The following is a 55,843-nucleotide window of genomic DNA, read 5'->3' as shown; positions in this document are numbered from 1 at the left end:
GATTGCGTGACGGTGCGCGCACCGATCGACCACACGTTGCGCCCGCATGCCGATGCCTTGGTGACCGACCGCCCCGGACTCGCGATCGGAGTGCTCACCGCGGATTGCGCGCCGGTGCTGCTCGCCGATGCCGAGGCCGGGGTGGTCGGCGCGGCGCACGCCGGGTGGAAGGGCGCGCTGGCGGGGGTGACCGATACGACGATCGTCGCGATGGAAGCGCTCGGCGCGCAGCGCGATCGGATCGCCGCGGCAGTCGGCCCGTGCATCGCGCGCGCCAGCTATGAGGTCGATCGCGCGTTCCAGCAGCGCTTCGAACAGGCCGACCCTGCCAACGAACGCTTCTTCGTCGACGGCCGCGAAGACCATGCGCAATTCGATCTCGAAGCCTATGTCGCGCACCGCCTCGCCGCCGCCGGGCTGACGCGGATCGAAACGCTCGGGCTCGATACCTATGCCGACCCCGATCGCTTCTTCAGCTACCGCCGCGCGACGCATCGCGGCGAACCCGATTACGGCCGGCAGATCTCGATCATCGGGCTCGACTAAAGCCCGACCGAATGCCGTCACCCCAGCGCAAGCTGGGGTCTGATGCCGCAAGCGCACGTCCGCGGCCCGAGATCCCAGCTTGCGCTGGGATGACGATTACATCGTCACAGCACGAACCGGCTCAGATCGGTATTCCGCGCGACGCTGGCGAGCTGCTTGTCGACATAGGCGGCATCGATCGTCAGCGATCCGCCCGCGCGGTCCTCGGCGTCGAAGCTCACCTCCTCGAGCAGCTTTTCCATCACCGTCTGGAGCCGCCGCGCGCCGATATTCTCGATCTCGCCATTCACCTCGGCGGCGATCCGCGCCACCGCGCGAATGCCGTCGTCGGTGAAGTCGATCGTCACCCCCTCGGTGCCGAGCAGCGCGCGATATTGCGCGGGCAAGGACGCCTTGGTGTCGGAGAGGATCGCGACGAAATCCTCCTCGGTCAGCGCCTTCAATTCGACGCGGATCGGCAGCCGCCCCTGCAATTCGGGGAGCAGGTCGCTCGGCTTGGCGACGTGGAACGCGCCCGAGGCAATGAACAGGATATGGTCGGTCTTCATCGGCCCATATTTGGTCGAGACGGTGGTGCCCTCGATCAGCGGCAACAGATCGCGTTGCACGCCCTCGCGGCTCACCGATCCGCCGCGCACGTCGCTCACCGCGATCTTGTCGATCTCGTCGAGGAAGACGATGCCATTGGCCTCCGCGTCCGCCAGAGCGACGCGGCTCACCTCATCCTGATCGAGCCGCTTGTCGGCTTCCTCCTCGACCAGTTTCTCCCATGCCGCGGGGACGGTCAGCTTGCGGCGCTTGGTCTGCCCGCCGCCGAACGCCTTGCCCATCATCTCGGACAGGTTGATCATCCCGACCGACCCGCCGCCCGGCAGGTCGAACGGCATTTGCGGCGCCTGCTGCAGCTCGAGCTCGATCTCGGTCTGCTGGAGATGCCCGTCGCGGAAGCGCTGGCGGAAGCTTTCGCGCGTCGCCTGGCTGGCATCCTTGCCGACCAAGGCATCGAGCAGCCGCGCCAGCGCGGCCTCCTCGGCCTTGTCCTTTACTGCGTTGCGGCGGCGTTCCTTTTCCAGCCGCACCGCTTCCTCGACCAGGTCGCGCGCGATCTGCTCGACGTCGCGGCCGACATAGCCGACCTCGGTGAATTTGGTCGCCTCGACCTTGACGAACGGCGCGTCGGCCAATTTGGCGAGGCGGCGGCTGATCTCGGTCTTGCCGCACCCGGTTGGCCCGATCATGAGGATGTTCTTCGGCGTCACCTCGTCGCGCAATTCCGCGCCGAGCTGCTGGCGGCGCCAGCGGTTGCGCAATGCGACGGCGACCGCGCGCTTGGCGTCCTTCTGCCCGATGATATGCGCGTCGAGCGCGGCGACGATCGCCTTGGGGGTAAGATTGTCGTTCATGTCGTCCTTCAGGAAATAGTTCAGGCGGCGCTGTCGAGCGTTTCGACGACCAGCCGGTCGTTGGTGAAGACGCACAGCTCGGCCGCGATCTTCATCGATTTGCGCGCGATCGTTTCGGCGTCCTGCTCGTAATCGGCGAGCGCGCGCGCGGCGGAGAGCGCGTAATTGCCCCCCGAACCGATCGCCGCGATCCCCGCCTCGGGCTCCAGCACGTCGCCATTGCCGGTCAGGATCAAGGTCACGTCCTTGTCGGCGACGATCATCATCGCCTCCAGATTGCGGAGATATTTGTCGGTCCGCCAATCCTTCGCCAGCTCGACCGCGGCGCGCATCAAATGCCCCTGATGCCGTTCGAGCTTGGCCTCGAGCCGCTCGAACAAGGTGAAGGCATCGGCGGTCGCGCCGGCGAAGCCGCCGATCACCTTGCCCTCGGCGCCCAAGGTGCGGACCTTGCGCGCATTGGGCTTCATCACTGTATTTCCCATGGAAACCTGGCCGTCACCGGCCACCACCACCTTGCCCCCGCGTCGAACCGATAATATCGTCGTGCCGTGCCAGACGGGCGTACTGCTTTCGTTGCTCATGGCGCGGCATATGGGGCGGCTTGAAGGGCGCCGCAATCACCCCTGCCGCCGTCGTATCGATCCTATCCTTGACGCTCCGAACGGCGCAGGAATTGCCCAAAGCAAAAAGAGGGGAATATCGATGGCAAGCCAGTTCCCGGAAGGCCGCACCACCTCGCTGGTCGAGCGCGCCAAGAACCTGATCCTGCAACCCAAGGACGAATGGCCGCGGATCGATGCCGAGCCGATGACGGTGAAGGGGATCTTCACCGGCTGGGTCGTCCCGCTCGCCGCGATCGGCCCGATCGCCGGGCTGATCGGCAGCCTCGCCTTCGGCTACAGCTTCCTCGGCATCACCTATCGCCCCTCGATCGGCGCGGCGGTGACCACGGCGGTGGTCGGCTATGCGCTGGCGCTGGCTGCCGTGTGGCTGCTCGCACAGATCATCAATGCGCTCGCCCCGACCTTCGGCGGCACCAAGAACAATATCGCCGCGACCAAGGTGGCGGCCTTTTCCGCGACCGCGGGCTGGCTCGTGGGGATATTCCAGATCATCCCCATGCTCGGCTTCCTCGGGCTGCTCGGGCTCTACAGCCTCTATCTGCTCTATGTCGGGCTGCCGCGGCTGATGAAGGCGCCGGACGAAAAGGCGATGGGCTATACGATCACGACGATCGTCGCGGCGATCGTCGTGATGCTGGTGGTCGGCGGGCTGACCTCGGCGATAACCTCGCCGATGATGCGTCCCGCGCTCACGCTCGGTTCGGCGAGCGATACGGTCTCGGTCCCCGGCGTAGGGTCGGTCGATCTCGGCAAGCTCGATGCGGCGAGCAAGCAGATGCAGGCCTCCGCCGAGAAGATGCAGGCCGGCACGCCCGTCGCGCTCACCCCGACCGCGACCTTGCAGGGCTTCCTCCCCGATACGATCGGTGGATGGAAGCGCGGCGATATCGAGACCGCGAGCGGCGGCGCCGGCGGGGTCGGCGGGTCGAAGGCCGAGGCGCGCTATACCCAGGGCAATGATTCGATCACGTTGGCGGTGGCCGATGTCGGCGCGATGGGCGCGCTGGCCGGGCTGGGTCAGGCGCTCAACGTCCAGTCCAACCGCGAGACCAAGGACGGTTACGAGCGCACCTCGACCGTCGACGGCCGCATGACCAGCGAAAAGTGGAATTCGACCTCGCGCAACGGCAGCTACAATGTGATCGTCGGCAATCGCTTCGCGGTCTCCGCCGACGGCACCGCGCCCGATGCCGCCGCGTTCAAGTCGCTGGTCGGCGCGATCGATATCGGCAAGCTCGAATCGCTCGCCAAGAGCTGACGAAACAGCCCGTCCACCTTCTTCTCCCCTCCCTGGTGAAGGGAGGGGCTGGGGGTGGGTGGATATGGGGGATACCGGTCCGCTTCCTCGCAGGCCAACCCACCCCCGATCCCTCCCTTGTTCAAGGGAGGGGAGAAGAGGGGGGCGATATCGCTCACCGCCCCTTCGCCTTGCCCCATTCGCGCGCCACGGTGTACCCAAGGTAACCGGTGCCGAACAACGCGTAGAGCGGCTCGGGAATCCCGTTGAGATAGGCGTTCATCCCCTGCCCGATCGCGCTCGCCCAGGCCGGGCGGATCGCCGCGATCAGCCCCATCGGGATCGACCACAAGAGCAGCACATACATCACATAGAGGAAGCTCGGCCGCGCGCGGCTGGTCCAGGGATCGGTCGAACCGGCCTCGGCCAGCACCGCGGCCATCTGGGTCTTGATCCGTTCGAGCTCCTGCGTCCCGTCGAGCCGCAGCAATTCGAGCTTGGCCGCCTCGCGCGCCTTGGGATCGGGGATCAGCCGATCGATCAGCCCCGCGACCGGGGCGATGATGCTATCGAGCAACGCCATATCGTCTCTCCGCAAGTATCTCAGCCGAGCCGGTTGGCAAGCCAGCCGTAGAGAAAGGCCTCATTGGCCGGGCGACGCTCCGCCAATGTCATGTATCGCGCGCCCTGCAGCGCCTCGAGCGCCTTGAGCAGCACGCGCTCGCCCGCCGCGCCGCGCCGCGCGCGAAACCCGTCGAGCGCCGCGAGGGTATGCGGGCCGATGAGCCCGTCGACCGCGACATCGGCATGATCCGCCCCGCCGCGATTGAGCGCGTTGAGCGCGCGCTGGAGGAAGCCAGTCGCCACCTTCGGCCCCATATTGATCCCGGTGTCGAACAGTTCGGCCGCGATCAGCGGCATCGCCGCCGCGACGCGGTCATAGCCCGGGCGCTGCCAATAGAGCCGGCGATAGATCGCCGCCGCGGTCTCGCGCGGCAGCGCGCGCATGTCGCCGGCATAGCCATTGGCACGCGCCACCCGCTCGGTGATGCCCCAGCGCGTCGCGCCGCCGCGATCGGCAGGGTTGTCGCTGAAACCACCTTCGCGCCCGAGCACCGCATCGATCAGATCGTCAATATCCATTGCTGCCCGTCCTCGATGGGGAACGGCAGTCCATTTAACCCAATTGGTTCGTGTAGGAAAGAGGGCCTTACCCGAAATCGACCGATTCGAACCGTACCGGCTCGCCCGCCGGCGCGTCGCCGAGGCTGTCCTCCCACATCGCCACCCCGCCGCGGATGATCGTGCCGATCGGCTTGCCGGTCAGCGTCATCCCGGTGAACGGCGACCAGCCGCAGCGCGAGGCGAGCCATTGCGTGTCGATCGTCCAGCGCTTCTTGAGATCGACGACGGTGAAATCGGCGTCATAGCCCGCGGCGATTCGCCCCTTGCCCGCGATCCCGAAGATGCGCTGCGCGCCCGCGCTGGTCAGGTCGATCACCCGCTGGAGCGTCAGCCGCCCCGCGGCGGCATGATCGAGCAGCAGCGGGAGCAAGGTCTGCACCCCCGGCATCCCGCTCGGCGAGGCGGGATAGGGCTTGGCCTTTTCCTCGAGCGTATGCGGCGCGTGATCCGATCCGATCACATCGGGCACACCCTGGTTGAGCCAATGCCACAGCCCGTCGCGATGCGCGCCCGAGCGGATCGGCGGGTTCATCTGCGCCAGCGTGCCGAGCCGCGGATAGGCCTCCTCCCCCGCGAGCGTCAGATGCTGCGGGGTCACCTCGCACGAGGCAATGTCCTTGTGCTGCGCGAGCAGTTCGAGCTCGGCGGGGGTGGTGACATGAAGCACATGCACCCGCCGCCGCGCCGCCCGCGCCAGCGCGAGGATCCGCCGCGTCGCGAGCATCGCGCTCTCGTCGTCGCGCCACACCGGGTGGCTCGCGGGATCGCCCTCGACGCGCTCGCCGGCGCGCGCGTTCATCCGTTCCTCGTCCTCGGCGTGGATCGCGACGCGGCGACGCCCCGAAGCGAGCACCTCGGCGAGCCGCGCATCCTCGCTGACCAGGAGGTCGCCGGTCGAGGCGCCCATGAAGATCTTGACCCCCGCGGTCCCCGGCAGCCGTTCGAGCTCGGCAAGGTCGCGCGCATTGTGGTTGGTCGCGCCGACGTAAAAGGCGTGGTCGCACCACATCCGCCCCTTGGCGCGGGCGAGCTTGTCCGCGATCGCCGCGGCGCTATCGGTATTGGGCTTGGTGTTGGGCATTTCGAACACCGCGGTCACCCCGCCCATCACCGCCGCGACGCTGCCGGTGGCGAGGTCTTCCTTATGTTCGAGCCCCGGCTCGCGGAAATGGACCTGGGTGTCGATCACCCCCGGCAGGATATCGAGCCCGGTACAGTCGATCGTCCGCCCGGCATCGCCGCTCGCGCCGATCGCGACGATCTTGCCGCCGCGCACCGCGACATCGGCGCGCACCGGGCCGCCCGGCGTGTGAACCGTGCCGCCTGCCAGCTTGAGATCGAATGTCGCCATCATCAGCCCTTCCGTCGCCTGCTGAGTCTCCCTAACTCTGGCGCATGACCGATACCACCCCGACGATGCTGGCCGATCGTGCCGTGATCCGCGTTTCCGGCGATGATGTGCGCGGCTTCCTCCAGGGTCTCGTCACCAACGACGTTGCCGGCCCGCTCCCCGTCTGGGCCGCGCTGCTCACCGCGCAGGGCAAGGCTTTGTTCGATTTCCTGCTGTGGGAAGACGGCGCCGATGTGCTGATCGATTGCGAGGCGGCGCAGGCCGATGCGTTGGTGCGCCGGCTGACGCTCTACCGCTTGCGCCGCGCGATCACGATTGCGCGCGATCCGGCGCTCGCGGTGCATTGGCGCCCGACCGGCGACGAGGGCGTCCCCGATCCGCGCCTCCCGGCGCTCGGCCGGCGCTGGATCGCTGCCCCCGGCGCTGCCGTCGAAGGCTGGCTCGCGCACCGCCTGTCGCTCGGGGTGACCGAGGGCGTCGCCGAACTGGGCGACGGCGCAACCTTGTGGCTCGAATGCAATGCGCGCGAGCTCAACGGGGTCAGCTTCACCAAGGGCTGTTACGTCGGGCAAGAGAATACCGCGCGGATGCATCACCGCAGCAAGGTCAATCGCCGGCTGTTCGTCTGCCCGCTCGCCGAGCCCGGCGACCGCACCCGCACGCGTTACCCCGCGCTGGGGCTGATGATCGAGCTGCGCCGCGTCGAGGCACCGGGAGATGCGATTGTCCCGGACTGGCTGGCGGGGGCGCTCGCCGATTGACGGATTCGAGCGCCAGCCATTCCGTTCGCCCCGAGCCCGTCGAAGGGCGTCCTGTCGGCGGTGACTCGCGGACGCCCTTCGACAAGCTCAGGGGGAACGGGGAGAAGTGACCCGACTAACTAAGCCCGATCCGCATCGTTCGGCCACAGCCCCGGCGTCGCCACTTCGAGCACATGCCCGTCGGGGTCCTCGAAATAGAGGCTGGTGCCGCCGCGCGGCCAATGCATCTCGCCGCGCAACGTCACCCCGGCCGCGGCGAGATGCGCGCGCCACGGCGCCAGCGCATCGGCGGCGATCGCGAACGCCATATGCAGCGGCCCGTGCCCGTCATGCCCCGGCACCGTGCCGCGCTCGCCGCTCACATCGTCGGTCGCCCCGCCTTCCGGGAACAGCAGCAACACCCCACCGCGCCCGGCGTCGAACGCGGTCAGCCGCGGGGTCTCGAGCATGATTGAGAGCCCCAGCACGTCGCGGAAGAACGCCACCGATCGCGCCATGTCCGCGACATAGAGCGCGGTTTCGAGCAGCCCCGCGATCGGCGGCGCGCGGTTCACCGCCCGACCGCCGAATAAGCGAAGCCGGCGCGCTCTGCCTCCGCCCGGTCGTAGATGTTGCGCAGATCGACCAGCACCGGCGCCGCCATCGTCGCGGCGAGCCGCTTGAGATCGAGCGCGCGGAACACATCCCATTCGGTGACGATCGCCACCGCATCCGCCCCTGCCGCGGCGTCATAGGCGTCGGCGCAATAAGTGATGTCGGGCATCACCGCCTTGGCGGTCTCGGCGCCCTCGGGATCATAAGCGCGGACATTGACCCCGGCGTCGATCAGGCTCTGGACGATCGCGATCGACGGCGCGTCGCGCATGTCGTCGGTATTGGGCTTGAAGGTCAGCCCGAGCACCGCGACGGTCTTGCCGCGTGCGTCGCCGCCCAGCGCGTTGAGCACCTTGCGCCCCATCGCGCGCTTGCGGGTATCGTTGACCTGGACGACCGCCTCGACGATCCGCACCGGGCTTTCGAAATCCTCGGCGGTCTTGAGCAGCGCCAGCGTATCCTTGGGGAAGCACGACCCGCCATAGCCGGGGCCGGCGTGGAGGAATTTGCGCCCGATGCGATTGTCGAGCCCGATCCCGCGCGAAACGTCGCGCACGTCGGCGCCCACCGCTTCGCACAGATCGGCCATTTCGTTGATGAAGGTGATCTTGGTCGCGAGGAACGCATTGGCGGCATATTTGGTCAGTTCGGCGGTGCGCCGCCCGGTGAACAGGATCGGGCTCTCGCCGAGATAGAGCGGACGATAGACTTCGCGCATCACCGCGCGCGCGCGATCGTCGTCGGTGCCGATGACGATCCGGTCGGGGCGTTTGAAATCGCCGATCGCGGCGCCTTCGCGCAGGAATTCCGGGTTGGAAACGACCGCGAAATCGCCGTCGGGGCGGGTATCGCGCAATATCTGCTCGACTCGGTCGCCGGTGCCGACCGGGACGGTCGATTTGGTCACCACCACCAGCGGCCCGGTCGCGGCGCGCGCGATCTCCTCGGTGGCGGCATAGACATAGCTCAGATCGGCGTGGCCGTCGCCGCGCCGCGACGGGGTGCCGACCGCGATGAACACCGCATCCGCCCCGGCGACCCCGGCGGCGAGATCGGTGGTGAAGGACAAGCGCCCCGCGGCGACATTGCTGCTGACCAGTTGCTCGAGCCCGGGCTCATAGATCGGGATCCGCCCCGCGAGCAGCGCCTCGATCTTGTCCGCCGCCTTGTCGACGCAAATCACGCTATGGCCGAAATCGGCGAAGCAGGCGCCGGATACCAGCCCGACATATCCCGAGCCGATCATCGTGATGCGCATCTGAACTCCTTACGTCTTGATAGCCGTAGAGCGGCTCTAATGCCTTCGCCGGCAAACTCCATGACAAACAGCGGATTGGGTGCGCGGTTGCATCGCGCGCACCGGGCATTCCATCGATCGGCGGCCTGGTAGCGCCGCTGGAATCACGCGCCGCCCCTCATCCAACCGTTCGCCCTGAGCCTGTCGAAGGGCTGTACTTCCTTCGTCGGAAGAAAGTGCAGGGCTTCGACAAGCTCAGCCCGAACGGGGTTGCGGGACCGCTTTCCCACGAAGCACGCCGCTTTTCTGCCCGCCCGACAAGTTTTCTGCCCGCCCGACAAGGCGCCGGCCCCACCGCAACAAAAAAGGGAGGCCGGCGATGCCGACCTCCCGATTTTTTCGTCGATGGATATCGAACTTAGTGGCCGGCGCCCGGCCCGTAAGTGATTTCCACGCGACGGTTCTGGACCTCGCGGACGCCATCGGCGGTCTGCACGCGGAGGTGCGTCTTGCCGAACGCCTGGGTCGAGATCACCCCGTCCGGGATCGACTTCGACGTCAGATACGCCTTCACCGAGTCCGCACGACGCTGCGACAGGCCCATGTTGTACTTCGCCGAACCCGAGGTGTCGGTGAAGCCCGCGACCATGACCTGCGCGTTGCCGCAGCTCTGGTACTGGGTGACCGCATTGTCGAGGATCGACTGCGCTTCCGGGGTGATGTCCGACTTGTCCCACTCGAAGAAGACAATGAACGGACCCGGCGAGCACACCACTTCCGGCGGCGGCGGCGGCGGCGGCGGAGGCGGCGGGGGAGGCGGCGGCGGGGGCGGCGGCGGCGGCGGAGCAGCCGGTTCGCCGAAGTTGTAGGTCAGACCGCCGAGGATCGAGTGCGACCGGAAGCGGCCGTCGTACGACGAACCCGCAATGTCGGTCAGCTTCACGCTGTTCGCGTTGAAGAAACGATACTTCAGCGAGACGTCGACATGGCTGGTCAGCGGTGCGCGGATACCCGCGATCGCCTGCCATGCGAAGACCGTGTCGGAATCGTCCAGCGTCGAGCCGGCGCGGTTCAGATCGATCCGGTTCTTGACCCGCGCGACACCGGCACCGCCGCCGACGAAGCCCTGCAGCCCGTCGTCCGGCCCGAAGTCGAGCAAGCCGTTGAGCATGAAGCTCAGCGCCGAAGAACGGCCGCCGGCATAGCCATAGGTGCCCGGCGCAAGGATCGAGCCGCCCGTGAGCGGGATGCCAGCGGTCGACGCAATGCTGTCGACGGTCGCGGTGCGATAACCGACCTCGGCTTCGAGGCGGAAGCCGCCGAAGTCGTAACCAATCACGCCGTCCGAATCCCAACCATAATCATGGTTGACAGTCGCCGTGCCGGTCAGCGCCGGATTCACGTTGGCGATATTGTAGTTGATGTCCTCGACAATCATCGCGCCGAAATCGGCGCCCACGTACCAAGCCTTGTCGCGGGCAAGCGCCGGCGAGGCAAGTGCGGTGGAGGCAAGTGCCACTACAACGGCAAGCTTCCGCATCATAATCCCCTTTCCACAATGTCACTACGGACAGCGCAAACTCACTATCGGAAGCTTGGTTTCCACGCAAGCGCACAAAAACGTCGATTTGTTGCTATTATGCAACAATCGTTCACGCAATCAGACCGTGCCCGCGCAGCGCGGCCAGCACCTCGCGCAAGGTCGCGCGCGCCGCGCCGTCCACCGTCGTGCCGCCGGCCGGATCGGCAATCGCCGCGCGCCGCGCGCCGATTACCTGCTCGCCCCCGACCAGCAATCGCGTCGCGCGCATCTCGCCGACGCGCCACGCGCCCGCCTCGAACCGCACCGCGACGCGATCCGCAAGGCTCCATGCGACCATTCCCTCCACAGGCGCGACGTAACGCCAGCCACTTGCGGTCCAGCCGGCGAGCATCGCCCCGCGCCCGGCCCATTCGCCGCCGGGCGCCGCGCCGACGATCCAGCATTGCCCCGCCGCGGGCGCGGCCGGCGGCACGTCGACCGACACCGCCTCGACCACCGGCTGGACCGCGATGTCGAGCAGCGCCAGCGCCTCATTGTGATCGACCTCCTTCTGCGCCTGCCCCGGCTGCAGCAGCGGCAGCGCGAGGCGCGGCGATCGCTCGTCGGTCATCGATTCCTCCCAGTGTAAAATGTGATTAGGTTGCGGGTCACAGTCGCGGATCGTGGGGTCGGATTACGATCGTCGCGGCGGGCGACGCGCCGTTGGTGCCGATCTGCGCCACCGTCACGCCGACCGGCCCTGCGGCGCGCTCCGCCGCGGTGACCCGCGCGACGGGGGTATCGACGGCGAGCGTCCGCGCTGCCGCGCCGGTCGGCACGATCGTCACGCGATAGTGCTCGCGCTCCTCGCCCAGCGGGGTGTCCGCGCCGTCGCGCCACCGCCAGCCGCTGCGCCCGCGCCGCCGCCAGCGGATCGTCGCCCCGCCGTCGGCATCATCGTCGACCGCCAGCCCGACCGGCGCCGGCGGCAGCATCGAGGCGCCGGTCAGCACGACGGAGGTTTCCGCAACATCGGACACCGCCTCCGCCGCGACCTGCACCGCCTGCCCCGGCGCCGCGGCGAGCGACAGCGTCAGCGCGGCCTCGGCCTCGATCAGCACGAACCGGTCGCCGGCCGCATGGTCGGCGAGCGCGGTCCCGCGCCGCCCGCGCAGCAGATCGCGCAACCGCCAGCGCCGCGCCGCGAGCTGATCCGCCGCGCCGAACTGGAGCAATTCGTCGCCGACCAGCGCCAGGTTCGCGCCGCGATCGAGCGCCCCCGCATCGGCGCCGCTCAGCGTCATGCCGTCATGCGCCAGATCGACGAGAATCTCGCTGCGCCGGTCGACCAATGTCGCGGGCGCCCACGGCACCCCCGCCGCGACCACCCCGAGCGTCGCCGGCAGCGCGCTGCCGCCGATCGCGGTCCAGCGCGCGCCGCCGTCGAGGCTGGTGCGCAGCGCCGCGCGCCGCCACCCCGGCGCGCTTCCCGCGGCGACGATCGTCAGCCGCGGCTCGCTCAGCAACGCCTCGTCGAGCGCGGGCAATTCGAAGGCATGGAGGATCGTCGTCCCCGCCACCGCATCGGGCGCGCCGAGCACCCGCCCCGACGACGCGGCCACCGGCGCGGTCGCCCAGCGCTCGGCGAGCAGATCGAGCGTCACCGCCATCCGCTCGAGCGTCGCGCCGGTCACCCGCCACAGCCCGTCCTCGCCGGCGATCGCCACCCGGTCGCCGGGCGCCACCGCGATCGCGGCGACGTCGCTCGTCACCCGCCGCCGCACCCGCTCGGCCTCGGCGCGCGCGAGCATCGCGGTGGCGAGCGCCTTCGCCGCCCCCGCACCGATCGCCGCCGGGGCATCGACCGTCTCGCCGCGCCGCCCTGCGCCGGGCCGCGTCGCGCGCTGCCGCCCGGTCTGATAATCGCGCGCCGGATCGTAATGCGCGACCGCGATCGATTGCGGTACCGTCTCGATCGGGCGGATCGACCGCGTGCGCCGCGGCGCGCCGGCATCCTCCACCGTCGCCACCGCGCCCACCCCCGGCGCGCGCATCTCGATCGCGTCGCCGACCGGCGCGAACCGGCACCCGCCGATCTGCCCGAGCACCGCGACCACCGCGCGCGCATTCTCGCCATAGGCCGAAAAGCCGTCGATCGCCGCGCTGCCCCCCGCATCGCGCACCACGCCGTCGCTGACCGCCTGGGCCACCGCGCCGACCGTCACCGGCGCGGCATCGGCGGTCACCTCGAAGGTCAGCGACGGGATGCGATTGCCGAAATCCTCCAGCGCGAGATCCTCGAACACCGCATAAGCGATGCCGCGATGCGCCGGGGCGAGCGCCGCGCCTTCCGCGCTGGCGATCAGCGGATCGACCGGCTGATCCTCGCCGCCGGTCAGCAGGCGGAAATTGGTCGCGCTCTTCCAGTCGCCCGCCGCGCCGCGCAGCAGATTGCCGTCGGCCCAGATCCGCCCGACCCCGAGGATCGGCCGCGACGACAGCGCCACCGCGAAGGATGCGGTATAGCTGTAGCTGGTGACCTTCGGCCGCCCCTTGCCCCCGCTGGTCGCGCGATGCTCGACCAGATCGGTTGCCCAGATCACCGATCCCGCGACCCGCATCGTCCCGAACAATCGGGGGATCGGCGCGCCATAGCTCGAACCCTGCACCGCCAGCTCGATCAGCCGCGGCCCTTCGCGCCCCTTGGGCTTGAACAGCAGGTTGCGGTCGATGATCTGCCCGAGCGTCGCGCCGATCGCGCCGCCGATCGGCCCGCCGAAGACATTGCCCACCGCGGTCAGCACCAAGGTCGCCATCTCATTCCCCTTCAAGCCGCCACGCCGCGAGCACCGGCCACGGCGGCGCCCCCGGCCGCTCGACGACGCGGCGCAGCCCCGCATCGGCGTGGACGAACCCCGCCTCGGTCCTGATCGCGAGATGCAGCCCGCCGCCCGCGCGGCACAGCAGCAGATCGCCCGCCGCATCGCCGTCGCACGGCTCCAGCCCGGCGAGCATCGCCGGGGCGACCGCGGCCTCCCCCGCGGCAAGCGCGTAACCGGCCGGCACCCGCCCGCGCCACCCGCCCGCGGCGAGCGCCCAGGCCGCGACCCCGACGCAATCGAGCCCCAACGCCGGATCGCGCCCGTGCGCGCGGAACCGCGCCCCGATCGTCGCGCGCGCCGCCGCGACGACGCGCCCGGCGCGCGTCATCCGCCCGGGTAGCGCGTCAGCAGGTCGATCCCCGGCAGATAGGGCTCGCCGCGGAAATTGATCGCATTGCCGAACCGCCCCGCGCAGGTCGCGATCGTCTTGTCGCACCCCTCGGTCACCTCGATCAGCACCCCGGGCTGGATCGCGAACGGCGGCAAGGTGCGCAGCGTCATCATTGCCCCCGCCGAGGCGGTCACCGCGCTCTCGAACCCGCAATTCATCCCCCCCAGCCACCGCACCAGCCCGCCGCCATAAGCATCGGGCGCGGGCTCATCGCGATCGAGCGTCACCGCCTCGGCGTCGCTCGCCACCACCCGCGCGAACCGCCGCCGCCCGGCCAGCACGACGCGGCAGCGCCGGTCGCCCAGCTCGGCGCGGCAATCGGGCGAAGTCGCCTCGGTCGCCGGCCGGTCGAGCGCCGCCGCCGCGCCGCGCAGCTCGGCGGTGAACCCGGCCGCGTCGAGATCGACCGCGCCGATCGTTCCCGCGCCGAGCGGGACCGGCGCGCCGCCCGCCGCCCAGTCGACCGCGACGATGCCGACCCGCGCGCCGTCCCACCGCCCCGCGATCAGATCGCGCTCGGTAATCGCCGCGCTGGTCAGCGCGCCCTTGGCGTCCATCGTCGCCGCTTCGAGCCCGTCGCCGCGCACGATCGCCGAGGGGGTCATCCCCGGCGCGGCGCGATAGGTGAAGCCGTCGACCTCGAGGTCGCGGTCGTGATCGGTCAGCCCGATCGCCACCCCGTCGCGGCGCTCGATCCGCCAGCAGATCGCGAGCCCGGTCACCCGGTCCATGCTCAATCCTCCCTGATCTCGATCAGCGGCACCGACGGCGCCGCCCCGGCGAGGAAGGTCGCGCGCGTCACGCTCAGCCGGTCCTCGGCGAAGCGCACCGGAACGTCGAACGCGAACGAAGCGGTGATCGCCACCCCCGAAGCCGGCGCGGCGTCGAACACGACATGCCCGCCCTGCTCCAGCGCGAATCCCGCGGTCGCGACGCCGCCGAGCCGGACCCCGACGCTCCCCGCCACCGGGCGGGTGATCCGGCGCACCGTCGCGCCATAATGTTTGACCAGCGCGAAGCGCCGCGTCGCGCCGTCGCCGGTGCCGATCGCCACGTCCGCCGCATCGGCGTCGAACGGATCGCGCAACCGGAAGCCGCGCGCCGGCCCCATCCGCGCGCGGAAGAAATCGAGCAGCACGCGGATGTCCTGCTCGCTGCGCACCCCCGGCCCGGCGTCATAGCGCGTCCGCGCCCCCGCCCACGCCACGTTGCGCGTCTCACGCCCGCCCGCGCTGGCGACGATCGTGGTGGAGAATTCGGGCGCCACCTCCGCCTCGCGGCCGAGCGCGAGCGGGAACAGCACGTCGTCGAACGCGATCACCGGCTCCTCCTCATCCCAATGCACCAAACCGTCGCGCATCACCTGCGGCAGCGCCCAGAAATAGGCGCGCGCCACCCCGCGCCGCCGCGCGGCATCGGCCGCGGCGGCGATCTGCCGCCAGTGCGGCGTCGCATCCGCCGCATCGCGCACGAACCCCGCGAAATAATCCTGCCGCCCCGGCGGGTAGCCGAGCCGCGCCGCCGCCGCCGTCGCGCCGGCGCGCGACGAGGCGGTGTCGCCCGCGGTCACCCAGTCATAATCCTCGAGCTGGAGCATATCGAACGCTGGGGAGGCCCAGCCGATCGGCAGATTGACGCGTTTCGCCTCGGGCGCCGCCGCGTCGAGCACCGTCGGGAGATAGGCGAGCAGATAGGTCCGGCAGTCCGCCGCCACCGCGCGCGCCGCCGCGACGAGCGCGGCGGTCGATGCCGCCAGCGCCGCGCCCGCCGCATCGAGCGTCGCGATCTCGGCGGGGCTCTTGGCGCCCGCGATCGTCGCGATCGGCACCGGCGCGAAGGCGGCCACCGCGCTGGCGTCATAAAGGCACGGCCGCCCGTCGGGCATCACCCACCACCACGGCTCGCCGACCTGGAAATGCGCCCCCAGCCCCGCCTCGACGCCGATCGCGACGAACGCCCGCGCCACCGCCTGCAGGTAATTCATCGCGCCGGCGTGGGTCGGCGAAAGCAGGGTCGAAGGCGGCGACCAGCCGGTCAGCGCGGGCGCACCATCCGCCGCGCGCTGCTTCCAGTCGCCCCAGCAATGCCGGTCGAACAATTCGTAGCTCAGCGACCAGATGATATCATAGCCGAGCTCCCGCGCCCGCGCCGCGAAATCGCGATGCCACGCCGCGCAGGCGGCATTGAGCGCCCCGCCGGCAAGGCTGACGTAAAGCCCGCCCGAATTGGCCTCGAGCCGGAAATAATGGCTCATCCCGACATAATGGACGATCGCCCCGCGATAGCCGAGCTGGAGCGCGTTGCGCAGCAGCCGCGCGGGGGTGAGATTGTAGCTGTCGTCATAGCCCCCGGCGATGCCGATGCCATGTTCGGGGACGATTACATCGCCGATCGCGATCACCGCGCCCGCGCCTTCGCAGCGGATCGCGCTCATCTCCGCCCAGCCCTCGGTCGGCGCGGCGAGCAATGCGTCCGCCCCGCTGTAATCGCGCGGAACGAGCGAGACGAACATCCGGTCGACATCTCCCGCCCACACCGTGTCCGCCTCCGCCGGCAGCATGAACCCGCCGACGACGCTGGCGAAGTCGATCGAGATCAGCGCATCCTCGGGCATGCCCTCGGCATAATTCCACAACCGCACGTACCAGGTCCGCGGATCGCCGTTCCGGTCGCGCCCCTCGATCGTCAGCACCGGGCCGTTGACCGCATCGAGCGCGCGCACCCCGCCCGAGCGCCAGCGGAACGAGAGCCGGCAATCGCGGAAATCGCGCGCGGTCTCATATCGGAGCAGCGGATGATCCCAGCGATCCTCGGCTTCCCAGATCAGCCCGGCGAGATCGTCGGCGCGATAGAAGACGCAATCGACCCGCAGCGCATCGGGCGCGGTCGTCGTCACCGCCGCCATCATCGGCCGCGGGAAGTTGACCGTCCAGAAACGCGCGTCGAAGCGCTGGATCACCCCCGCCGCCTGATGCCGCCGCTCGCGGCTCAGCCAATAGCCCATATCCCGTTCGCCTTGATTGTCCGCGCCAGCGAAAAGAAATCCGTTCGCCCTGAGCCTGTCGAAGGGCGGCCCCAACTCACGGGGACAGGACGCCCTTCGACAAGCTCAGGGCGAACGGTGGAGAGGGGCCCCGTTCCAACATCGCGGGGCCCCTACCCCCCCGCCTCGTCGAGCGCGGCCTTCACCGCGCGCGCCACCTGGCGGCTCGATCGCGCCAGCGCCGCCGGGGCGGTGTCGGCGGCGGCGTTGACGGTGATCGCCACCCGCACCTCGCGCGCGCCCGCCGCGCCCGCCGGCGCGATCGCGCCGCTCGCGGTGGGGATGAACAATTCCGGCCCGCGCTCGCCGACCCAATAAGGCCGCGCGGGCGATACCGGCCCGCCGGTCGCGCGCCCCGGCGCCCCGCCGAGCAAAGCGAGCAGCCCGCCGAGCAACCCGCCGCCACCGCCACCGCCGGAGCCGCCGCTGCCGAGGATCTGCTGAAGCCCACCGCGGATCGCCGAGGCGGCGATCTCGGCCATCACCGACAGCGCGACCTTCTTGAGATCCTCGAACCCCAGTTTCCCGCTCTGCACCGCGCGCAACAGGGTGCGCTCGATCGCCCGCCCCGCGCGATCCGCGCCGGCCGCCAGCGGGCCTTCGAGCTCGCCGCGCATCGCCGCCACGTCGCGCGCGAACGCCGTCGTGTCGGCGCGGACGTCGATCACCAGCCGCTCGATTTCCTCATCCATCGGGGAACCTTTCCCTCAAACGCGCGATCGTCGCCGCATCGGGCGGCACCGCATCGCCCTCGTCGCCGAGACAGGCGCGCACCAGCCCCGCGAGCTCCGCCGGGGTCGCGCGCCAGAAGGCATCGGGCGGCCAGCCGAACATCACCCCCGCCAGCCCCGCAAGCCGCGCGGCGCGATCGGCGAACGACGGGGCGCTCCCTCCCTCTTCTCCCCTCCCTTGTTCAAGGGAGGGGAGCAGGAAAGTGGAAGCGACGTGCTCACCGCCCCGCCAATATCTGCCCGAGCAGCACGCGCAGCGCCGGGGTCGCCGCCGCGAGCCCGCCCGCCGCGACCGCCTCGCCGAGCCGGTCGCGGGTCAGCCCCTCGGGCGGCGCGTCGAGGCAATGCCAGAACAAGGCGACCATCTCGCCCAGCGCCAGTCCGCCCGACGCGGCACGTTCGACCAGCGCGAACAGCGGCCCCAATTCCTGCTCGGCGGCGACCAGCGCGGCAAAGCTCGGCCGCAGCACGAGCATCTCGCCCGCGACGCGGATCGCCGCCTCGCCGCGCGCCGGATTGGCCGGCGCGGTCATGCCGCCGCCACCGCGCCGGAGCTTTCGAGGCCCAGCGAATAGGATCGCTCGCCGTTGAAATCCCCGGCATAATCGAGCCGAACGACGAGGAACCGGCCGGTCATCGTCTCGCCGCCCTCGAAAGTCAGCCGGTAATCGTCGAGCGTTCCCGCCAGCGCATTGGCCTTGACCCGCGCCTCAGCCGCCGATCCGGTAAACACCCCCGCCGCCGAGACGCTGACGCTGCGCACCCCCGCGCCCGACAGCAATTCGCGCCACCCGCCCGAGCCCTTGTGGGTGATCGCCACCGCATCGCCGTTGACGCTCAATTGCGTCGTGCGCATCCCCGCCACGGTCTGCCAGCCGCTCTCCCCGCCGATCTTGAGCAGGAACGCGCTCCCTTTCTCCACCGCCATCATTCGCCCTCCCGATAGAGCCGCACGACGAACTCGCTCGTCGCCACCCAGCGATCGCCCGGCGCACGCGCGACGCGGCTGCGCACGAAGCGCAGGGTCGCCACCCGCCACCCGTCGCCCGGCGCCGCCGGCACCGCCTCGACCGCATCCTCGATCCGCGCCGCCAGCGCGCGCAGCCGCGCCGGCCGCTCGCCGCCGTCATAGGCCGCGACGACGATGCGCCCCTCGCACCCGCGCCAGTCCTTGGTGCTCCAGTCGACCAGCTCGGGCTGCTCGACCACGACATGCGGCAGCGCGGCGCGCACCGGCGGCGCGTCGAACACCGCCGCCGCATCGCCCAGCGCCACGCGCAGCGCCGCGACCACCGCCGCCTGCGCCACCTCGCGCGCGCTCACCGCAACAGCCCCGCCGGCCAGCGCAACGCGGCGAGCACCCCGCGCCCGACGATCGTCACCCGTGCGCCGTCGCGCGTCACCCGCGCCCCCGGCAGCGCCACCCGCGCCGCCAGCCGCTCGGCGACGCGCACCGCGCGCCGCGCGCCGGCCCGCGCCGCGATCTCCGCCCAGCGGGTCACGATCGCCGCTCCGTCGCCAGCCGCATCCGGCGATATGGCCGCCACAAAGCGGTGACCGCCGCCGGCGGCTGGGTCGCGCGCCCGCGGTCCTCGTAGAGATGCGCGATCAGCGCGACGACACCCTGCGCCAGCGGCGCGGGGAGCCCCGCCCAGTCCGCGGCGAGCCCGGCGGTGTAGCGCACCGTCACCCGCCCGACGCGCGCGCGCGCGAACCGCACCCAGCCGCGCGCGTCGCCGTCGATATCGATCGCATAATCGGCCGGCGGCAGATCGCCGACCGCGTCGATCGCGCGCACCGGCGCCTCGGCGAGCAGCCGCCACGCCGTCGCGGCGGGGATCGCCTCCTCCACTGCGCGCGCGATGAGGAGAGTGCCGGTGAACGCCTCGCCGATCAGCAACGCGCTCGCGGCGAATTGCGCCATCACCCTCGGCTCGTCGTCGCCGGGGCTGCGCAGGAAATCGCGCGCCGCCGTGACCGCCCCGGCGATCGCCGCGGGCGGGATCGGGGCGGCGCTCATCGCCCGCCCCCTTCGCCAATCTGTGCCATGTCGAGCCCCCCGGTTCGAAAAGTCGAAAAGCGTCGCCCCCTTCTTCTCCCCTCCCTTCACAAAGGAGGGGAGCAAGGAGGGGCGGCTAGTAAAGCGCGAGCATGTCGCCCGCGGTGGTGCCGGTCGCGCGGACATATTGCGCGCGGAACCGCAGCACCGTGCCCGCCGGCACATTCTTCCAGATCTGGTCGCCGGTGTCCGCCGCCCCGCGCATCACGATCGTCCCCCCGGTGCCGACATACAGCGCCTTGGGGATGTCGCTCAGCGCGTTGACGTCATGCGGCACCACCGCGACCGCGCGCCGCGCCGGCGTCCTCAACGTATCGGCGTTATTCGCAAATGGATCGGCCATGTTGCCCGCTCCCTCTCGTCTTTTCCTTAAGATGGCCCGGCCCCCGGCCGTCATGCCGGGCTCGACCCGGCATCCAGAGTCACGAGCCGTGACGGCTGGGGCTCTGGATGCTGACTTTCGTCAGCATGACGCCGGTGGTCAGGGCCGAAATTGCCCTTTCGCACGGATGTTGCCGCCGCTCAGGCCGCGGCGAATTTCATCAGCTTGATCGCGTTGCTGTCGGCCACGCCCCCGCCGATCCGCTTCGTCGCGTAGAAGCTGACGAACGGCTTGTTGCTATAGGGATCGCGCAGGATCGCGGTCTCGCTGCGCTCGGCGACGAGATAGCCGGCGCGGAAATTGCCGAACGCGATCGACAGCGCATTGGCCGCGACATCGGGCATGTCCTCCGCCTCGACCACCGGATAGCCGAGCAAGGTCGCCGGCTGGCCCTGCGCGAGGCTCGGCTGCCACACGAACGCGCCGTCGGCGGTCTTGAACTTGCGGATCCGCGCCAGCGTCGCGGCATTCATCACGAACACCGCGCCCTGGCGATAGGGCGCGCGCAGGCTCTGCACCAGATCGATCAGCCGCTCCTGCGGGTTGGTCGAAAAATCCCCTGCCGCCCCCGAGGGCAGATATTGCAGCGTCCCGAACGCGCGCGTCGCGTCCCCGGTCGCCGCGACCGGCGCCTGGAGAAAGCCCTTCGGCCGGTTCGTCCCGTTCCCGCTGACGAACGCCGCGCCCTCGGCGCGTGCGAATTCGGTCGCGATCTCCTCCGCCAGCCATTGCTCGGCATCGAACATCGCATCGTCGAGCATCGCCTGAGTCGCGGTCGGATTGGCATAGAGCTCGCCCATCGGCGGGGCGATCTCGACGAACGACGGGGTCGCCGTCTCGGGGCGCGGCGCGGTCTCCGACGCCCAGCCGGAGGGAGTGCCCCCGGTGGTGATCAGCTTGCGATATCCCGCCGACCCCACCTTGACGACATTGGCGATCGCCCGGATCGGCGAGATCGACTTCAACGTCGCATCGATCCGCGCGTCGATCTCCCTGGGCATCGCGAAACCGCCGGCATCGCCGGTCACCCCGGTAAACGCCTTCATCTCGAGCGTCGCGCCGCTGCGGACATAATTGTCGAACGCCGCGCTCGCCGCTTTCCCCGCCGCCGCGCCTTCCAGCACCGGCCGCGCCATCACCGTCTCGTCCATACACGCCTCCCCCAGCCGGCCGTCAGCCGGCGAAATATCGGAGCCCGTCTCCGATCGAATTTTTGATCCATCCCGCCCGGCGTCAGACCGTCATGCCGGGCTCGACCGGGCATCCAGAGCCACCAACGCTGCCGCCCGTGGCTCTGGATGCCGGATCAAGTCCGGCGTGACGAAACGGCGTCGGCGGAGCCTGGATCACGCCAATCTAATCACTGGAAATCCACTCCACCCGCGCCGCGGGCTGCGCCGGCTGCGCGACGAGGCTCACCTCGATCAGCTCGGCGGCGACGATTTCGCGCCACGCGCCCTGCCGCGTCGTCACCGGGCGATAGCCGACCGACAGCCCGGCCAGCCCGCGCCCGCGCACCAGCCGCGCCGCCGCCGCATCCTCGATCGTCGCCTCGATCCACACCCCCAGCGCATCCTCGCCGATCGCCGCGATCGTCCCCACCGGGGGCCCGCGATGCTGGGCCAGCAGCGGCACCGGGCGGAGTGCGCCGAACAAACCGCGCCGCATCACGTCGCCCGTCCGGTCGACGCGGTCATAGACCGCGGCATGCCCGCGGATCCGCGTCACTTCACCCATTGGCCGAACCCGAATTTGACCGCGATCGCGGTGAGCAGCAGCGCCGCGAGCCACCCCGCCGCCGCCTTCCACGCGCTGCGCTTGGCATCGCGCCACGCGGCGAGCAGCGCGCGCAGCTCGGCCACGTCGCGCACCGCCTCCTCGTCGGCGAGCCCGAGCCGGGTCAGCGCGCGGGTCGCGGCAAGCTCGCCGGCTTCCTCGGCGATCGCGCGCAGCGTCGCCAGATCGGTGCCGCCCGCCGACCCTTGCGCGATCAGCTGCGCCAGGATCCCCGCGGTCATTGCCCCCACCCCACCATCTCGCGCTTCTCCGCATCGGTGATGAACGTCGCCGCGGAGACCATCCGCCACAGCCGCTCGCGATCCTCGACCAGCGCCGGCACGCGATCGGGATCGACCGCGAGCCGCGCCTCGGGGAACCACGCCGCCAGCCCCGCGGCCAGCGCCGCGAGGATCGCGTCCGCCAGCGGCAGCACGGTCGTGCGCCACAAGGCGCGGTTGGCCTCGCGATAATTGGCGTAGGTCGCGTCGCCCGGCAGCCCGAGCAGCATCGGCGGGACGCCGAACGCCAGCGCGATCTCGCGCGCCGCCGCCGCCTTGAGCGCGATGAAATCCATATCGGCGGGGGAAAGGCTCAGCGGCTGCCAGCGCAGCCCGCCTTCGAGCAGCATCGGCCGCCCGGCATTGCCCGCCCCGGCGAACCCCGCCTCCATCTCCTCCTTGAGTCGGCCGAATTGCTCGGCCGACAGCGCCGATCCGTCGCCGGGATCGTAGACCAGCGCGCCGGACGGGCGCGCGGCATTGTCGAGCAGTGCCTTGTTCCACGTCGCCGCGGCATTGTGGATCGCGATCGCCGCCGATGCCGCGCCGAGGCAGCCGAGCCCGTAATGATCGTCGAGCGGGTTGAAGCTGCGGATATGGATCACCTCCTCCGCCGCCAGCCGCGTCGTCCGCCCGCCGACGCGATAGACATAACCCGCCGGCCAGCCGGTCGCGTCGAGCTCGATCGTCACGCGTTCGGGGCGCAGCGGATAGAGCGCCGCCGCCTCGCCCTCCGCATCGCGCAATATCTGGACGAAGGCATTGCCGTGGAGCAGCAATTGCGCCGCGATCACCCCGGGCAGCCGCTCCCCCGCCACGCGCGCGCCGATCAGCCGCGCGAGATCGGGCGCCGAGGCATCGACCGGCGCGCCGCCGACGCTCTCCGCCACCAGCCGCACCGCGCGCTGCGCGACCGCATTGGCGGCATAGCCGGTGCGGACCTGCGCCTCATAACCCTGCGGCCAGCGCCCGGCGGCGTCGAAATAGCCGTGCCCCCGCGAAAGCGCCGGGCGCGACGCGTCGCGCCCGGCTTTCCAGCCGAACAATCTCATGTTGGTCTCCTCGGACAATGAACCCCGCCCCGCCTGTGCCTGTCGTGGGAGGCACAAGCGGGGCCATTTCGCCCCCATACCTGGCGGACGACCTTTACGCGCCGACTCTCACCGTCGCGGCCGGCGGATTGGCATAACCGATGCTGTTGGCGATCGAGATCGTCGGCTTGCCGGCGGCGGTCGCCTGAACGTCGAACGATGCGACGCGCGCATTCTCCGCCATCGCGAAGCTCGGCCCGCCGACGAGGGTCAGCCCCGCACCGAGCGTCGGAGTCACCGCCAACGCCTCGTTCGAACCGATCGCACGGACCGTCACCGTGAAGGTGCCGCCGACCGTGACGCCGACCGGCAGTGGATCGATCGCCAGCGTCAGTTTCGGCCCCTGCCCCGGCGGGTTCGCCCAGCTATAGCTGGCGAGCGTGGCCGAGCTGGTCCAGTCATTGTCGGTGCCGCGGTTGCGCACCGCGGTCTCGCCGAGCAGGAAGAGCGCCGGCTTTTTCCCGGTGAGCCCCATGCCGTTGATGCCGAGCGTTTCGGGCGAGAGCAGCCCCGGGTTGGCGACGATATTGGTCCCCGTGCCGGTGCCGTCGTCCGCGAGCAGGCTTTCGCCCGCCCAGACGCCGAGCCCGTGGAATTCGGGGATCGGGATACCGTCGGCGAAGGTGATGCCGTTGTTGGCGTGCTTATAGTCCCACGCGATATCGACCGTCACGTTCTGACTGATGGTCGTGAACGTTTTCTTCGGCACGGTGGGGTTGGCAACATCATAGACCACCAGCCCGGCGTTGTTCGCCGGCAACGTCAGATCGACGACGAAGAAATGATCGTAGACGACGCCGTAGCTCAGCGTTCCGGTGTTGATCGACCCGACTTGGCCGCCAGCAGGACTAGCGAAGCACCAGTTGATCGAATAGCCGCTTGCATTGGTCGTGATGCTCGGTCGGAAGGTACGACCGCTGGTGCCGATCAGGAAGTTCTTGTTGCTCGCGTCGACCGTCGGCCGGTTGACCGCGAAGCGCGCCCAGATGATGCCCTTCTTCTTCTGCGTCGCGATCGCGCCGGGCAGCACCGCGGTGGTGCCGGTGCTCGAACGCTGCCACTGCCCGGTCTCCGGCTTCGCACAGATCGGGAATTTCCACGCGCTCTTGGTGGTGACGCTCCACGATTGCGACTGGCCGCCGATCTTGTAGAGGAAGGTCGTGGCAGTCGACGCCGTCGACGCCGAGGTGGCGCGCAGCTGCAGATGTTTGCCGTCGTGCACCGTCCCCGGCGCGCTCGTCCAGCATTGCAATTCGCACACGCCGTCGAAGCTCACCTCGCGCCATTCGAGCCCGGGGGTGACCATCTCGATCGTCGCGGTCGAATCGAAATCGCCGACATGCAGCCGTTCCAGCGCCGAGGTCACCGGCACGCCGATCTCGGCCGCCGTCACCGGTGCCGGCTCGCCGTGCATGCTGATCGTGCTGAAATCGTCGCGCGCGGCGAGGAACTCGGCGATCGTCGCATAAGGTGATGAGGGCTGACGATATTTCTTATAGCTCTCGGCGACGCTCGCGCTCGTCCCCGCGCCGTCGACCGCGGCGCCCGCCGGCACCCCGGCGCCGGTCTTGATGTTGATCAGCTTCGGCGCCGCGCCGGCGGTCACCCCCAATACCGCGGCATTGCTGTCCTTGATCAGCCCCCGGCTCGCCGGCCCGTAGCCCGGCTTGCCGAGCCAGAGGAGATTCCCGCTGCCCGTCGGCACCGCACCGGTGCTGGTCCGGTCGATCACCGTCGGCGCGGAGGGAACCCACAGCCCCTGCAGCCGCTCGTAATGCGGCGAATGGACGTCAAGCGAGGTCACTTTGTTCTGCGCCGCCGCGATCATGCTGTCATAGATCTTGACCTGGGTCATCGGCCCGGCGCCGCCGAAATGCGATTGCATCGACGAGCGGTTGGGCTTGCCGATCTGCGCACCCACATCGTTAATCGCATTCTTGATCTGGATGCGCACGCCGTAATCGCCGTTTGCGGAAAGATGTTGATCGAAATCGATGTGCGGATTGCCCAGATCGCCGCCCGCCATGCCGCCGCACCCGGTCATCACGATCCCGCGGAACCGCATCTTCTGGAACTCGGTCTGCGCCATCGAATTGGGCGCCCGCATCTGCCCGGTACGAATCCAGTCACCGTACAGATTCTCGAACCACACCATATCGAGCAGCCCGTCGAACGACTTCCCGGCGGGGCAATCGAAATTGATGCCGAAACCGAGGTTGCGGACGCTGCTGTTCTTGACCGTCACCTTGCGCGCGGCACGCGCCACCAGCCCGGCCGGCATATAAGCGCGGACATTATACAGCACGTCGGTGCCGATCGCGGAGTCGAAGCGCTTGTTGCGATAGGTCGTTTCGCCCGGCCACAGCCCACGGCCGGTCGCCTGATAGGCGGTGAAGCCGTTGGCCGCATCCTTCGCGCCATCGGCGCGCGCGATCCCGATGCTGTTCTGATAATAGGTTTTCGGGCAATCGCCGAAGCCGTCGCTGGCGGACGGGAGATATTCGGCCGGCCCCTCGAAATGCATGTCCTCCATATGGACTTCCAAGGTGGACGCGCTCTCGTTGTACGCGCGGAAGAGCAGCAGCGCGCCCGCGGTATAACCGATGCCGGGCCAGGTTTCGCCCGCCCCCAGCCAATCCGGCTCGCGCGGCAATTTGACGTTGAAGTTCCTGAAATCGAACAGCCCGCCGCTGAGCGCGCTGCTATATTGGTTGAGCACGCCGATCATCGTCACCGGCGAGACGGCGCGCATGCGGTAATTCACCGGCGGCTCCCCGATGCCGGCCAGTCCGCACGGATCGGGAACCAGCGTCGGTTCCTGTTCGCAGACGATCGTAAATGCCTTGTTGGGCGTGAACCCGCCCCCGACGAGCCCCCAGTCGATCACCGTGTCGGTTTCGGTCGGCACGACCTTGGTCGTGTCGCCCGACATAAAATCGGTGCCGCTGATCAACGCCTTGACCTGGCTGGGCAAAATATTGGTGTAGATGGTCATGATTGTATCCCCCCGACTTTGCTGTTGCCGCCGTCCCATTCGATCGGCCCCGGCGGCAGTGCGCCGGGGACGGTGGTGGCGGGTGGTCGTTTTGCCATCGGCTCCTCCATGAAATGGATGTGAGCGTTCGGCCGACGCGGCCTGCGCCGTCGTCGTGGGGGGTCCGCACGCGAGACGGCCGGCCGCGCTCGCGCGTGCCGGACCGTTCGATTGAACGTTCTGTTGCCAGTCTCCTAGTGTCCTAAAGCCCGCGTATCGCCGCCGCGCCGCGCCGTCCGAGCATCAGCTCGGTCAGCGCCCACACCAATGCGTCGGCGCGGTCGGGCGAGCGCCCCGGCCCTTCATAGCCGCCGCCCGCCTGCAGCCCGCACAGCTCGTCCTCCAGCGCGGGGAAGGCGCCGGCGTGCCACACCTTCCCCGCCTCGTAGAGCGCGGCGACCGGCTCGGCGCGCGCCGCCTTGCCGCGGCTGGCGTGGACCAGCCGCACCGGCAGCGCGGCATCGGCGGCGAGCAGGGTCGTGCGCACCATCTCCCCGCCCTGGTTCTTCTCCGCGACGACGCGGTCCGCGCCGCGCCGTGCCGCGCATGCCGCGACCGCGCGCGCCCAGCCCTCGGGGGTCGCGCCGACCACGCTGGCATCCTCGAGCACATAGCCGCGCCCGTCGCCGCCCAGCGCCACCGCGACGACGCCGCACGCATCGCCGCCGACCCCCGCCGGCGGATCGACCCCGACCACCACGCGCACCGCATCGGGCACCACCCGCACGCGCCGCGCCTCGATCAGGCCGCGGGTCCACAAGGCGCCCGCCACCTCGTCGATCAATTCGCCCTCCAGCTCCTGCCGTCCGAGCATCGTCCCGGCATAGGTCTCGGCCATCGCCGCGACGAAACTCGCCGGCAGGTGCGGATTGTCCGCGGTGCGCCCGTGCGTCTCGACCACCCCCGGCAAGGCCATCACCCGCCGCATCAGCCGTGTCGGGCGCGGGGTGGTCGTCACCAGCACGCGCGGGCGCGCGCCGAGCCGCATCGTCAGCATCAGATTGTCCCACGCCGCCTCGCCGCCGCGCCCCCATTTGCCGAGCTCGTCGCACCACGCATGATGATGCTCGGGCCCGCGCAATTTCTCCGGCGCGGTCGCGGCATAGAGCGTCGCGCGCGCGCCGTTGGGCCAGCGCACCACCCCGGCGCTCGCCTGCCAGTCGAGCGGCTCGTGCTCGCGCGCCAGCGCGATCAGCCCGCTCGGCCCCTCGATCATCACCCGCCGCACGTCGTCCACCGTCGCGCCGACCAGCGCGAACCGCCCGTCCGGCGTCGCACGCGCCAGCGCACCGAGCCATTCGGCCCCCGCGCGCGTCTTGCCGAAACCGCGCCCGGCGCGGATCAGCCAGACCCGCCAGTCGCCCGGCGGGGCAAGCTGCCCGTCATGCGCCCAGGCCGCCCAGCGATCGCGAAACTCGCGCCGCTGCGCCGGGGTCATCGCGCGGATCGCCGCGAGCCGATCGCGCGGCGGCAGCGCAAGCAAGCGGTCGACGATCTCGGCGGTCGGGTCGACACCGCCGCGGCGGGTCATATGTCTTTCGCCTGCTTCGCCCGCCGCGCCTCGATCACGGCGAGCTTGGCGAGGATCGCGCGGTCGCTGTCCTCGGGCACGGCATAACCGGGCGTCCGCGCCGCCCGCCGCCCGGGCTTGCCGGGCGCGTGACGATGCTGGGCGAGCAGCTTGAGCGCCAGATCCACCGAAACCGGCGGCGCGCCGCCGCGATCGATCGCGTCGCGATCGTCACCCGCCAGCGCCTGGCCGACCAGCGCCAGTTCGAGCACCTCATAGCCGAGCGCGAGCGCTTCGCTCCACTGCGCAGCGAAATCCGCGTCGCGCCGCCGCCAGCGATAGGCGGTCCGCGCCGTCACCCCGCCCGCCGTGGCCGCCGCCGTCACGTTGCAGGTCACCGACAGCATATCGAAAAACGCCTCGCGCTTCGCCGCCGGCCAATGCCGCGGATCGTCGCGCCGCGGCGCGGCTTGCCCCTCCTCGTCCATGTGAACCCGTCCTGCGCTGAACCCGAAACGGAAACGGGCCGGGCGCGGAAAACCCCACGCGCCCGACCCGTTCCCCGCCGACGCGCGCCTCGCCGCCCGTCCGGGGCGAGTCGCAATTCGTCAGCGTTCCCGTTATGTACCCAAACAGCGTCGCGCTGTCAAGAAAAATGTTCCTATTTGGTTCTCTCGCCGCGCCACCGCCACCCGCCGTCACCCCGGCCTTGAGCCGGGGTCCATTGTGCCGCACGTTCTACGACCAGAGCCTCTCGCCCCGCGCTTGCCTCCCGATGGACCCCGGCTCAAGGCCGGGGTGACGAGAGAGGGGTAACCTCTCAACCGTTCGGGCTGAGCTTGTCGAAGCCCTGCCCTTCCTTCCAAGGAGGAAAGACAGCCCTTCGACAAGCTCAGGGCGAACGGGAATTGCCGGCTCCTCTAATTATCCCCGCCCCAATCCCACCGATGGACATCGCCCCGCATCGGGCACATGGCTGGCGATCATGCGTGGCGCCGCGCCTTTCCTTCCCCCCAACCCGCGCCTGCTGCGCCGCGCCCCGGCGTGGATGCGCTGGTTGCGTCGCCGCGTGCGCGCGAGCGAATTTTCGTTCGTCGCGCTGGCGATCCTGGTCGGGATGGCGGCGGGGCTGGCGACGGTGGTGATCGGCAGCCTCGCGCGGCTGCTCCAGCATGTCCTGTTCGGGCTGCCGGCCGACGTCCGGCTCAGCGGCGCGCCGGGGCTCACGCCGGCGCAGCTCCTCATCCTGCCGGTCGGCGGCGCGATCCTCGCCTTGTTCGGCTGGGCGGTGCGCGCGCGGCGCCGCGCGCTGGTCGACGCGGTCGAGGCCAATGCGCTCCACGGCGGGCGGATGAACGCCGCCGACAGCGCGGTGATCGCGGGGCAGACGATGCTGTCGAACGGCTTCGGCGCCTCGGTCGGGCTCGAGGCGGCCTATGCGCAGATCGGCGCGCTGTTCGGCTCGCTCGGCGGGCGCTGGCTCAGCCTCCGGCGCAGCGACATGCGCACCTTGGTCGGCGCGGGGGCGGGGGCGGCGATCGCGGCGGCGTTCGGCGCGCCGATCGCGGGGGCGTTCTACGCGTTCGAGATCGTCATCGGCGCCTATACCCCCGCCGCGATCGCGCCGGTCGCCGCGGCGTCGCTGGCCGGGGCGCAGGTCGCGCAGCGGCTCGGGGTCGTGCCCTATATCGTCCATGTCCAGCCGGGGCCGGCGATCCATACCTTCGGCTATATCGTCTATGGCGGATTGGCCGCGATCTGCGCGCTGTACGGGATCGCGCTGATGCGGGCGGTGGCGGCGGTGGAGGCGCAGGCGCGCGGCTGGCTGGCGGGCTGGGCGCGCCCGGCGCTCGGCGGGGTGCTGCTGATCCCGATCGCCGCCTGGTCGCCGCAGGTGCTCTCCGCCGGGCATAGCGCGCTGCATATCGACATGATGACCGCGCTGCCGATCGCGTTCATCGCCGCGGTGCTCGTCGCCAAGAGCCTCGCGTCGATCGTCTCGCTCGGGTTCGGCTTTCGTGGCGGCTTGTTCTTCGCCTCCTTGTTCCTCGGCACATTGATCGGGCACCTCTATGCCGATGCGCTGGCGTGGATCGTCGGGGTGCCGATCCTCGATCCGGCCAATGCCGCCTTGGTCGGGATGGCGGCGCTCGCGGTGGCGGTGGTCGGCGGGCCGTTCACGATGGCGATGCTGGTGCTCGAGGCGACGGGCAATTTCAGCCTCACCGGCGCGGTGCTCGCCGCCTCGCTCGTCTCGAGCACGATGGTCCGCGAACTCTTCGGCTACAGCTTCTCCACCTGGCGCCTCCACCTGCGCGGCGAAACGATCAAGAGCGCGCGCGACGTCGGCTGGACCAAGGCGCTCACCGCGGGGCGGATGATGCGCCGCGGCACCGCGCGTGCGCCGGCGTCGATCAGCATCGCCGAGCTGCGCCGCCGCTTCCCGCTCGGCGCGACGAGCCGCGTCGTGCTGGTCGACGACGCCGATCGTTATGCCGGGATCGTCGCCACCGCGGTCGCCTTTGCCGAGGGGGTCGACCCCGATGCGCCTGCCGCCGCGCTCGCGCATGCCACCGCGGATATGCTGTCCCCCGAGATGGATCTCGGTGCGGTGATGAAGGCGTTCGACGCCGCGCAGAGCGACGAGCTCGCGGTGCTCGATCCGGCGGGTCAGGTGCTCGGGATCGTCACCGAAACCTATGTCCACCGCCGCTACGCCGAGGAACTCGACAAGGCGCAGCGCGACCTGTTCGGCGAGGCATAGAGCCGCCTCCCGTTAGACGGGAATCACGGCCCCTGCGTTCGGGCTGAGCTTGTCGAAGGGCGCCCCTATTTCGCGACGGACAGGACACCCTCACAAGCTCAGCGCGACCGGTGGAGCGGTGCGCGGTCAATCCACCCGCCGAAACGCGAACATCCGCGTCACATAGGGAAAGGCGATCTCGCCCCCGCCCGCCAGCGCCGGGGTATCGGCGATCAGCGCGCGCACCTGCCGCTCCACCTCGTCGCGCGCCGCGTCGGGCAAGGCGGCGATGAAGCTCACCGACAAGGTGCGATCGACGATCACCGCCGCCGCGCTGCCGACATGCGCGTGGCGCACCGCGCGTTCTCCGATCTCCACGAACCCCGGCGCCGGAAACACCTTTCGCCACGCCCCGCTGCGATAGCGCGGGGTGCCGGCTTCCCACGGATCGGTCAGCGCGGTGAGCGCCGCGACCCACGGCACCTCCTCGTCGCGCACGTTCCAGATCAGCCCGAGCACCCCGCCCGGCCTGAGCACGCGCCGCATCTCGGTCAGCGCATCGGCGGTGGCGAACCAGTGGAACGCCTGCGCGCAGACGACCGCATCGACCGCGCCGTCGGCAAGCGGGATCGCCGCGGCCGATCCGTCGAGCACCGTCACGTCGCGATGGTCCTGCGCCAGCCGCGCGCGCATCGCCGCGACCGGCTCGAGCGCCAGCACATGCGCCCCGGTCGCGCGCAGCAGCGGGATGAACTTGCCCGTCCCCGCGCCGATTTCGAGCACGTCGCGCCCCGGCGCGAGCGCCAGCGTCTCGCGCAGCCACCGCGCCGCCTCGGGCGGATAGCCCGGCCGCCCGCGAACATAGCTGCCCGCGCCGACCGCATAGCCGTCCGCCGCGCTGCGGTGGATGGTCACACCGCCGCCGCGCTCTGCTCGGCGACGATCGCCCAGGCGGCGATCTCGTCGTTGAAATGATGCGCGACATTGAGATCGCCGGCGAGCGCCTCGGCGAAATCGACGCTCACCGCGCCTTCCCATTCCCAGGTCGCATTGCCGCTCAGCGCGACCATCCCGTCGCCCTCGGCGCGCGCCGTCACCAGCCCGCCCTTGTTGCGCACGATCACCTCGCGGTCGAACGCGGTGCGCCCGGTCAGCGCCGCGGCGAAGGCCGAGGCGGCCATCGCGCTGCCGCAACTGTCGGTCAGCCCCACCCCGCGTTCGAAGGTACGGACATAGATCGCATCAGGCGCGAGCACGCGCACGAACGACACATTGGCGCGGTTGGGCAGCCAGTCGGGCGCCGCCTCGCACGCCTCGCCGATCCGCACCAGCGCCGCCTCGTCGATCGCGTCGACGAAGGTCACGAGATGCGGGTTGGGCATCGCCACCGCGGTGAAGGCGAGTACCGGATCAAGCCGCGCGATCGGCCGCTCGACGATCTCATGCCCCTCGCCGAGCAGCGGCCATTCGCCGATATCAAGCGACGCCGGCCCCGCCACCTCGCGCACGGTATGAACGCCGGGGGCGAGATCGGGCTCGCGCGACACCTCGACCGTCGAGCGCATCAGATGCAGCGTCGCGCGATCGATCCCCAGTCGCTCGAACGCCATCCGCGCGACGCAGCGCACGCCGTTGAGGCAGGTTTCCGCCTCCGACCCGTCGGCATTCCACATGCGGAAGCGGATATGGCCGTGGCTTTCCTGCATGATCAGCAGCCCGTCGCCCCCCACCGCGCCGCGCCGGTCGGCGAGCGCGCGCGCGACGATCGACCATTGCGCGTCATCCAGCGCGATCCCACGCGCGTCGATCAGCGGGAAGTCGTTTCCCGATCCGTGACATTTGACGATTTCGAACCGCATCGCGCCTCTCTATCAGCGTTCAGCGCAATTTATAATGGTCCGCCAGACGATCCAGCGCCAGCCCCAGCACCAATCGCCCCGAGCGCGCCGGCCAGCCCAAGGCGCGTTCGGCGGCGGGCAGCCGTTCGTCGGCGCACACCACTCGCCACAATATGTCGCCGAGCCCGCGCCCCACCGCGGCGAGCGCGGCATCGAAGCGCCGTTTCGCGGCGAGTTGCGCGGTCGCGGGATCGGCCCCGTCGCCGCCGCCGCCGTCGACCCGCTGGACATCCCAGCACATCGTCGTGCGCGGGGCGATCGCGGCGCGTTCGTAATCGGCGCGCAGCCGCTCGCCCGCCTCGCATTGCCGCGCATCGACCAGCCCGCGCGCCGCCAGCCACGCCAGCGCGGATTCGCCGAGGTTCACCGTAACGGTTCGCGCTCCCCGCGTCGCGGTACGTACCACGCCGTCCCGGTCGATCGCCCGTTCCACCAATTCGCGCATGTCATCTGCCTTTCGCGTTGCGAATTCCCTCTTGCCATCGGCGGTTGTTTGTAGGACAGGGTTAAAACCGATTTGGTTAGGAAATCGTCATGATCACCGCGATCCGTGAAGTACGCCGCGCCAAGGGGCTGACGCTGGAGGAGGTGGCGCAACGCTGTTCGCCGCCGACCACCGCGCAGACGATCGGCCGGCTCGAGACCGGCACCCGCACCGTTTCGGTCGCGTGGCTCAACCGCATCGCGGCGGCGCTGGGGGTCGAGGCGGCGGATCTCGTCTCGCTGCCCGAGCGCGGCGATCTGGCGGTGGCGGCGTTGCTCGATGCCGACGGCGCGACCGCGCCGCGCCGCGCCGCCCGCGTCACCCCGCCGCAGCCGACCCCGGGGGCGGTTGCGGTGACGGTCGGCGCGGGGGTCGGCGACTATCGCGCGGGGGACGAGATCTGGTGCGACATGCTCGCCCCGGCCGATTTCGCGGGCGCGCTCAACCGCGACGTGCTCGCGCCGGTGCCCGCGGGGCGCTTCGTGTTCGGGCGGCTGATCGCGGTGGCGGGCGGCAAGGCGACGATCCTCCCCCCGGTGCTCGGGGCGAAGCCGCAGACGATCGCCGACGCGCCGTGGCTTGCGGTCGCGACCCGGCTGGTCCGGGCGCTTTAAGCCCTCAACCGCGGCACCGCTCCTCCGTTCGCCCTGAGCTTGTCGAAGGGCGTCCCGCCGTTCGTGAGTTGGGGCCGCCCTTCGACAGGCTCAGGGCGAACGGGAGATGTTGCGCGCACTCTAACGCGCCCCCGGCCCGAACCGCGCCACCAGGTCGTAATGGGCGCCGAGGAAGTGTTGCCGAACAAATGTCACCCCGGCGTCGCCGCGCCACGTCGTGCGCTCGATGACGAGGCACGCCGTCCCCGCCGCCACCCGAAGCTGCGCGGCGACCGCGCCCTCGGCACCCGCGGCGGCAATGCGCGTCTCGGCCTCGGTCCACGGCACATGATGCAGCAGCCACCCGCCCGGCGCGACATGATCAAACGTCTCGTCCGCCGCCTCGGGCACGCTGGCGAGGCTTACCAGCCGTTGCTCCGCCGCCAGCGGCAGTCCGTCGGCGAGGTGGACCCCGTCGATCTGGAGCAATGCCCCCGCCCCCGCCAGCGCGCGCTCGGCGGCGTCGCGCGGGGGGCGGATGCGGCGTTCGACAAGGCGATAGGCATAGGCCTGCCCGCGCGCCGCGACCTCCTGCGCGAGATCGGGGATATCGAGCACCACCGAATGAACCCGCGGCCGCTGGACGAAGGTGCCCGCACGCTTGCGGCGATCGATCAGCCCGCGGCGCGCGAGTTCGCCGAGCGCCTTGCTCACCGTCATCCGCGAGCAATCGTAGCGCAGCATCAATTCCTGCTCGACCGGCAGCCGCGCCCCCGCCGCGAGCGCGCCCGACAGGATATCCGCCTCGATCTCGCCGACGATCCGGGCGTGGAGCGACGTCATGCCAGCAAGGCCGCCAAGGTCGTGGCATAGCGCTGCACGACCCCCTCGCGCGCGACATGCCGCCCGCCGCGCACCACCGCGACGCCGCGACGCCAGACGCGATCGACCGCGCCGCGCGCGAACACCAACGCATCGGCCAGCGCCGCCCCTTCCCGCGCGACGAAGGCGGGATGATCCGCCGCCAGCGAGACGATATCCGCCGCATTGCCGACCGCGATCCCGCTCGCCGCGCCCAATGCCCGCGCGCCGCCCGCGACCGCATCGCGCCACAGGGCATCGCCCGTCGCCCCGCCGCGCCCGAGCAGGTTGCGCGCGCGCCGCTCGAGCCGCTGGCCATATTCGAGCAGCCGCAATTCCTCGCCCGCGTCGATCAGCACGTTCGAATCCGAGCCGATGCCATAGACGCCCCCCGCCGCGACGAAATCGACCGCGGGAAAGATGCCGTCGCCGAGATTGGCCTCGGTGATCGGGCACAGCCCCGCCACCGCGCCCGTCTTCGCCAGCCTGCCGGTTTCCGCCGCGGTCATGTGCGTCGCATGGACGAGGCACCAGCGCGCGTCCACCGCGGCATGATCGAGCAGCCACTCGACCGGCCGCGCCCCGCTCCACGCGACGCAATCCTCCACCTCGCGCACCTGCTCGGCGATATGGATATGGACCGGCGCGTCCGGCGCGATCGCCTCCAGCGCCATCAGTTCCTCGGGGGTCACCGCGCGCAGCGAATGCGGCGCGACGCCCACCACCGCATCGGGCAACCCCGCGCACGCCGCCCGCGCGCCCTCCAGCAACGCGGCGAACCCGTCGACATCATGCCCGAAGGGTTGCTGCCGCGCGCCCAGCGGCAGCCCGCCGAACCCGGCATGCGCATAGAAGACCGGCAAATGGGTCAGCGCGATCCCGGTCTCGCGCGCCGCCGCCGCGATCGCCGCGCTCATCGCCGCGCGATCGGCATAGGCCGTGCCGTCGGGCGCATGATGCAGATAGTGGAATTCCCCGACGCGGGTGAACCCGCCCTCGAGCATCTCGATATAGGCCATCGCCGCGATCGCCGCGAGATCGTCGGGCGAGACGCGCTCGGCGAAGCGATACATCACCTCGCGCCACGTCCAGAAACTATCGTCGCTCGGCCCGGCGACCTCGGCCAGCCCCGCCATCCCGCGCTGGAAGGCGTGGCTGTGGAGATTGGGCATCCCCGGCAGCGCGGCGCGATGCCGCTCGTCGCCGGGCTGCGCGTCCGCCCCCGTTTCGACCGACGCGATCACCCCGCCGGCGATCGTCACGCGCACGTCGCGCGCCCAGCCCCCGGGCAACATCGCTTCGGCAAAATGCAGCGTCGTCACGTCATTCTCCTTAGAACATCACTGGACTTCCGCCCCGGCGAAGGGGCACCCCGAAGGCCGGAGCCCAGTTTACGACCGGCCCGATGCTGGACCCCGGCCTGCGCCGGGGTGGACCCCATCTTACGCATGATGCCTTACCCCCCAACCCATCGCCGTCATGCCGGGCTCGACCCGGTATCCAGAGTCACAAGCGACGGCTCTGGATGCCGGATCAAGCCCGGCATGACGGGGAGAGGAACGGCCTTCGTCATCGCGTCGCAATAATGTCTATACATTATCATCGAACGCTGCAATGATAAGCGCATGGCCGATCGCCTCTGGACCAACGCCCGACTCGCCACGATGACCGGCCCCGCGCTGGGCATCATCGAACATGCCGCCATCGCCTGCGAAGACGGCGTCATCACTTATGCCGGCCCCGCCGGCGACGCGCCGCCGGCGCGCGAGACGATCGACTGCGCCGGGCGCTGGATCACGCCGGGGCTGATCGATTGCCATACCCATCTCGTCTATGCCGGTGATCGCGCGCATGAATTCGAGCTGCGGCTGGCGGGCGCCTCCTATGAGGAGATCGCGCGCGCCGGGGGCGGGATCGTATCGACGATGCGCGCCACCCGCGCCGCGAGCGAGGACGAACTGGTCGCCGCCGCGCTCCCCCGGCTCGACGCTTTGCTCGCCGAGGGGGTGACGACGATCGAGATCAAATCGGGCTATGGGCTCGACCCCGGGAGCGAGGCCCGGCTGCTCCGCGCCGCGCGCAAGCTCGGCGCGGCGCGCGACGTTTCGGTCACCACCACTTTCCTCGGCGCGCACGCGCTCCCGCCCGAATATGCCGGCGACCCCGACGGCTATATCGCCCAGGTCTGCGACGTGATGCTCCCCGCAATCGCGCGCGAGGGCCTTGCCGACGCGGTCGACGCCTTTTGCGAGGGGATCGGCTTCACCCCGGCGCAGACCGAGCGCGTCTTCGCCGCCGCCGCGCGCCACACCCTCCCGGTCAAGCTCCACGCCGAACAGCTCTCCAACCTCCACGGCGCCGCGCTCGCCGCGCGGCACAAGGCGCTCTCGGCCGATCATCTCGAATATCTCGACGACGCGGGGATCGCCGCGATGGCCGCCGCGGGCACCGTCGCGACCCTCCTCCCCGGCGCTTATTATTTCACCCGCGAGACCAAGCTGCCGCCGATCGCCGCATTGCGCGCCGCGGGGGTGCCGATCGCGCTCGCCACCGACAGCAACCCGGGCACCTCGCCGCTCACCTCGCTGCTGCTCGTGCTCAACATGGGCGCGACGCTGTTCCGGCTGACGGTCGACGAGGTGTTGCGCGCGGTCACCGTCAACGCCGCGCGCGCGATCGGCCGCGCCGATGCGATCGGCACGCTCGAACCCGGCAAGCAATGCGATCTCGCGATCTGGAACGTCCAGCGCCCCGCCGAGCTCGTCTATCGCTTTGGTTTCAACCCCCTTCACACCCGTATTCGGAGAGGCAAGTGATCATCCTTCACCCCGGCCATGTCCCGCTGGCCGATTGGCGCACCATCTATCGCGGCGCGCCCGCCAAACTGGCCGAGAGCGCGCACCCGCGCATCGCCGAAAGCGCCGCCGCGGTCGCGCGGATCATCGCGCGGCACCAGCCGGTCTATGGCATCAACACCGGGTTCGGGAAGCTCGCCAGCGTCAAGATCGGCGACGCGGATCTCGCGACGCTCCAGCGCAATATCGTGCTGAGCCACGCTGCAGGCGTCGGCGCGCCTTCCCCCGCCGGGGTGGTGCGGCTGATGCTCGCGCTCAAGCTCGCCAGCCTCGGGGTCGGCGCCTCGGGGGTGCGGCCCGAGACGATCGCGTTGCTCGAAGCGATGCTCGCGAACGACCTGCTCCCGGTGATCCCGTGCCAGGGCTCGGTCGGCGCCTCGGGCGATCTCGCCCCGCTCGCGCATATGGCCGCGACGATGATCGGTGCGGGCGAGATCGTCGTCAACGGCGAAACCCTCCCCGCGGCCGACGCGCTGGCGCGCGCCGGGCTCGCCCCGCTCGAGCTCGGCCCGAAGGAGGGTCTCGCGCTGCTCAACGGCACGCAATTCTCCACCGCCAATGCGCTCGCCGGGCTGTTCGAGGCGGAGGGCGTGTTTCAGGCCGCTTTGGTCACCGGCGCGCTTTCGACCGAGGCGACGAAGGGCTCCGACGCGCCGTTCGACGCGCGCATCCACGCCTTGCGCGGCCATGCCGGGCAGATCGTGGTCGGCGATGCCTTGCGCCATCTGATGACCGATTCGGCGATCCGCGCCAGCCACCGCGAGGACGATCCGCGCGTTCAGGATCCCTATTGCCTGCGCTGCCAGCCGCAGGTGATGGGCGCCGCGCTCGACGTGCTGCGTCAGGCGGCGGCGACGCTCGCCACCGAGGCGAACGGCGTCAGCGACAATCCGCTGATCTTCGCCGATACCGACGAGGCGCTGTCGGGCGGCAATTTCCACGCCGAGCCCGTCGCCTTCGCCGCCGACATGATCGCGATCGCGATCTGCGAGATCGGCTCGATCGCCGAACGTCGCATCGCGATGCTGGTCGATCCGGCGCTGTCGGGGCTCCCCGCCTTCCTCACCCCGCGCCCGGGGCTCAACTCGGGGTTCATGATCCCGCAGGTCACCGCCGCCGCGCTGGTCAGCGAGAACAAGCAGCGCGCCTATCCCGCGTCGGTCGATTCGATCCCCACCTCGGCCAATCAGGAGGATCATGTCTCGATGGCGGCGCATGGCGCGCGGCGGCTGCTGGCGATGGCCGCCAATGCCGCGCATGTCATCGGCATCGAGGCGCTTGCCGCGGCGCAGGGCTGCGACTTCCACGCCCCGCTCACCTCGTCGGGCGCGCTGGAGGCGGCGCGCGGCGCGATCCGCGGCGAGGTGCCGACGCTCGCCGACGATCGCCATTTCGCGCCCGATATGGCGAAGGCCACCGCGCTGGTCACCTCGGGTGCCTTGGTCAAGGCAAGCGGCGCGACGTTGCCGGGGGTGACGGCATGAGTTTCCCCGCTCCACCCCCCCCGGCGCAAGCCGGGGTCCAGCATCGGGCCGGTCGTAACTGGACCCCGGCCTTCGGGGTCCCCGCAAAGTATTACTTTGCGGGGTGCCCCTTCGCCGGGGTGGTCAAACAATGACCAACTTCGTCCACCTCCACCGCGGCAGTGCGCCGCTGATCGTCGCGATGCCGCATACCGGCACCGGCCTCGCCGGGCTCGACGCGCAGTTCGTCTCGCCGTGGCTCGCCCGCCGCGATGCGGATTGGCATATCGAGAAGCTCTACGCCTTCGCCGCCGACGTCGGCGCGACGATCGTCCGCACGACGATTTCGCGCAGCGTGATCGACGTCAACCGCGATCCTTCGGGCGCGTCGCTCTATCCGGGGCAGGCGACGACCGAATTATGCCCGAGCACCACTTTCGACGGCGAACCGCTCTATACGGGCAATGCGCCCGACGCAGCGGAGATCGCCCGCCGCCGCGCGGCCTGGTTCGATCCCTATCATGCCGTGCTCGCCGCCGAGATTGCCCGCCTCCGCGCCGCGCACCCGCGCATCGTGCTCTACGACGCGCATTCGATCCGCGGCCATATCCCGCGGCTGTTCGACGGCGATCTGCCGCAATATAATATCGGCACCAACGACGGCGCGACCTGCGATCCGGCGCTGGCCGCTGCGGTCTCCGCCGCCTGCACCGCCGATCAGGTGCTCAACGGGCGGTTCAAGGGCGGCTGGACCACCCGGCATTATGCTGCACCCGCCGAGGGCGTCCACGCGATCCAGATGGAGCTCGCGATCCGCGGCTATGCCCCCGAGCCGGCCGTGCCCGACGAACATAATTGGCCCCCCGCCTTCGACCCCGCTTATGCCGCGCCGCTCTCCGCGACGCTGCGCAATGTCATCAACGCCTGTCTGGATTTTGCCTCATGACCCGTCTCGATCCTTCCCGCGTCATCAAGCCCGCCACCGGCACCACGCTATCCGCCAAGAGCTGGCTCACCGAAGCCCCGCTGCGGATGCTGATGAACAACCTCCACCCCGATGTCGCCGAACGCCCCGAGGAACTGGTCGTCTATGGCGGGATCGGCCGCGCCGCGCGCGACTGGGAAAGCTATGACCGGATCGTCGAGGCGCTGCGCCAGCTCGAGGACGATCAGACTCTGCTGATCCAGTCGGGCAAGCCGGTCGGGGTGTTCCGCACCCATTCCGATGCGCCGCGCGTGCTGCTCGCCAACAGCAACTTGGTCCCCAAATGGGCGAATTGGGAGCATTTCGACGAATTGGATCGCAAGGGCCTCGCGATGTACGGCCAGATGACCGCGGGCTCGTGGATCTATATCGGCACCCAGGGGATCGTCCAGGGCACCTATGAGACCTTCGTCGAGATGGGCCGCCAGCATTATGACGGCGACCTCTCGGGCAAATGGCTGCTTACCGCGGGGCTCGGCGGGATGGGTGGCGCGCAGCCGCTCGCCGCGGTGATGGCGGGCGCCTCGTGCCTCGCGATCGAATGCCAGCAGAGCCGGATCGATATGCGGCTGCGCACCGGCTATCTCGATCGCGCGACGACCAGCCTCGACGAGGCGCTGGAAATCGTCACCACCGCCAGGGAGCCGATCTCGGTCGGGCTGCTCGGCAATGCCGCCGAATTGCTCCCCGAAATCCACGCCCGCGGCATCCGCCCCGATCTGCTCACCGATCAGACCAGCGCGCACGATCCGGTCAACGGCTATCTGCCGGTCGGCTGGACGGTCGAACGCTGGATCGCCACCCGCGAGCAGGATCCCGCGACCGTCGCCGCCGCCGCGCGCGCCTCGATGGCGCAGCACGTCAAGGCGATGCTCGCGTTCAAGGCCGCCGGGGTGCCGACGGTCGATTATGGCAACAACATCCGCCAGGTCGCGCTCGACGAGGGCGTCAGCGACGCCTTCGCCTTCCCCGGCTTCGTCCCGGCCTATATCCGCCCCCTGTTCTGCCGCGGCATCGGCCCGTTCCGCTGGGCGGCGCTGTCGGGCGACCCCGAGGATATCTATCGCACCGACGCCAAGGTGAAGGAGCTGCTCCCCGACAACAAGCACCTCCACCGCTGGCTCGACATGGCGCGCGAGCGGATCCACTTCCAGGGCCTCCCCGCGCGGATCTGCTGGGTCGGGCTCGGCGACCGCCACCGGCTCGGCCTCGCGTTCAACGAGATGGTCGCGTCGGGCGAATTGAAGGCGCCGGTAGTGATCGGCCGCGACCACCTCGATTCGGGCTCGGTCGCCTCGCCCAACCGCGAGACCGAGGCGATGCGCGACGGCTCGGACGCGGTGTCCGACTGGCCGTTGCTCAACGCGCTGCTCAACACCGCCTCGGGGGCGACCTGGGTGTCGCTCCACCATGGCGGCGGGGTCGGGATGGGCTATTCGCAGCATGCGGGGATGGTGATCGTCGCCGACGGCACGCCAGAGGCGGCGCGCCGGCTCGAACGCGTGTTGTGGAACGATCCCGCCACCGGGGTGATGCGTCATGCCGACGCGGGCTATGCGATCGCGCTCGATTGCGCGCGCGAGAAGGGGCTCGATCTGCCGGGCATCCTCGGCTGATCTTTCGCTCTTGCCGATATCGAGCCCGTCGCGCTGTGCCGCGGCGGGCTTTTTCTTTGCCCGGCGACGAGCGGCGCGGCCCGAAATTTCAGCGCCGACGCAATATTACACGTTCGTAATATAACGGCTTCTGTCCCAAGCTAATACACTATTCGACAACAACAGCATGAGGTGAAGCTGTCAACGGTGACAGGTTTGAACGACGGCAAAGTACGGCGGATTTCCGTGCCCTAACCTTTGTTTCCTTCGCTGCTCGCCACCCTGCGACTCGGCACGCGGAACAGTCGTACGAGATATTTTGACAGCTGTTATCGATAGGATCGTGCATCAGTCCTTTGGGCTGGTTCATCTATGATGATATTGACGCGTCATCTTGACGCGCTAATGACGGGCGCACCCAACCCACAGGAGCGCGGCATGTCCGAAGAATCGATCGACACCAACACCGTCGAACTCGCCACCGAATTGACGATCGCTTGGTTGTCCAACCCCAACACCCGCGCATCGGGTGAAGATGTTCCCGCATTCTTGAAGAAGATGCACGAGGCGGTCTCGGGGCTTTCTTCGCAGGCCGAAACCACGACTGCGCCGGAAGCGGCGTCGGATTATGTTCCGGCGGTTTCGGTGCGCAAGTCGCTCGCGTCGAAGGATTTCATCATCTCGATGATCGACGGCAAGCCGTATAAGACTCTGCGTCGTCATCTCGCCGGCCAGGGGCTGACCCCGGCTGAATATCGCCAGCGTTATGGCCTCAAGCCGGATTATCCGATGGTTGCCGAAAACTATTCGGAAGCGCGCCGCGCGATGGCCAAGAAGATCGGTCTCGGCCGCAAACCCGGCATGAAGCGCAAGACGTCCGAAGGCAACGGCCAGCCGGCCGCGCGTGGCCGCCGCAAGGCCGCTGCCGCCGACGAATAAGGCGCGATCGTCGCGCCGGGGCTAGGGCCGGCGCGACGACCAACCGGACGCCCGCTCATCGCTCGCGCAGCCTATCGGCGGCGCGAGCAACGCGGCGACCCCGCGCTTTCCGGCGGCATCGCGATCGCCATCCCCTTGTCCCGCGGCGCGACAGGCCGGCGCCACGGTGACCGTAACCGCCAGGTCAGACGCAGCCCCAGGGCCGTCACACCCGCCGCAGCCAGTCGACCAGCAGCCGGTTGACCTCCGCCGGTCGCTCCTGCTGCGTCCAATGCCCGCACCCGTCGAGGATATGCCCTTCGAGCTGCGGCACCAGCGGGCGCATCATCGCGATCGGATCGGCGACCGCGCCGAACAAGGTCGTCGCCGGATCCTTGCTTCCGCCGATGAACAGCGCGGGCTGCTCGATGCGGCGTTGGCGATAGGGCTGGAGCCATTCGAAATCGCGCTCGTGGTTGCGATAGCGGTTGAGCGGCCCGCGCAGCCCGGAGGCGGTGAACTCGCCGACATAATAATCGATATCCGCCGGGGTCAGCCACGCCGGGAAGGGATCGGGATCAACCATCCCCTCGAGCAAGGTCGCGGTCGCCGGCTTATCGGGCCAGGTGCCGACCGGGGCATCGCCGCAGATGCCGTAATAGAGCTTGCGCAGGAAGGTGCGGATATCGCGCTCCGCCTCGGCCTCCGCCGGCCCCTCGGCCTGAAACCATTCCTGATAGAAGAACCGCCCCTGGCTGGTGAACACCGCGCGGAAGATCTCGGTGAACGGCCGCGTCGGCACCCCGCTGTACGGCACCGAGAAGGCCGCCACGGCGCGAAACAGCTCGGGGTGGATCAACGCGCTGTTCCATACCATCGGCGCGCCCCAATCGTGCCCGACGATGATCGCCGGGCCATCGGGCTGGAGCGCGCGCGCGACCGCGGCGATATCCGCCACCATATGCGCCATCGCATAATCGGCGACCGCGTGCGGCTTGTCCGACCCGCCATAGCCGCGCACGTCGATCGCCGCCGCGGTGAATCCCGCCGCCGCGACCGGGCCAAGCTGATGCCGCCACGAATACCAGCTCTCGGGAAAGCCGTGGACCATCAGCACGAGCGGCCCCTGCCCCTCCACCGCGACGCGCAATTTCGTGCCGCCGGTATCGATCATGCGAAAATCGGGCATCGTCGCTCTCCGTGCTCTTTATCGCCCGATCATGCCGCGATTATCGACGGACCGCAAACCCGCCGGATCGGCGTTCCGCCGCGCGAATCAAACAAAACGCCCGGAGGTTTCCCCCCGGGCGCCTGTGTTTCGATGGCTTTCGAAAGCGACGATCAATGATGCTGGTCGTCGTCGATCACCGGCAGCGTTTCGAACTGGTGGTACGGCGGCGGGGAGGACAGCGTCCACTCCAGCGTCGTCGCGCCCTCGCCCCACGGATTGTCGCCCGCCTTGCGGCCCGCGATCAGCGAGATGATCACGTTGACGAAGAAGATCGCCATGCCCGCGGCCATGATCATATAGCCGACGGTCGCCACCGTGTTCCAATGCGCGAAGCCATCCGGATAATCCGGGTAGCGGCGCGGCATGCCCTGCAGCCCGAGGAAGTGCATCGGGAAGAACAGCACGTTGACGCCCACGAAGAACACCCAGAAATGCAGGTGGCCGAGGACCTCGTTGAGCATCTTCCCCGACATCTTCGGGAACCAGTAATAGAAGCCGGCGAACAGCGAGAACACCGCGCCGAGGCTCAGCACGTAGTGGAAGTGCGCCACCACGTAATAAGTGTCCTGCATGTAATCGTCGACGCCGCCGTTGGCGAGCACCACGCCGGTGACGCCGCCGACGGTGAACATGAAGATGAAGCCGATCGCCCACACCATCGGGGTGCGGAAGGTCAGGCTGCCGCCCCACATCGTCGCGATCCACGAGAAGATCTTGATGCCGGTCGGCACCGCGATGACCATCGTCGCCGCGGTGAAGTACATCTTGGTGTTCACGCTGAGGCCGGTGGTGAACATGTGGTGCGCCCACACGACGAACCCGACCACGCCGATCGCGACCATGGCATAGGCCATGCCGAGATAGCCGAACACCGGCTTGCGGCTGAAGGTGGAGATGATCTGGCTGACGATGCCGAAGCCCGGCAGGATCATGATGTACACTTCGGGGTGGCCGAAGAACCAGAACAGATGCTGGTAGAGGATCGGATCGCCGCCGCCGGCCGGATCGTAGAAGGTCGTGCCGAAGTTACGATCGGTCAGCAGCATGGTGATCGCCGCGGCGAGCACCGGCAGCGCGAGCAGCAGCAGGAAGGCGGTGACCAGCACCGACCACACGAACAGCGGCATCTTGTGCAGCGTCATGCCCGGGGCGCGCATGTTGAAGATCGTCGTGATGAAGTTGATCGCGCCGAGGATCGACGATGCGCCCGCAAGGTGGAGCGAGAGGATCGCCATATCGGTCGATGGCCCTGGCTCGCCATAAGTGGAGAGCGGGGCATAGAGCGTCCAGCCATTGCCCGCGCCGCCGAAGAAGGGCGAGGCAAGGAGCAGCGTGAACGCCGGGATCAGCAGCCAGAACGAGATGTTGTTCATCCGCGGGAAGGCCATGTCCGGCGCGCCGATCATGATCGGGACGAACCAGTTGCCGAACCCGCCGATCATCGCCGGCATGACCATGAAGAACACCATGATCAGCCCGTGCGCGGTGACCATCACGTTCCACAGGTGGAGCGATTCGTCGAGGCTCGCCTCGCCGCCGTGGAGATGCGCCGCCCAGCCCTGGAGATACTGGATCCCGGGATGCATCAGCTCGGCGCGCATCAGCCCCGAGATCGCGCCGCCGATGATGCCGGCGCAGATCGCGAAGATCAGATAGAGCGTGCCGATGTCCTTGTGGTTGGTGGACATGAACCAGCGGGCGAAGAAGCCCGGCTTGTGATCGGCATCGTGATGATGGTCGTGCGCGTGATGCGCCTCGAACGCCGAAGGTTGGATCGCGGTATCAGTCATGGCTCAGCGTCCGGTCGCTGCTTCGGCGGTGGCCGCATTCGCGGGCGCCGCTTCAGCGGTGTTGGTAGGAGCAGCGGCGTTGGCGGCCGGCGCGGCGGCGGGCGCAGCGGCAGCGGCCGGCGCGGCCGCGGCGGGCTTGGCCTCGCCCGGCATCGAGCCGCCCTTGGCCTTCACCCACGCGGCGAATTCGGCCGGCGGCACGGCTTCCACCGCGATCGGCATATAGCCGTGGCGCGCGCCGCACAGTTCGGAGCACTGGCCGAAGTACAGGCCCGGCTTCTCGATCGTGAAGCTCGTCTCGTTGAGGCGCCCCGGCACCGCGTCGAGCTTGATCCAGAACGCGGGGACGGCCCAGCTGTGGATCACGTCGTTGGCGGTGGTGATCAGGCGGATCGGCACGCCGACCGGCAGCACGATGCGATTGTCGGTGGCGAGCAGGCGCGGGCCGTCGGCATCGGTGCGATAGCGTTCGCCCGCCGCGACCTGATCCTTTTCCTTGAGCAGATTGGCGGTGATCTCGATCCCGCCGTTATCCGGATATTGGTAGCTCCAATACCATTGGTTGCCGATCGCCTTGAGCGTCACGGCATTGGCCGGCGCGGGCTTGTACTGCGCGTTGAGCAGCCCGATCGAGGGCACCGCCACCGCGACGAGGATCAGCACCGGGACGAGCGTCCAGACGATCTCGATCGCGGTATTGTGGCTGGTCTTCGACGGCACCAGATTGGCGGCGCGGCGATAGCGGATCACCACCCAGATCAAGAGCGCGAGGACGAACAGCGAGATCGCGGTGATCAGCGGCAGCAGGATGTGATCGTGAAAGCTGTGCGCGCGGCGGCCGTTCGCGGTCACCTGCGGCTGGATCGTCATCAGCCCGTCGGTCGGCTGGCCGAGCATCGGCTTGACCGTCATCGCCGGCGCGCCGTCCATCGCCAGTTCGGGCGAGGCCGGCTTCGCGGCGGTTGCGGCGGGCGCCGCGGCATTCGCCGCCGGGGCCGCAGCAGCGGCGGCGACGGGCGCTTCCTGTTTCGCGGGCGCCTGCGCCGCAGCGGGCATCAGCCCGGCGAGCGCGAGGCTCGCCGCCAGTGCCAATCCTTTGAACGCGATTCTCATCGTCTCGTTATCACCCCTGCCAGTCGTGGCCCCACAGCCGCCCACGCGGCGCAGATTCCGTCCAATCCGCCCGCGCTATACGCACGCGTTCCCGCCTCCTCAAGCCGCAACGGGCATTTTTGCCGGCCGACGTTGCGCAGGGGGCCTTCGGTCCGTATCTCGCGGGGGCAAATTACGCTGAAGGGACAAGCATGACCGACGATGAGGTGCTGGCCGAGTTTCGCGCTGCCGATGCGCTGCTCGAAGGCCATTTCATCCTCTCCTCCGGCCTGCGCTCCCCGCGTTACCTGCAATGCGCGCGGGTGTTGATGGACCCGCGCCGCGGCGCCCGGCTCAGCGAGGCGCTCGCCGCGCGGATCCCGGCCGAGCTACGCGCGCGGATCACCGCGGTCGTCTCGCCCGCGATGGGCGGGGTGATCGCCGGGCATGAGATGGCGCGCGCGCTGGGGGTCGAGGCGATGTTCGTCGAGCGCCCGACCGGCACCTTCGAGCTGCGCCGCGGCTTCCGGCTCGAGCCGGGGCAGGAAGTGCTGATGATGGAGGATGTCGTCACCACCGGCCTCTCCAGCCGCGAGGCGATCAAGGCGATCGAGGTGGCGGGGGGCAAGGTGATCGCGGGCGCGTCGCTGGTCGATCGCTCGAACGGCACCGCCGATCTCGGCGTGCCCTTCTTCCCGCTGATCAGGCTCGACGTGCCGACCTATGAGGCCGATGCGCTGCCCCCCGCGCTCGCCGCGATCCCCGCGATCAAGCCGGGCAGCAGGGCGGCGGCGTGACGCACGCGCTGCGCCTCGGCGTCAACATCGATCATGTCGCGACCGTCCGCAATGCGCGCGGCGGCGATACCCCCGATCCGGTGCGCGCGGCATTGCTCGCGGCGGCGGCGGGGGCGGACGGGATCACCGCGCATCTGCGCGAGGACCGCCGCCACATCACCGACGGCGATATCGCGCGGCTGTCGAACGAACTGTCGATCCCGCTCAACCTCGAAATGGCGGCGACCGAGGAAATGCTGGCGATCGCGCTCAACCACCGCCCGCACGCCGCGTGCATCGTCCCCGAGAAGCGCGCCGAACGCACCACCGAGGGCGGGCTCGACGCCGCGGGGCAACATAATCACCTCGCCCCGATGGTCGGCGCGCTGGGCGCGGCCAATATCCGCGTCTCCCTGTTCATCGAGCCCGATCCGCGCCAGATCGAGGCGGCAGTGCGGCTCGGCGCGCCGGTGGTCGAATTGCACACCGGGCGCTATGCGGAACTGACCGGCGACGCGCGCGCCGAAGAATTGCGCCGCCTCGCCGACGCCGCCGCGCTGGCGGCGAAGAACGGGATCGAGGTCCATGCCGGCCACGGGCTGACCTATGACAATGTCGCCCCGGTTGCCGCGATCCCGCAGGTGCGCGAGCTCAACATCGGCCACTTCCTGATCGGCGAGGCGATCTTCGTCGGGCTGGAGCCGGCGGTGCGGCGGATGCGCGAGCTGATGGATCTCGCGCGGTGATCGTCGGGCTCGGCTCCGATCTGTGCAACATCGAGCGGATCCAGGCCTCGCTCGACCGGTTTGGCGAGCGTTTCGAGGCGCGTGTCTTCACCGATATCGAGCGCGCCAAGGCGGCGCGGCGCCCGTTCACCCGCGCGGGCACCTATGCCAAGCGCTTCGCCGCCAAGGAGGCCTTTTCCAAGGCGGTCGGCACCGGGTTCAAGCGCGGGGTGTTCATGAAGGACATCGGGGTGGTCAACGCCCCCTCGGGCGCGCCGACGCTGGCGCTGGCCGGCGGCGCCAAGGCGAGGCTTGACGCGATGATCCCCGAGGGGCACGTCGCGCGCATCCACTTGACTCTCACCGACGATCACCCTTGGGCGCAGGCCTTCGTGATCATCGAAGCGATACCTCAATGAGTGACCATATGGCCGAGGAGCTGGCATTGACGGGCGAACCGCCGGCCGCACAGGAAACCCCCGAACGTCGTGGCATCGACTGGTGGGGCGAGCTGCGCGGCATGTTCTGGCTGATCGTCGCGGTGCTCGGCTTCCACAGCTTCATCGCCAAGCCCTTCTATATCCCGAGCGAATCCATGCTGCCGGGGCTCGAGGTGGGCGATCGGCTGGTCGTTTCCAAATATGCTTACGGCTGGTCGTTCGTCTCGCCGACGATCCCCAATCCGGTCGCGATCTTCAACAGCCTCGTGCTCCACAAGCCCGAGGACAGCTGGTCGGTCGAGCTGCCGTTCATCAAGGGGCGTCTGTGGGGCAAGCTGCCCGAGCGCGGCGACGTGGTGATCGTCACCCCGCCGGGCCAGTCGAGCGACTATATCAAGCGCGTGATCGGGCTCCCCGGCGATACGCTCGAGGTGCGCGGCGGGGTGGTGATCCTCAACGGCAAGCCGATCGCGCGCGGCGCGATGCACTATCGCGACCTGCCGGTGGACGCCAACGCCACCTGCGACCCGCTGCAATATCCCGGCGCGCGCGTGACGCTGGCCGGCGGCACGACGGTGTGCCGGCTGCCGATCGTCACCGAAACCCTGCCCAACGGGCGCCGCTACGACACCGTCGATCTCGAGCCCGACAGCCCCGGCGATTATTATCACGCGGGCAATCCGATCACGATTCCCGCCGGCCATGTCTTCCTGATGGGCGACAATCGCGATCGCTCGGCCGACAGCCGCTTCGCGCTCGGCGGCTATGAAAAGGGGCTCGGCGGGCCGGTGCCGTGGGAGAATCTCGGCGGTCGCGCCGAATTCATCACTTTCTCGGTCGACGGATCGGCCTCGCTCAACCCGCTGAGCTGGTGGCATTCGCTGCGCAGCGGCCGCGCGGGCACCTCGCTCCACCCGGAACAGGCGCAATGACCGAGCGGCGGTTGCAGATCCTCGAGGGCGCGAGCCCGAACGAGATCCGCAACCCCGAAACCCGGCGCGAGATCAAGCGCGCCGCGGTATGGCTGGGGATGGCCTCGGCGATCGTGCTGGTCGTGCTGCTCGTCCAGCCATTGCTGATCATTTTCGCCGGGCTGGTCTTCGCCGCCCTGCTCGACGGCGGGGTGCGGCTGCTCGGCCGGGTGCTGCCGATCCCGCGCGGCTGGCGGTTGCTGATCGTCTGCCTGCTGACGATCTCGTTCCTCGTCGCGACCTTCTATATCGCGGGGATGCAGATCACCGATCAGGTGCTGCAATTGCGCTCGACGATCGAGGTGCAGGCGATGCGGCTCGCGACCTGGCTTTCGGCGCAGGGGCTGCTCCCGGGGGTCAAGGATCTCGGCGGGCTGGCGCGCGAGGCCTTGTCGTCGGTCGGCCGCCTCACCTCCTGGGTCGGCACCGCGTTCGGCGCGCTCACCACGATGTTCATGATCCTGGTGATCGGGCTGTTCGTCGCGATGGACCCCCGGGTCTATGACCGCGGGCTGCAATGGATGGTGCCCGAAGACAACCGCCAGGAATTCGCGCTCACCGTCGAGGCGATGGGCAAGACATTGCGGCGGCTGCTCGCCGGGCGGCTGGTCGGGATGGCGGCGGAGGGGGTGTTCGTCGGCACCGCGCTGGCGATCGCCGGGGTGCCGATGGCGCTGATCCTCGGCATCCTCACCGGCCTGCTCGCCTTCATCCCCAATATCGGCGCGCTGGTCTCGGGCGCGCTGACGATCGCGGTGGGTTTCTCGGCGGGGACGCATACCGGCTATGCCGCGATCGGCGTCTATGCCGCGGTGCAATTGTTCGACGGCTATGTCGTGATCCCGACGGTCGCCAAGCGCGCGGTCGATCTGCCGCCCGCGCTGACGCTCGGCGCGCAGATCCTGGCGAGCGCCTTGTTCGGCATCCTCGGGCTCGCACTGGCCGATCCGATGACCGCCTTGATCAAGACCGCGATGGAACGTCGCTCCGAAAAGGTCGAATCAGCGGATTGACGTCGGCGACGCCGCCGCCGGCTCGACGGTGGGGAGCGGCACGAGATGCGGCTCGGCCGCCCCCGGATGCCACACCGGCACCGGCGCGCCCGACAGCACCGAATCGAACAGCGCGAGATAGCGCTCGGCCGAATCCGCCCCCGGCGGCGGCACCGGCGCGGGGCGCGCGGCATCGGGCATCAGCCACCAGTCGAGCGCCTTGACCAGCCCGTCGGCATCGTCGGTCGACACCACCGTGCCCAGCGCGGCGGAGGTGACGATTTCCCACACCGCCGGCGACGAATCGGTGGTGACGACCGGCGTCCCGACCGACAGCGCCTCGCGCAGCACCCCGGGGACGCCCTCGAAATCGGAGGTCAGCGCGAGCACCGCGGCCGAGCGCATCGCCAGCAGCGGATCGGGCGAATGGCCGAGCAGCCGCACATCGATCCCCAAAGCGGCAGCACGTGCCTCGATCGCGGCGCGCTGATCGCCCTCGCCCAGGATGACCAGCGGCAGTCGCTCGGCAAGCCGCGGAATCGCGTCGAGCAGGCGATCCCATCTCTTCTGCCGCACCAGCCGCCCGACGCCGAGGATATAGCGCGGCGGCAGCCCCTCGATCGTCGCCCCCGGCAGCGGCAAGGCCGGCGGATTGGCGATCGTCGCGCAGCGCGACGGATCGATTCGCGTCGTTTCGAGCACGTCTCGTGCACTCGCGTCGGTCATCGCCACGATTCGGTCAAGAAAGCGCGGGTGCAGCCGCAGCCACGCCGCATGCCCCGCCGCGAGCAGCGCCCGATGATCGCCGCGCCGCATCGCATTGGAAACCTTGCTGACGATCGGCGGGCAGGATCCCCCGAGCCTGAGCCGCGTCCACAGTGCGATGCTGGTATAATAAGAACCGGGGCAGAAGATGATATCCGGCTTTGTTTCCCGTATGATAGCAGGAACGCGGAACAGAGCGGGAAAGGTCGTGCCGCCCAGCCGCACGATCTCCAGCCCGTCAGGAATCTCGGCGGCGAGCGGCCCGTCGATACAGCCGACCGCCAGCGTCACCCGCCGCCCCGCCGCCAGCCAGCCGCGCGCCAGCCGAAGCTGCGCACGCTCGACGCCCCCGCCATCGAGCGATTCGGCGTAAGTGAAAATGTGTTTCACGCGGTCCATCTTGCACACTGCCATGCAACAGCCCAAATCCGCCCACAAGAATCCACAATCAGTCGTAAATGAGACATTCGCCCGGAATAGGGCGAGATAAGAAAGACTGCTTTGCCCCCCGGAGCACCCCCCGACATGCCCGCCACTACAGTTGCGCCCGATCCGGTCGTCGAGCTCGCCGGCCTGGAGCCGGTCGAGACGATCAAGCGCCGCTGGCCGATGATCCTCGGCGCGATGGTGACGCTGGCGATGATCGCCGGCCTCGGCCACGAATTGCTGAGCGCGGGGCTTGCCGGGCTCAACCGCGCGGTGCCGGCGAGCCCGTGGTTCTACCTGTGCTTCGCCCTGCTCTACGTCACCTATCCGATCGGCGACCTGCTGATCTTCCGCTATCTCTGGCGGATTCCCTGGCTGGGCGGGTTCATCGCGCTCAACAAGAAGCGGATCGCGAACGACGTCGTGCTCGGCTATTCGGGCGAGGCCTATTTCTACGCCTGGGCGCGCGAGCGCGCGCATATGGTCGCGGCGCCGTTCGGCGCGGTGAAGGACGTCAGCATCCTGTCGGGCATCGCCGGCAACGGCGCGACGATCCTGCTCTGCGCGATCGCGCTGCCGCTCGGCTATCAGCTCATCCCGGCGCAGCTGCTCCACACGGTGATGTGGTCCGCGGGGCTCACGCTGCTGATCTCGGTGACGATCGTCGCGCTCTCCAAGCGCGTCTTCTCGCTGCCGCGCCGCGAATTGTGGATGATCTTCAACATCCACGCCGCGCGCATCGTGCTCACCTCGATCCTGCTCGCGCTCTGCTGGCATTTCGCGATGCCGGGGGTGTCGGTCGGCATGTGGCTGTTCCTGTCCGCCGGGCGGCTGCTCGTCTCGCGCCTTCCCTTCCTGCCCAACAAGGATCTGCTCTTCGCCAATTTCGCGATCCTGATCGTCGGCCAGGATCGCGCACTTTCCGAGATGATCGCGTTCACCGCGGCGCTCACCCTGCTCGTCCACGTCGTTCTCATCGCTGTCATCAGCGCCGGGAGCGCCATCGCAAAGGCCCGCGAATGGCACGCCGCCGCCTGATCCTCGCCGCGGCGCTCGCCGCCCTCGTCGCGCCGCTCGCCGCCGCCGCGCAGCCGGTCGGCGAGACCGACGCCTGCATCAACGGCCCCAGCATCCGCGTCGAGGTCGTCGGCATGAAGGATCGCGTCGGATCGCTGAAGCTGGAGCTTTACCCGGCGAACGAGGACGATTTCCTGCGCGACGACCGCGACCTCAAGAAAGAGGGCAAATTGTTCCGCCGCATCTGGGTGCCGACGCCGCGAAACGGCCCGGTGGTGATGTGCATGCGCGTGCCGCATCCCGGCACCTATGCGATCCTGTTCACCCACGATCGCGACGGGAAGAACAAGTTCAATTTCTGGTCCGACGGGGTCGGCGTGCCGGGTAACCAGAAGCTCGGCCGTTCGAAGCCCAAGCTATCCAACGCGATGGTCAACGTCGGCACCGGCGTCGCGACCGTGCTGATCCGCACGCAATATCTCCACGGCTTCCCCCCCGCCTTCGGCCCGGTGGGGCGTTGAGTCTGGTGATGCCCCTTCGGGTCACCTCACGCGGCATCGGCCCGCTCCCTATTCCTCCCCTGGAAGGGGAGGGGGACCAGCCGAAGGCTGGTGGAGGGGTGGACGCCACAGGCGACACCGCCCGCAGCGACTACCCCTCCACCGTTGCTGCGCAACGGTCCCCCTCCCCCTCCGGGGGAGGAGTGAGAACCGGGGCGGGTGTCGCGCGATGCGGTCAAACCGCATTTTCGATCGGAAACTGATATGCGCATCGTCGACGTCAACGAGATCTACTCGCCCACCGGGGGGGGCGTGCGCACCTATATCGACCGCAAGATCGGGATCATGGCCGATCTGGGGCACGAGCTGATCGTGCTCGCCTGCGGCAAGGAGGAGCGGATCGAGGATCGCCCCGGCGGCGGCCGCGTCCATTACGTCAAATCGCCGCCGATCCCGTTCGACAAGAATTACGGGCTGTTCTGGGATCGCGACGCGATCACCGCGTTGCTCGATCACTACGACCCGGACGTGGTGGAGAATTGCAGCCCGTGGAAGCCGGCGTGGTTCGTCGGCGACTGGCAGGGCCGCGCGCTCAAATCCTATTTCATGCACAACGACAATATGGCCGCCTACGCCCAGCGCTGGTTCGAGGGCGTGGCGAGCGCGGAGAAGGTCGAGCGCGCTTTCTCCTGGTACACGCGCTATATGTCGCGGTTCCTGGAAAAATACGATTGCGTGCTGACCAACGGCCCGGCGCTCCAGGAACGGCTCACCGCGCGTGGCCTGAGGATCGACGCCGCCTTCCCGCTGGGGATCGAGCGCCAGCATTTCTCGCCGCGCTTCCGCGACGAGAATCTGCGCCGCGCGTTGCTCGCGCAATGCGATCTGCCCGAGGACGGGCTGCTGCTGTTCGGCATCGGCCGCCACCACCGTGAAAAGCGCTGGGACATGATCATCGACGCGGTCGAGCGCGCCGGCGCGCATGTTCCCGTCGGGCTGATCCTGATCGGCCACGGTGGGCAGACCCCCGCGCTCGAACGGCGCGCGGCGGGCAGCCCGCATATCCGGCTGTTCAAGCCGGTCTACGATCGCGAGCGGCTCGCCAGCATCATGGCCAGCGCCGATGCGTGCATCCACGGCTGCGAGATCGAGACCTTCGGGCTGGTCGTGTCGGAGGCGCTCGCCTCGGGCGCGCCGCTGATCGTCCCCGACGAGGGCGGCGCGGCGGCGGTGGCGCGCCCCGAATATGCCGAAACCTATCCCGCGGGCGATGCCAAGGCGTGCGCCGCGGCGATCCTGCGGCTCGCCGCGCGCGACCGGCGGCTATTGCGCCGCGCGGCGGCGGTGGCGGCGGAGCAGGTGATCGACGATCGCCAGCATGCGCAGGCCCTGATCGATTATTATGCCGAGCAGATCGAGCGCCGCAGCGCGGTTCAGCGCGCCAGATCGGCGTAACGCGACGGCACCCGCCCGCCGCGCGTGAAGGCGCGGAAGGTGCGGTCGATGCTCTCCAGCAGCCGCGGGACATGCGCGTCGCCGGGATGCACCGCGACCCGCACCACCTTCGCCGGCTGGAGCAGGCGGCGCAGCACCGCCGATGCGGCGAGCGAGCTGAGCTGGCGTCCGTTGGTGCGGCTCGCCCAGGTGATCACCGGGCCGCGCGTCAGCACGCGATCCCCCGCGTTCGGCGCCCACACCCGGCCGTGATTCTCGGCGAGCGCGAACCCCGCCTCGCCCAGCGCCTGCATCGCGCCGTCCGAATAGAGCCACGCCGGCGCGACGAACCCCGCCGCGGGGCGCCCGATGATATCCTCCACCAGCGCCTTGCCGCGCGTCATGCGATCGAGCGCCACGGCATGATCGAGCCCGAGGAACTCGCCCTCGCTCGCGGTCATATGCCTGGCCTTGAGCGCGGCGATCCCGTGATGCTCGGTGGTGTCGCGGTGGAACCAGCCGTGGACGAACATCTCGATCCCGGCATCGGCCCAGCCGCGCAATCGCGTCGCGAATGGGGTGCCGGGGGTCAGCGGCGCCTCGCCCCAATGATCGGGGACGACCAGCATCGCCAGCCGCGGGCCGCCGAGATGGCCTGAAAGCCGGTCGAGCAAGGTCTCCACCTCGCGTTCGAACCGCGGGCCGACGTCGTGGATCGAGGCAAGCAATCGCTTCATCATCAGCGTCCTTCTGGGAAATGCCCCGGCGGGGCATTTCGGACGGTCTTAAGCTCATAAACCGAAATCACTTCTTTCCCCAGCGGCATGGCATGAGCGAGGCGATAGTCGCGCGCCATTGCGGCGGAAACGATCGCGCGGATCTCGGGGCGCTCGCCGATCGACGGCGGGCGCATCACCACCGTCGTCGGGCGCAGCGAGAGGATGCGCCGCACCTCACTGGCCTGGTCGACCCCGACCGCCCCCGCCTCGCGCGTTCGATAGAGATGGCTCGGGAACATATAGCGGCTCAGCCGGCAGCGATCGGTGATCGCATAGAGCTTGGTATCGCCCGAATAGACCCACAGGCAGCCCGGCCCCGGCCCGACCGCTTTCGCCAGCGCGGCGAATTGCGCCGGCCCACCGTGCGCGATGCGCCCCGCGACCGTCATCCCGGTGCCAATCAGCGCGACCACGCCGAGGATCGCCAGCGCGGCGCGGCGGCGCGCGCCGAGGAAGCCCGCCGCGCAGATCGCCCCCGGCACCATCGCCGGCAGCGCATAATGTTCGTACCAGCCGCCGATCAGCAAAATGCCCGCCAGCGCGACCGCCAGCCAGCACGCCGCAAAGCGCCGCAATACCGCGTCGCCGCCCGCGGCCCGGCCGCGCGAGGCGACCCCCATCGCGACGAGCGGCGCGAGATACAGCACGAGCTGGGCGAGATTGCCCCAGCGTTCGAGCGGCGGATCGTCATGCCGTTCGAGGATCGACCGGACATTGGCGTAGAGGAATGCATCGATCGCCCCGATCGCGCCATAATAAGCCGCGATCGCCGCGGACGGCGCGAAGGCGAGCGCGGCGAGACCGGCGGCGGGGGGGGCGCCCCCCCCCCCCCCCCCCCCCCCCCCCCCCCGCCCCCCCCCCCCCCCCC

Annotated in this window: 56 protein-coding genes and 1 pseudogene (1 of these 57 cut by a window edge); 18 read left to right on the top strand and 39 right to left on the bottom strand. The window is 69.6% G+C overall.

The genetic code is table 11. The features are described from left to right. Positions 1-546, top strand: partial view of a peptidoglycan editing factor PgeF gene (gene pgeF, locus NED98_RS18795; RefSeq protein ID WP_265314075.1) — the 3' portion only. 222 nt of this gene lie to the left of the window's left edge; only the last 546 of its 768 coding nucleotides appear in the window; its start codon lies beyond the left edge, outside the window; its stop codon occupies positions 544-546. A 104-nt stretch (positions 547-650) separates the two neighbouring features. Here pgeF and hslU read toward each other — a convergent pair whose 3' ends face one another. Then, positions 651-1,949: an ATP-dependent protease ATPase subunit HslU gene (gene hslU / locus NED98_RS18790; protein ID WP_179513194.1), complete on the bottom strand. Its 1,299-nt coding sequence runs from the start codon at positions 1,947-1,949 to the stop codon at positions 651-653. Positions 1,950-1,969: 20 nt separating this feature from the next. Further along, positions 1,970-2,533, bottom strand: a complete 564-nt coding sequence (gene hslV, locus NED98_RS18785) for an ATP-dependent protease subunit HslV (protein WP_179513193.1) — start codon at positions 2,531-2,533, stop codon at positions 1,970-1,972. Positions 2,534-2,654: 121 nt separating this feature from the next. On the opposite strand from hslV, the gene NED98_RS18780 reads away from it, so the two are divergent. Then, positions 2,655-3,833 carry a Yip1 family protein gene (locus tag NED98_RS18780; RefSeq protein WP_265314037.1) on the top strand — a complete coding sequence of 393 codons (1,179 nt, stop codon included), beginning with the start codon at positions 2,655-2,657 and terminating at the stop codon, positions 3,831-3,833. Positions 3,834-3,987: 154 nt separating this feature from the next. Here the strand turns inward: NED98_RS18780 and NED98_RS18775 are convergent, their stop codons facing one another. From NED98_RS18775 to NED98_RS18765, 3 genes are all read right to left on the bottom strand, one after another. After that, positions 3,988-4,395 (bottom strand): holin family protein, encoded by a 408-nt coding sequence (locus NED98_RS18775; RefSeq protein ID WP_179513192.1) that lies wholly within the window; start codon positions 4,393-4,395, stop codon positions 3,988-3,990. A gap of 20 nt (positions 4,396-4,415) precedes the next feature. After that, a complete protein-coding gene (locus NED98_RS18770; RefSeq protein WP_265314036.1) occupies positions 4,416-4,955 on the bottom strand; it encodes a glycoside hydrolase family 108 protein in 540 nt (179 codons plus the stop codon). Between the two features lie 67 nt (positions 4,956-5,022). Beyond that, positions 5,023-6,348 (bottom strand): dihydroorotase, encoded by a 1,326-nt coding sequence (locus NED98_RS18765; RefSeq protein ID WP_265314074.1) that lies wholly within the window; start codon positions 6,346-6,348, stop codon positions 5,023-5,025. A gap of 44 nt (positions 6,349-6,392) precedes the next feature. Here NED98_RS18765 and ygfZ point away from each other — a divergent pair, with 44 nt between their 5' ends. Then, on the top strand, positions 6,393-7,109 hold the full coding sequence (ygfZ, locus tag NED98_RS18760) for a CAF17-like 4Fe-4S cluster assembly/insertion protein YgfZ (RefSeq protein WP_179513190.1): 717 nt from the start codon (positions 6,393-6,395) through the stop codon (positions 7,107-7,109). A gap of 119 nt (positions 7,110-7,228) precedes the next feature. Here ygfZ and NED98_RS18755 read toward each other — a convergent pair whose 3' ends face one another. The 23 genes from NED98_RS18755 to NED98_RS18645 all read right to left on the bottom strand — a co-directional run bounded on the left by NED98_RS18755 (position 7,229) and on the right by NED98_RS18645 (position 28,130). Next, positions 7,229-7,663: a VOC family protein gene (locus NED98_RS18755; protein ID WP_209547687.1), complete on the bottom strand. Its 435-nt coding sequence runs from the start codon at positions 7,661-7,663 to the stop codon at positions 7,229-7,231. Then, positions 7,660-8,961 carry a UDP-glucose dehydrogenase family protein gene (locus NED98_RS18750; protein ID WP_179513189.1) on the bottom strand — a complete coding sequence of 434 codons (1,302 nt, stop codon included), beginning with the start codon at positions 8,959-8,961 and terminating at the stop codon, positions 7,660-7,662. The genes NED98_RS18755 and NED98_RS18750 overlap by 4 nt, the downstream gene beginning before the upstream one ends. A gap of 397 nt (positions 8,962-9,358) precedes the next feature. After that, on the bottom strand, positions 9,359-10,480 hold the full coding sequence (locus NED98_RS18745; RefSeq protein ID WP_265270245.1) for an OmpA family protein: 1,122 nt from the start codon (positions 10,478-10,480) through the stop codon (positions 9,359-9,361). Between the two features lie 112 nt (positions 10,481-10,592). Next, the gene (locus tag NED98_RS18740; RefSeq protein ID WP_179513187.1) at positions 10,593-11,093 is read right to left on the bottom strand and encodes a DUF2793 domain-containing protein; all 501 of its coding nucleotides are present in this window, start codon (positions 11,091-11,093) and stop codon (positions 10,593-10,595) included. Positions 11,094-11,130: 37 nt separating this feature from the next. Next, positions 11,131-13,278, bottom strand: coding sequence for a phage tail protein (locus NED98_RS18735; protein WP_265314035.1), 2,148 nt, complete (start codon positions 13,276-13,278; stop codon positions 11,131-11,133). 1 nt (position 13,279) lies between these two features. Beyond that, positions 13,280-13,672 (bottom strand): peptidoglycan endopeptidase, encoded by a 393-nt coding sequence (locus NED98_RS18730; RefSeq protein ID WP_179513185.1) that lies wholly within the window; start codon positions 13,670-13,672, stop codon positions 13,280-13,282. Beyond that, positions 13,669-14,466, bottom strand: a complete 798-nt coding sequence (locus tag NED98_RS18725) for a DUF2163 domain-containing protein (protein ID WP_265314034.1) — start codon at positions 14,464-14,466, stop codon at positions 13,669-13,671. Before NED98_RS18725 ends, NED98_RS18730 begins: the two co-directional genes overlap by 4 nt. 2 nt (positions 14,467-14,468) lie before the next feature. After that, positions 14,469-16,739, bottom strand: a complete 2,271-nt coding sequence (locus tag NED98_RS18720; protein ID WP_265314033.1) for a DUF2460 domain-containing protein — start codon at positions 16,737-16,739, stop codon at positions 14,469-14,471. A gap of 152 nt (positions 16,740-16,891) precedes the next feature. Further along, complete coding sequence (locus NED98_RS18715) at positions 16,892-17,470, bottom strand: tail tape measure protein (RefSeq protein ID WP_265270253.1); 579 nt, start codon at positions 17,468-17,470, stop codon at positions 16,892-16,894. Further along, positions 17,463-17,612, bottom strand: a complete 150-nt coding sequence (locus NED98_RS18710; protein WP_179510751.1) for a phage tail assembly chaperone — start codon at positions 17,610-17,612, stop codon at positions 17,463-17,465. The genes NED98_RS18715 and NED98_RS18710 overlap by 8 nt, the downstream gene beginning before the upstream one ends. 115 nt (positions 17,613-17,727) lie before the next feature. Continuing rightward, a complete protein-coding gene (locus NED98_RS18705) occupies positions 17,728-18,042 on the bottom strand; it encodes a GTA-gp10 family protein (RefSeq protein ID WP_265270257.1) in 315 nt (104 codons plus the stop codon). Next, positions 18,039-18,437, bottom strand: a complete 399-nt coding sequence (locus tag NED98_RS18700; protein ID WP_179513180.1) for a phage tail tube protein — start codon at positions 18,435-18,437, stop codon at positions 18,039-18,041. The genes NED98_RS18705 and NED98_RS18700 overlap by 4 nt, the downstream gene beginning before the upstream one ends. After that, a complete protein-coding gene (locus tag NED98_RS18695) occupies positions 18,437-18,832 on the bottom strand; it encodes a DUF3168 domain-containing protein (RefSeq protein WP_265314031.1) in 396 nt (131 codons plus the stop codon). The genes NED98_RS18700 and NED98_RS18695 overlap by 1 nt, the downstream gene beginning before the upstream one ends. Continuing rightward, positions 18,829-19,011, bottom strand: a complete 183-nt coding sequence (locus NED98_RS18690; protein WP_265314030.1) for a hypothetical protein — start codon at positions 19,009-19,011, stop codon at positions 18,829-18,831. The genes NED98_RS18695 and NED98_RS18690 overlap by 4 nt, the downstream gene beginning before the upstream one ends. Beyond that, positions 19,008-19,529 (bottom strand): head-tail connector protein, encoded by a 522-nt coding sequence (locus NED98_RS18685; RefSeq protein WP_265314029.1) that lies wholly within the window; start codon positions 19,527-19,529, stop codon positions 19,008-19,010. Before NED98_RS18685 ends, NED98_RS18690 begins: the two co-directional genes overlap by 4 nt. A gap of 115 nt (positions 19,530-19,644) precedes the next feature. Next, positions 19,645-19,911 (bottom strand): spike base protein, RCAP_Rcc01079 family, encoded by a 267-nt coding sequence (locus NED98_RS18680; protein WP_179513176.1) that lies wholly within the window; start codon positions 19,909-19,911, stop codon positions 19,645-19,647. Positions 19,912-20,090: 179 nt separating this feature from the next. Continuing rightward, positions 20,091-21,101, bottom strand: a complete 1,011-nt coding sequence (locus NED98_RS18675) for a phage major capsid protein (protein WP_265314027.1) — start codon at positions 21,099-21,101, stop codon at positions 20,091-20,093. A 205-nt stretch (positions 21,102-21,306) separates the two neighbouring features. After that, on the bottom strand, positions 21,307-21,687 hold the full coding sequence (locus tag NED98_RS18670; RefSeq protein WP_179513175.1) for an HK97 family phage prohead protease: 381 nt from the start codon (positions 21,685-21,687) through the stop codon (positions 21,307-21,309). Beyond that, entirely contained in the window at positions 21,675-21,968 is a 294-nt protein-coding gene (locus NED98_RS18665; protein WP_179513174.1) for a DUF6127 family protein, read from the bottom strand. The genes NED98_RS18670 and NED98_RS18665 overlap by 13 nt, the downstream gene beginning before the upstream one ends. Then, entirely contained in the window at positions 21,965-23,059 is a 1,095-nt protein-coding gene (locus NED98_RS18660) for a phage portal protein (RefSeq protein WP_179513173.1), read from the bottom strand. Before NED98_RS18660 ends, NED98_RS18665 begins: the two co-directional genes overlap by 4 nt. A gap of 94 nt (positions 23,060-23,153) precedes the next feature. Then, positions 23,154-26,093, bottom strand: coding sequence for a hypothetical protein (locus NED98_RS18655; protein WP_265314026.1), 2,940 nt, complete (start codon positions 26,091-26,093; stop codon positions 23,154-23,156). Between the two features lie 241 nt (positions 26,094-26,334). Further along, positions 26,335-27,663 (bottom strand): DNA-packaging protein, encoded by a 1,329-nt coding sequence (locus NED98_RS18650; protein ID WP_265314025.1) that lies wholly within the window; start codon positions 27,661-27,663, stop codon positions 26,335-26,337. Beyond that, complete coding sequence (locus NED98_RS18645; protein WP_179513171.1) at positions 27,660-28,130, bottom strand: hypothetical protein; 471 nt, start codon at positions 28,128-28,130, stop codon at positions 27,660-27,662. The genes NED98_RS18650 and NED98_RS18645 overlap by 4 nt, the downstream gene beginning before the upstream one ends. A 497-nt stretch (positions 28,131-28,627) precedes the next feature. Between NED98_RS18645 and NED98_RS18640 the strand changes: the two genes are divergently transcribed. Continuing rightward, entirely contained in the window at positions 28,628-30,406 is a 1,779-nt protein-coding gene (locus NED98_RS18640; RefSeq protein ID WP_432423342.1) for a chloride channel protein, read from the top strand. Positions 30,407-30,532: 126 nt separating this feature from the next. On the opposite strand, the gene NED98_RS18635 is transcribed toward NED98_RS18640, so the two are convergent. From NED98_RS18635 to NED98_RS18625, 3 genes are read right to left on the bottom strand one after another with little or no spacing between them, the layout of a single operon-like run. After that, positions 30,533-31,300 carry a class I SAM-dependent methyltransferase gene (locus tag NED98_RS18635; protein WP_265314023.1) on the bottom strand — a complete coding sequence of 256 codons (768 nt, stop codon included), beginning with the start codon at positions 31,298-31,300 and terminating at the stop codon, positions 30,533-30,535. Continuing rightward, on the bottom strand, positions 31,297-32,244 hold the full coding sequence (gene dapF / locus NED98_RS18630) for a diaminopimelate epimerase (RefSeq protein ID WP_179513169.1): 948 nt from the start codon (positions 32,242-32,244) through the stop codon (positions 31,297-31,299). Before dapF ends, NED98_RS18635 begins: the two co-directional genes overlap by 4 nt. 19 nt (positions 32,245-32,263) lie before the next feature. After that, positions 32,264-32,728 (bottom strand): DUF6456 domain-containing protein, encoded by a 465-nt coding sequence (locus tag NED98_RS18625; RefSeq protein WP_265314022.1) that lies wholly within the window; start codon positions 32,726-32,728, stop codon positions 32,264-32,266. Positions 32,729-32,817: 89 nt separating this feature from the next. On the opposite strand from NED98_RS18625, the gene NED98_RS18620 reads away from it, so the two are divergent. Beyond that, positions 32,818-33,381 (top strand): helix-turn-helix domain-containing protein, encoded by a 564-nt coding sequence (locus NED98_RS18620; protein ID WP_265314021.1) that lies wholly within the window; start codon positions 32,818-32,820, stop codon positions 33,379-33,381. Between the two features lie 120 nt (positions 33,382-33,501). On the opposite strand, the gene hutC is transcribed toward NED98_RS18620, so the two are convergent. Then, positions 33,502-34,203, bottom strand: coding sequence for a histidine utilization transcriptional repressor HutC (gene hutC / locus NED98_RS18615; RefSeq protein ID WP_179513166.1), 702 nt, complete (start codon positions 34,201-34,203; stop codon positions 33,502-33,504). Next, positions 34,200-35,543, bottom strand: coding sequence for a formimidoylglutamate deiminase (locus NED98_RS18610; RefSeq protein WP_265314020.1), 1,344 nt, complete (start codon positions 35,541-35,543; stop codon positions 34,200-34,202). Before NED98_RS18610 ends, hutC begins: the two co-directional genes overlap by 4 nt. Positions 35,544-35,846: 303 nt before the next feature. Here NED98_RS18610 and hutI point away from each other — a divergent pair, with 303 nt between their 5' ends. The 5 genes from hutI (at position 35,847) to NED98_RS18585 (ending at position 42,058) form a co-directional block, all read left to right on the top strand. Further along, the gene (gene hutI / locus NED98_RS18605; protein ID WP_265314019.1) at positions 35,847-37,037 is read left to right on the top strand and encodes an imidazolonepropionase; all 1,191 of its coding nucleotides are present in this window, start codon (positions 35,847-35,849) and stop codon (positions 37,035-37,037) included. Next, positions 37,034-38,560: a histidine ammonia-lyase gene (gene hutH / locus NED98_RS18600; protein WP_265314018.1), complete on the top strand. Its 1,527-nt coding sequence runs from the start codon at positions 37,034-37,036 to the stop codon at positions 38,558-38,560. Before hutI ends, hutH begins: the two co-directional genes overlap by 4 nt. 130 nt (positions 38,561-38,690) lie before the next feature. After that, the gene (gene hutG / locus NED98_RS18595) at positions 38,691-39,485 is read left to right on the top strand and encodes an N-formylglutamate deformylase (RefSeq protein ID WP_265314016.1); all 795 of its coding nucleotides are present in this window, start codon (positions 38,691-38,693) and stop codon (positions 39,483-39,485) included. Further along, the gene (gene hutU / locus NED98_RS18590; protein ID WP_265314015.1) at positions 39,482-41,140 is read left to right on the top strand and encodes a urocanate hydratase; all 1,659 of its coding nucleotides are present in this window, start codon (positions 39,482-39,484) and stop codon (positions 41,138-41,140) included. Before hutG ends, hutU begins: the two co-directional genes overlap by 4 nt. Before the next feature lie 417 nt (positions 41,141-41,557). Then, entirely contained in the window at positions 41,558-42,058 is a 501-nt protein-coding gene (locus NED98_RS18585) for a Ros/MucR family transcriptional regulator (RefSeq protein ID WP_179513160.1), read from the top strand. Positions 42,059-42,263: 205 nt separating this feature from the next. On the opposite strand, the gene NED98_RS18580 is transcribed toward NED98_RS18585, so the two are convergent. The 3 genes from NED98_RS18580 to coxB form a co-directional block, all read right to left on the bottom strand. Beyond that, the gene (locus tag NED98_RS18580) at positions 42,264-43,226 is read right to left on the bottom strand and encodes an alpha/beta fold hydrolase (protein WP_265314014.1); all 963 of its coding nucleotides are present in this window, start codon (positions 43,224-43,226) and stop codon (positions 42,264-42,266) included. 152 nt (positions 43,227-43,378) lie between these two features. Then, the gene (gene ctaD, locus NED98_RS18575) at positions 43,379-45,058 is read right to left on the bottom strand and encodes a cytochrome c oxidase subunit I (RefSeq protein ID WP_265268718.1); all 1,680 of its coding nucleotides are present in this window, start codon (positions 45,056-45,058) and stop codon (positions 43,379-43,381) included. Positions 45,059-45,061: 3 nt separating this feature from the next. Continuing rightward, entirely contained in the window at positions 45,062-46,171 is a 1,110-nt protein-coding gene (gene coxB, locus NED98_RS18570) for a cytochrome c oxidase subunit II (protein WP_265314013.1), read from the bottom strand. Positions 46,172-46,362: 191 nt separating this feature from the next. On the opposite strand from coxB, the gene pyrE reads away from it, so the two are divergent. Genes pyrE through NED98_RS18545 form a run of 5 tightly spaced genes read left to right on the top strand, consistent with a single transcriptional unit; the run spans position 46,363 to position 50,075 of the window. After that, positions 46,363-46,947, top strand: coding sequence for an orotate phosphoribosyltransferase (gene pyrE / locus NED98_RS18565; RefSeq protein ID WP_179513156.1), 585 nt, complete (start codon positions 46,363-46,365; stop codon positions 46,945-46,947). Further along, positions 46,944-47,672 (top strand): pyridoxine 5'-phosphate synthase, encoded by a 729-nt coding sequence (locus NED98_RS18560; RefSeq protein WP_179513155.1) that lies wholly within the window; start codon positions 46,944-46,946, stop codon positions 47,670-47,672. Before pyrE ends, NED98_RS18560 begins: the two co-directional genes overlap by 4 nt. Next, positions 47,669-48,070, top strand: coding sequence for a holo-ACP synthase (gene acpS, locus NED98_RS18555; protein WP_179513154.1), 402 nt, complete (start codon positions 47,669-47,671; stop codon positions 48,068-48,070). Before NED98_RS18560 ends, acpS begins: the two co-directional genes overlap by 4 nt. Before the next feature lie 8 nt (positions 48,071-48,078). Then, positions 48,079-49,023 (top strand): signal peptidase I, encoded by a 945-nt coding sequence (gene lepB / locus NED98_RS18550; RefSeq protein ID WP_265314072.1) that lies wholly within the window; start codon positions 48,079-48,081, stop codon positions 49,021-49,023. Further along, the gene (locus NED98_RS18545; protein ID WP_179513153.1) at positions 49,020-50,075 is read left to right on the top strand and encodes an AI-2E family transporter; all 1,056 of its coding nucleotides are present in this window, start codon (positions 49,020-49,022) and stop codon (positions 50,073-50,075) included. Before lepB ends, NED98_RS18545 begins: the two co-directional genes overlap by 4 nt. Here the strand turns inward: NED98_RS18545 and NED98_RS18540 are convergent. Next, complete coding sequence (locus NED98_RS18540) at positions 50,064-51,209, bottom strand: glycosyltransferase (protein ID WP_265314012.1); 1,146 nt, start codon at positions 51,207-51,209, stop codon at positions 50,064-50,066. The genes NED98_RS18545 and NED98_RS18540 overlap by 12 nt on opposite strands. 135 nt (positions 51,210-51,344) lie before the next feature. Here NED98_RS18540 and NED98_RS18535 point away from each other — a divergent pair, with 135 nt between their 5' ends. The 3 genes from NED98_RS18535 (at position 51,345) to NED98_RS18525 (ending at position 54,217) form a co-directional block, all read left to right on the top strand. After that, positions 51,345-52,283 carry a hypothetical protein gene (locus NED98_RS18535; RefSeq protein WP_179513151.1) on the top strand — a complete coding sequence of 313 codons (939 nt, stop codon included), beginning with the start codon at positions 51,345-51,347 and terminating at the stop codon, positions 52,281-52,283. Then, entirely contained in the window at positions 52,265-52,783 is a 519-nt protein-coding gene (locus NED98_RS18530; protein ID WP_265268722.1) for a DUF2141 domain-containing protein, read from the top strand. Before NED98_RS18535 ends, NED98_RS18530 begins: the two co-directional genes overlap by 19 nt. Positions 52,784-53,026: 243 nt before the next feature. Next, positions 53,027-54,217: a glycosyltransferase gene (locus tag NED98_RS18525; RefSeq protein WP_265314010.1), complete on the top strand. Its 1,191-nt coding sequence runs from the start codon at positions 53,027-53,029 to the stop codon at positions 54,215-54,217. Here the strand turns inward: NED98_RS18525 and NED98_RS18520 are convergent. Then, entirely contained in the window at positions 54,196-54,933 is a 738-nt protein-coding gene (locus tag NED98_RS18520) for a polysaccharide deacetylase family protein (protein ID WP_265314009.1), read from the bottom strand. The two genes, NED98_RS18525 and NED98_RS18520, sit on opposite strands and share 22 nt — an antisense overlap. A gap of 2 nt (positions 54,934-54,935) precedes the next feature. Then, positions 54,936-55,843: pseudogene (locus NED98_RS18515) on the bottom strand (hypothetical protein); the annotation flags it as partial.

It is taken from the genome of Sphingomonas lycopersici (genome assembly GCF_026130605.1).
GTDB classification, from domain to species: Bacteria; Pseudomonadota; Alphaproteobacteria; order Sphingomonadales; family Sphingomonadaceae; genus Sphingomonas; species Sphingomonas lycopersici.
This window is presented reverse-complemented; position numbering and strand designations above follow the sequence as displayed.

Coding starts and splice junctions, on each gene's coding strand:
- NED98_RS18775 (WP_179513192.1), bottom strand. CDS start 4,395: ATGGCGTTGCTCGATAGCATCATCGCCCCGGTCGCGGGGCTGATCGAT.
- NED98_RS18660 (WP_179513173.1), bottom strand. CDS start 23,059: ATGAGATTGTTCGGCTGGAAAGCCGGGCGCGACGCGTCGCGCCCGGCG.
- NED98_RS18730 (WP_179513185.1), bottom strand. CDS start 13,672: ATGACGCGCGCCGGGCGCGTCGTCGCGGCGGCGCGCGCGACGATCGGG.
- NED98_RS18685 (WP_265314029.1), bottom strand. CDS start 19,529: ATGAGCGCCGCCCCGATCCCGCCCGCGGCGATCGCCGGGGCGGTCACG.
- NED98_RS18585 (WP_179513160.1), top strand. CDS start 41,558: ATGTCCGAAGAATCGATCGACACCAACACCGTCGAACTCGCCACCGAA.
- NED98_RS18745 (WP_265270245.1), bottom strand. CDS start 10,480: ATGCGGAAGCTTGCCGTTGTAGTGGCACTTGCCTCCACCGCACTTGCC.
- NED98_RS18780 (WP_265314037.1), top strand. CDS start 2,655: ATGGCAAGCCAGTTCCCGGAAGGCCGCACCACCTCGCTGGTCGAGCGC.
- NED98_RS18650 (WP_265314025.1), bottom strand. CDS start 27,663: ATGACCCGCCGCGGCGGTGTCGACCCGACCGCCGAGATCGTCGACCGC.
- NED98_RS18705 (WP_265270257.1), bottom strand. CDS start 18,042: ATGACCGCGCCGGCCAATCCGGCGCGCGGCGAGGCGGCGATCCGCGTC.
- NED98_RS18675 (WP_265314027.1), bottom strand. CDS start 21,101: ATGGACGAGACGGTGATGGCGCGGCCGGTGCTGGAAGGCGCGGCGGCG.
- NED98_RS18715 (WP_265270253.1), bottom strand. CDS start 17,470: ATGGATGAGGAAATCGAGCGGCTGGTGATCGACGTCCGCGCCGACACG.
- NED98_RS18725 (WP_265314034.1), bottom strand. CDS start 14,466: ATGGACCGGGTGACCGGGCTCGCGATCTGCTGGCGGATCGAGCGCCGC.
- NED98_RS18765 (WP_265314074.1), bottom strand. CDS start 6,348: ATGGCGACATTCGATCTCAAGCTGGCAGGCGGCACGGTTCACACGCCG.
- NED98_RS18720 (WP_265314033.1), bottom strand. CDS start 16,739: ATGGGCTATTGGCTGAGCCGCGAGCGGCGGCATCAGGCGGCGGGGGTG.
- NED98_RS18580 (WP_265314014.1), bottom strand. CDS start 43,226: ATGCCCGATTTTCGCATGATCGATACCGGCGGCACGAAATTGCGCGTC.
- coxB (WP_265314013.1), bottom strand. CDS start 46,171: ATGAGAATCGCGTTCAAAGGATTGGCACTGGCGGCGAGCCTCGCGCTC.
- NED98_RS18525 (WP_265314010.1), top strand. CDS start 53,027: ATGCGCATCGTCGACGTCAACGAGATCTACTCGCCCACCGGGGGGGGC.
- ygfZ (WP_179513190.1), top strand. CDS start 6,393: ATGACCGATACCACCCCGACGATGCTGGCCGATCGTGCCGTGATCCGC.
- pyrE (WP_179513156.1), top strand. CDS start 46,363: ATGACCGACGATGAGGTGCTGGCCGAGTTTCGCGCTGCCGATGCGCTG.
- NED98_RS18645 (WP_179513171.1), bottom strand. CDS start 28,130: ATGGACGAGGAGGGGCAAGCCGCGCCGCGGCGCGACGATCCGCGGCAT.
- NED98_RS18640 (WP_432423342.1), top strand. CDS start 28,628: ATGCGTGGCGCCGCGCCTTTCCTTCCCCCCAACCCGCGCCTGCTGCGC.
- NED98_RS18655 (WP_265314026.1), bottom strand. CDS start 26,093: ATGACCATCTACACCAATATTTTGCCCAGCCAGGTCAAGGCGTTGATC.
- NED98_RS18665 (WP_179513174.1), bottom strand. CDS start 21,968: ATGACCGCGGGGATCCTGGCGCAGCTGATCGCGCAAGGGTCGGCGGGC.
- NED98_RS18545 (WP_179513153.1), top strand. CDS start 49,020: ATGACCGAGCGGCGGTTGCAGATCCTCGAGGGCGCGAGCCCGAACGAG.
- NED98_RS18735 (WP_265314035.1), bottom strand. CDS start 13,278: ATGGCGACCTTGGTGCTGACCGCGGTGGGCAATGTCTTCGGCGGGCCG.
- NED98_RS18530 (WP_265268722.1), top strand. CDS start 52,265: ATGGCACGCCGCCGCCTGATCCTCGCCGCGGCGCTCGCCGCCCTCGTC.
- NED98_RS18535 (WP_179513151.1), top strand. CDS start 51,345: ATGCCCGCCACTACAGTTGCGCCCGATCCGGTCGTCGAGCTCGCCGGC.
- NED98_RS18670 (WP_179513175.1), bottom strand. CDS start 21,687: ATGGGTGAAGTGACGCGGATCCGCGGGCATGCCGCGGTCTATGACCGC.
- NED98_RS18770 (WP_265314036.1), bottom strand. CDS start 4,955: ATGGATATTGACGATCTGATCGATGCGGTGCTCGGGCGCGAAGGTGGT.
- hutU (WP_265314015.1), top strand. CDS start 39,482: ATGACCCGTCTCGATCCTTCCCGCGTCATCAAGCCCGCCACCGGCACC.
- hslV (WP_179513193.1), bottom strand. CDS start 2,533: ATGAGCAACGAAAGCAGTACGCCCGTCTGGCACGGCACGACGATATTA.
- NED98_RS18680 (WP_179513176.1), bottom strand. CDS start 19,911: ATGGCCGATCCATTTGCGAATAACGCCGATACGTTGAGGACGCCGGCG.
- NED98_RS18625 (WP_265314022.1), bottom strand. CDS start 32,728: ATGCGCGAATTGGTGGAACGGGCGATCGACCGGGACGGCGTGGTACGT.
- NED98_RS18620 (WP_265314021.1), top strand. CDS start 32,818: ATGATCACCGCGATCCGTGAAGTACGCCGCGCCAAGGGGCTGACGCTG.
- NED98_RS18710 (WP_179510751.1), bottom strand. CDS start 17,612: ATGTTCGGCTGGCCGCCCGATGCCTTCTGGCGCGCGACCCCGGCGGAG.
- NED98_RS18520 (WP_265314009.1), bottom strand. CDS start 54,933: ATGAAGCGATTGCTTGCCTCGATCCACGACGTCGGCCCGCGGTTCGAA.
- ctaD (WP_265268718.1), bottom strand. CDS start 45,058: ATGACTGATACCGCGATCCAACCTTCGGCGTTCGAGGCGCATCACGCG.
- hutG (WP_265314016.1), top strand. CDS start 38,691: ATGACCAACTTCGTCCACCTCCACCGCGGCAGTGCGCCGCTGATCGTC.
- NED98_RS18700 (WP_179513180.1), bottom strand. CDS start 18,437: ATGGCGGTGGAGAAAGGGAGCGCGTTCCTGCTCAAGATCGGCGGGGAG.
- NED98_RS18750 (WP_179513189.1), bottom strand. CDS start 8,961: ATGCGCATCACGATGATCGGCTCGGGATATGTCGGGCTGGTATCCGGC.
- hslU (WP_179513194.1), bottom strand. CDS start 1,949: ATGAACGACAATCTTACCCCCAAGGCGATCGTCGCCGCGCTCGACGCG.
- hutI (WP_265314019.1), top strand. CDS start 35,847: ATGGCCGATCGCCTCTGGACCAACGCCCGACTCGCCACGATGACCGGC.
- NED98_RS18740 (WP_179513187.1), bottom strand. CDS start 11,093: ATGACCGACGAGCGATCGCCGCGCCTCGCGCTGCCGCTGCTGCAGCCG.
- dapF (WP_179513169.1), bottom strand. CDS start 32,244: ATGCGGTTCGAAATCGTCAAATGTCACGGATCGGGAAACGACTTCCCG.
- hutC (WP_179513166.1), bottom strand. CDS start 34,203: ATGACGTCGCTCCACGCCCGGATCGTCGGCGAGATCGAGGCGGATATC.
- lepB (WP_265314072.1), top strand. CDS start 48,079: ATGGCCGAGGAGCTGGCATTGACGGGCGAACCGCCGGCCGCACAGGAA.